Origin of the sequence: Streptomyces achromogenes subsp. achromogenes, from assembly GCF_000720835.1 — a bacterium.
GTDB lineage: Bacteria > Actinomycetota > Actinomycetes > Streptomycetales > Streptomycetaceae > Streptomyces > Streptomyces achromogenes.
This window is the reverse complement of record NZ_JODT01000011.1, coordinates 54,912-112,201: the sequence shown is the minus strand read 5'-3', so window position 1 is coordinate 112,201 and position 57,290 is coordinate 54,912. Positions and strand designations below refer to the sequence as shown.

Genomic DNA, 57,290 nt, shown 5'->3' with positions numbered 1-57,290 from the left:
GTGCGCCTGGGCGGGCCGGACGGCGCGGACGTCCTGCCCGCCCTGCTGGCCGAGCACGGCGAGGCCATCGCCGCCGACGTCCGCCTGCCGCGCCCCCTGCTGGAGGGCCTCGGCGTGGTCCCTTCCTACTACCTGCGCTACTACTACGCCCACGACGAGGTCGTCCGCGAACTGCGCACCAAGCCCTCCCGGGCCGCCGAAGTCGCGGCGATGGAACGGGAGTTGCTGGCCATGTACGGCGACCCGGCCCTGGACGAGAAGCCCGCGCTGCTCGCCAAGCGCGGCGGCGCCTTCTACTCGGAGGCGGCCGTGGACCTCGCGGCGGCCCTGCTGGGCGGGGCCGGCAGCCCGTACCAGGTGGTGAACACCCTCAACCGGGGCACGCTGCCGTTCCTGCCCGACGACGCGGTGATCGAGGTACAGGCGGCGGTCGGCCCCGAAGGACCGGTCCCGCTGCCCGTCCCGGCGCTCGACCCGCTGTTCTCCGGCCTGATCGCGAACGTGACGGCGTACGAGGATCTGGCCCTGGACGCGGCGCTGCGCGGCGGCCGGGACCGGGTGTTCCGCGCCCTGCTGGCCCACCCCCTGATCGGGCAGTACGCGTACGCCGACGCCCTCACCGACCGGCTGGTCACGCACAACCGGGAGCACCTCGCGTGGGCCTGACCTCGACCGTGCTCGCCATCGACGCGGGCAACAGCAAGACCGACGTGGCCGTGGTCGGCGCCGACGGCGAGGTGCTGGCCACGGCCCGCGGCGGCGGCTTCCGGCCGCCCGCGGTCGGCGTGCCGGCTGCGGTCGACGCGCTGGCCGCACCGGTCGCGCGCGCCTTCGCCGACGCGGGTGTCACCTCCGTCTCCCATGTGTCGGCCTGCCTGGCCAACGCCGACCTCCCGGTGGAGGAGGAGCGGCTGGCGAGCGCGCTGCACGCGCGCGCCTGGGGCGCGTCGGTGGAGGTCCGCAACGACACCTTCGCGATCCTGCGGGCGGGCGTCGCCGAGCCGCGCGGGGTCGCGGTGGTGTGCGGGGCGGGCATCAACTGCGTGGGCATGCGCCCCGACGGGCGGACCGCGCGCTTTCCCGCCCTCGGCCGGATCTCCGGTGACTGGGGCGGCGGCTGGGGCCTGGCGGAGGAGGCGCTGTGGCACGCGGCCCGCGCGGAGGACGGCCGCGGCGAGCCGACCGCGCTGGCCCGCACCCTGCCCGCGCACTTCGGGCTGCCCACCATGTACGCGCTCATCGAGGCCCTGCACCTGGAGCGGATCGCCCCCGCGCGCCGGCACGAGCTGGCGCCGGTGCTGTTCGCCACGGCGGCGGACGGCGACCGGGTGGCCGGTGCGCTGGTGACCCGGCTCGCGGAGGAGGTCACGGCGATGGTCACGGTCGCGCTGACCCGGCTGGACCTGCTGACGGAGCCGACCCCGGTGCTGCTCGGCGGCAGCGTCCTCACCGCCGGCCACCGGCAGCTGGACGACGCCGTACGCGCCCTGCTCGCCGCCCGCGCCCCCCGGGCCGACGTCCGCGTGGTCACGGCCCGCCCGGTGCTGGGCGCGGCCCTGCTGGGCCTGGACCGCCTGGGCGCCGGGGCGGAGGCGGGCGAACGGGCGCGCGGGTACTGGGAGACGGCCGTCCCCCGACCGGTTCCGGATCCCGGCCGGCCGCCCACCTGACCGCCCTCCCGGCGGAACCGATGCCCCGTCACCATCGTCTTCGCCCCCAGGGGGTGGTGCGTACGCCGGCCGTGCGCCCCGGGGGCCACCGCGATCCGATCAAGATCCAGTGAAGGCCGGTGCGGATGCCGGTGCGGACGGTGATACTGGGCGGCGACCGCATGACCATGGGGGAGGTCGAGTGACACACCCGCCGAAGAGCAGCGCGCCGCCGCCGGCCGGTGCCGCCGGTGTGCCCGGCATCCCCGCCCAGCCCCACGCGCTGCCCGTGTCCCCCGCCCAGCCCCACGCGCGGACCGCGCCCGCCGTCCAGCCCGCCCCGCCCGCGCGCCGCACCGCCTTCGCCGAGGGTGCCGAGCGGCTGCGGGCCGCCGCGACCACGGAGCCGGGGCGGCTGCGGATCATCGGCGCCGTCCTGGCCCTGCTGGTGCTCGGGTTCGGCGCGGTCACCGCCTGGCAGACCAGCACCCGTGCGGCCGCCGCCGACGACGTGCTGCGCCGCAGCCAGCCGCTCAGCTTCGGCGCGGCCGGCATCTACCGCTCGCTGGCCGACGCCAACACCGCCGCGGCCGGCACGTTCCTGGCCGGCGGGCAGGAGAACGCCAAGTCCCGCGACCAGTACGAGAAGGACATCCGTCAGGCCGCCGCCGGCCTCGTCACCGCCGCCGCCAACGCCGAACCCGGCTCCGCCGCCGAGGCGACCGTGGCCCGGCTGAACCGGCTGCTGCCCGAGTACAAGGGCCTCATCGAGCGGGCCCGGACCTACAACCGGCAGGGCTACCCGGTGGGCGGCGCCTACCTGCGGTACGCCGACGAGAAGATGCAGAAGCACATGCTCCCGGCCGCACAGGCGCTCTACACCACGGAGAACCGCCGGCTGGACGCGGACTACGGCGACGCGACGCCGTACCCGTGGGCGGCCATCGCGCTCGGCCTGCTCGCCCTGGCCGCGCTCGGCTGGGCCCAGCACCGCGTGTACCGGCGCACCCACCGCGTCCTCAACCGCGGCCTGGTCGCCGCCACCGCCGCGACCACGGCCGCCCTGCTGTGGCTGGTCGTGGGCCACGCGGTCGCCCGCTCCGGGCTCGACGGCTCCTACGAGCACGGCATCAGGTCGCTCAACGTGCTGCACGAGGCCCGGATCGCCGCCCTGAAGGCGCGCGGCAACGAGAACCTGAGCCTGGTGGCACGCGGCGCGGACACCGTGACGGTGGGCGGGCAGACGTACGACGCCCACTACTACGAATTCGACAAGGACATGGCGGTGCTCCGCGCGGCGCTGTCCGAGGCGGCGCGGCTCGCCGACGACGGCGCGGGCACCGCCCCGGTCACGGCCGCCCAGAGCGACACGGCCGTGTGGCAGCGGCGGCACGCGGCGGCCCGCGCCGAGGACGAGAACGGCAACTACCAGCAGGCCCTGGACAAGGTGATCGGTGCCAAGGGCGCGACCGCCGAGTGCTTCGACGGCGTCGACCGCGGCCTGGAGAGGGCCATCGGCCACGAGCGGGCCGAGTTCCGGCAGGCCGCCGGCGACGGACGGGACGCGCTGGCCTGGCTGCCGCAGGGCGCCGCCGCCCTCGCGGTGCTGGGCGCGGCGGGCTCGGTCGCCGGCATAGGCCGCAGGCTTTCGGAGTACCGGTGACAGGGGGCAGGGCGATGGACGCGAGACGTGCGCGGGCCTCGCTGCGGGGCTGGGGCGGAGTCGCCACGATGGCGGTGCTGTGCGCGCTGGCGCTGGCGTTCGTCCTGCTGCTGCCGTGCACCCAGCGGGTGACGGCCGAGCCGGGCCGTGCGGCGCCGCGGGTCGCCACCGGCGCCCAGGCCCGCGCCGACGACTGCACGGACGCCGAGGCGCACGAGCGGACGCTCGCCCCGGCCGGCGCGGACGGCCCGACGATCGAGGCGATCCGGGCCCGTACGGGCGCCAAGCGCAAGCTGGTCGTCGGCGTCGACCAGAACAGCTACCGCTGGGGCTACCGCAACCCGAACACCGAGGGCGCCCGGCTGGAGGGCTTCGACATCGACCTCGCGCACCGGATCGCCGAGGACATCCTCGGCGACCGGAACGCGGTGCAGTTCAAGGCGATCCCGACCAACCAGCGCATCCCGGCGATCCAGGACGGGCGCGTGGACATGGTCGTGCGCACGATGACGATCACCTGTGACCGGCTGCGCCAGGTCGCGTTCTCCGCGCCCTACTTCCGGACCGGCCAGCAGGTCCTCGCCCCCAAGTCCTCGGCGATCACCGGCTACGACGGCTCGCTGGCCGGCAGGAAGGTGTGCACGGCGACCGGTTCGACCGCGTACGCCAAGCTGGACGCCGACCGGAAGGCGGGCCGGCTGCCCGGCTCCACCGACCTGTCCACCACCGTGCCCAACCAGCTGGACTGCCTGGTCCGGCTGCAACTGGGCGAGGTGGACGCGGTGGTGACCGACGGCGCGCTCGCCGCGAGCCAGGCCGCCCAGGACCCGACGGTGGAACTCAAGGGCGAGGCGTTCACGACCGAGTACTACGGCGTGGCGATGAAGAAGGACGCAGACGACCTGGTACGCCGGGTCAACCGCGTTCTGGTGGACTACGCGGCGAACGGCTGGCAGAAGTCGTACGACGACTGGCTGTCGGCGACACTGGGCAAGGACCCGGCCGCGTCGAAGCCGCCCGCGCCGCGCTACCTGAGCGGCAGTTGAGCCGCACCCGACCGGAACCGACAGCGAGCGAGAGGTGATCGATGGGCGTCACGGACCCCGCCGGGCCGGTGATGGACCGGGACGAGGCGGACCGTGCGCTGGCGCGGCTCGGCCAGGAGCACGAGGCGATCGAGACCTCCCTGCTGGCCCTCCAGGACCACGCGGGCCGCAGACTCCTCGAAGGCGCCGAACTGACCGGCGTCACCCGGGAACGCTGGCAGGCCACGGAGGCACGGATCACCCTGCTGTGGACGTACTTCGACGCCTACACGGCCGCGCTGCGCGGTGCCCGTGAGATCCGCGCCCGGCGCCGCTGGTCCAGCCGCGAGGACCTGGCGGAGCTGACCGGGCTGCTGCGCGGCGAGTCCGTGACCGTCCCCGGCGGCGAAAGCGGCCGGCTCAGCGAGACGTTCACGCTGCCGGCGCTGGTGGAGCGGATGAACGAGCTGTACGCGACGAGCCTGGACGTGATCGTCGCCGCGGACGCGGTGTGGTCGGCGCTGCCCGCGCGGATCGACCTGCTCGCGGCCGAGCTCCAGCGCACCCGGCAGCTCGCGCACTCCGTCGGGGTGCGCCCGGGCGAACACCCGGCCGGCGACGACCTGGAGCGGATCACCCGCACGCTGACCCGGCTGCGCGAGGACGTCGTCGCCGACCCGCTCGCGTTCTGGGTGCCGGCCGAGGGCAGTTCCGCGCCGGGCGGCGGCCGCCCGGACACGACGGTGTACGACCGTGCGGCGCGCGCCCTGGAGGACGTGCGCCGGGAGATCGACGCCGTGCTGACGGTGCGCCAGGACGCGGAGGCCCGGCTGGTCCGGGTGCGGGACGTGCTGTCCCGGGCGGACCGCACCCTCGCCGAGGCCCGGACCGCGCGCGGCGAGGTGCTGGCGAAGATCGCCGCCACCGAGGTGCCGGCGGTCGGCGGCCCGCCGACCGTCCTCCAGGAGCAGCTGGCGACCGCCGTCGAGTACCGCAGGCAGGGCCGGTGGCACCGGCTGTCCCCGCTGCTGGAGTCCCTGGAGGAGAAGGCGGAGGACGAACTGCTGCGCGCCCGCGAGTCCTTGACCGCGGTCACCGCGCCGCTCGCGGTCCGCGCCGAGCTGCGCGGCCGGCTCGACGCCTACAAGGCGAAGGTCGCCCGGCACGGCCTGGCCGAGGACCCGCTGCTGGTGGAGCGCTACGACGTGGCCCGCCGCATGCTGTGGAGCGCGCCCTGCGATCTGCGCGTGGCCGAACAGGCCGTGCTGCGCTACCAGCAGGCGGCGGCCGAGCTGCTCGGCGGCACGGGCGCGCCCGAGGACCGCAAGGGGGACGCGTCATGAGCCGGCCGGGACAGACCTGCCAGCGGCCGGGGTGCCAGGGCGCCTACGAGGACGTCGGCGGTGGCGGGCTGTACTGCGACACCTGCGGTCTGGCGCCGGTGGTGGCGGCCGGAGGTCCCCCTTCCGGGGCAGGGATGGTGGGCTCGCAGGCCACCGGGATCGCCAAGGGGGCGACCGACGGCGCGGGTTCGCGCAGCGCCCGCACGTCCTCGCAGTCGTCGCGCTCGCGCCGCTCGGTGTCCGGGCGGCTGTCCCGCTCGGTGTCGGGGAGGTCCACCGGCCGCTCGGTGTCGGTACGCAGCTCCGCCGCCTCCACCGGCTCCTCGGCGCGCGGCCGGCTGGGCGCCGGGCTGGTGTCCGTGCCGCAGGTGCCGCGGCCCGACCCGCACGCGATGGTGCTGGAGCGCCCGGAGGTGCCCGAGCGCAAGCGGTTCTGCTCCCGGTCGGACTGCGGGGCCCCGGTGGGCCGGGCGCGCGGTGACCGGCCGGGCCGCACGGAAGGTTTCTGCACCAAGTGCGGGCACCCGTACTCCTTCGTGCCCAAGCTGCGCGCCGGGGACATCGTGCACGGCCAGTACGAGGTCGCGGGCTGTCTCGCGCACGGCGGGCTGGGCTGGATCTACCTCGCCGTGGACCGGGCCGTCTCCGACCGCTGGGTGGTGCTCAAGGGCCTGCTGGACACCGGCGACCAGGACGCGATGGCCGCGGCGATCTCCGAACGGCGCTTCCTCGCCGAGATCGAGCACGCCAACATCGTGCGGATCTACAACTTCGTGGAACACCTCGACCAGCGCACCGGCTCGCTGGACGGCTACATCGTCATGGAGTACGTCGGCGGCAAGTCCCTGAAGGAGATCGCCAACACCCGCCGGGCCCCCGACGGCCGCCGCGACCCGCTGCCGGTGGAACAGGCGTGCGCCTACGGCATCGAGGCCCTGGAGGCGCTCGGCCACCTGCACAGCAGGAACCTGCTGTACTGCGACTTCAAGGTGGACAACGCCATCCAGACCGAGGACCAGCTCAAGCTGATCGACATGGGCGCCGTCCGCCGGATGGACGACCAGGAGTCGGCGATCTACGGCACGATCGGCTACCAGGCCCCCGAGGTCGCCGAGACCGGCCCGTCGGTGGCCAGCGACCTGTACACGGTGGGCCGCACCCTGGCGGTGCTCACCTTCGACTTCCAGGGCTACACCACCGCCTACGCCGACTCCCTGCCCGACCCGGACACCATCGAGGTGTTCCGCCGCTACGAGTCCTTCTACCGGCTCCTGGTGCGCGCCACCGACCCCGACCCGGACCGCCGGTTCGGCTCCGCGCAGGAGATGGCCGAGCAGCTGACCGGCGTGCTGCGCGAGGTGGTCGCACTCCAGACCGGTGAGCCCCGGCCCGCGCTGTCCACCCTGTTCGGGCCCGAGGTGAAGGTCACGGACACCGAGCTGTTCCCCGTCCTGGACGGGGACGTGTCCCGGCTCGGCGCCCGCCGGGACCGCAAGGCCCCGGCCGCCGCTGCCGCCCTCCCCCCGGCGGCGCTCGTCCGGCCCGTGGACACCCCGGCCGCCGCGCTCGCCCTGCCCCTGGCGCTGGTCGACCCCGGCGACCCGGGCGCCGGTTTCCTGGCGGGCCTGCCGGCCTCCCCACCGGCCGAGCTGCTCGGCGCGCTGGAGGCGGCACCCGAGCAGACCGTGGAGACCCGGCTGCGGCAGGTCCGCGTCCGGCTGGAGAGCGGCGAGACGCGGGGCGCCCTGACGATCCTGGCAAAGCTGGACGAGGAACGGCCCGACGACTGGCGGGTGGTGTGGCAGCGGGGCGTGGCCGCCCTGGTCACCGGCGACTTCGAGGGCGCCGCCCTGGCCTTCGACGCCGTCTACGATGCCTTCCCCGGGGAGAGCGCGCCCAAGCTGGCCCTCGGCCTGTGCGCGGAGGTGCTGGGCCAGACGGACAACGCGGCCGAGTACTACCGGCTGGTGTGGACGACCGACCGGAGCTTCGTGAGCGCCGCGTTCGGGCTCGCCCGGGTGCGGCTCGCGGCCGGGGACCGGCAGGGCGCGGTACGGACGCTGGAGTCGGTGCCGGAATCCTCCATCCACTACACGGCCGCCCGGGTCGCCGCCGTCCGGGCCCGGCTGCGAGGTCGTACCCCCGGCCCCGGTGACGTACCGTTCGGGGACGACCTGACGGCCGCCGCCGGGCAGGTCGAGGCGCTCCAGGCCTACGGTCTGGACCCGGCGCGGCGCGCGCGGCTGTCGGCGGAAGTGCTCGGCGGCGCGCTGGACTGGGTACTCTCCGGGGGCGCCGGATCCGCCGCGGCGGGCCGGACGCTGCTGGGCAGCGGTCTGGACGAGCGGGGTCTGCGCTTCGGCCTGGAGCGTGCCTACCGCACGCTGGCCCGGCTGGCGCCCGGCGGCAAGGAGAGGATCGAGCTGGTGGAACGGGCCAACCGTTACCGCCCCCGAACGTGGGTGTAAGTCGATGTCGCAGATGCCCCGGCAGGCCGCACTGCCGAAGTGCCCGAGCTGCGCGGAACCGGTGGAGCCGGGTGACCTGTTCTGCGGAGCGTGCGGATACGACCTTTCGGTGGTGCCCGCGCCGCCGCAGGACCATCCGACGCTCCCCCTGACCGGTGCCGCCGCGCCCGGGGACGGAACGGACCGGCCCGCCCCCTGGCCCGGCGACCCGGCGCCCGCGACGGAGCCGCCGGGTCCCGGCGCGGGCGGCGCCGCGCCGCACGGGCAGGAGCCCGGGGACGACCGGTCCGCCGGTTCCGGGGTGCGCTTCGACCGGCCGGCGGAGCCCGAGGAGTACCCGTTGCAGGCACCGGACCCGCGGCTGGCCGCCCCGCCCGCCGCCCCGGCCGCTCCGGCGCGGCTGTGCGTGGCCTGCCGCACGGGCCGGGTGGACGACGACGGCTACTGCGAGCACTGCGGGCACGCCCAGCCCCGCGAACGCGACCACCTGGAACGGGAGACGGGCCCGGTCGCGGCCGTCAGCGACCGCGGGCTGCGCCACCACCGCAACGAGGACGCGTTCGCCGTCGGCCACACCACGCTGCCCGACGGCACCCCGGCGGCGCTGGCGATCGTCTGCGACGGCGTGTCCTCCGCGACCCGCCCCGACGCCGCCTCCCTGGCCGCCTCCCGGGCGGCCGGCGACACCCTGCTGGCCGCGCTGCCGCGCGGCACCCACCCGCAGGCGGCGATGCACGAGGCGATCGTCGCCGCCGCGCACGCCGTCAACGCGCTCGCCGACGAACCCGCCACGGCCCGCGAGCACGCCCCGCACCAGAACGCGCCGGCCTGCACGATCGTCGGCGCGGTGGTCACCTCCGGGCTGCTGGTCGTCGGCTGGGTCGGCGACAGCCGGGTCTACTGGGTGCCCACCGACCGCACCGCACCGCCCGCCCGGCTCACCGAGGACGACTCCTGGGCCGCGCAGATGGTGGCCGCCGGACTGATGAGCGAGGCCGAGGCGTACGCCGACGAGCGGGCCCACGCGATCACCGGCTGGCTCGGCGCGGACGCCTACGAACTGGAGCCGCACACCGCCTGCTTCCGGCCGGACCGGCCCGGCGCGGTGGTGGTGTGCACCGACGGACTGTGGAACTACGCCGAGACGGCCCAGGAGATGTCCGAGGTCGTCCCGCCGGACGCGGCGACCCGCCCGCTGCACGGCGCCCAAGTGCTGGTCGGGCACGCCCTGGACGGCGGGGGCCACGACAACGTAACAGTGGCGGTACTGCCGTTCCCGGCGCCGTCGCAGGGGGCAGGATCGGCCTGAAGGCCGTGGGCCGCGGGACCGCGGCACGGGGAAGCCGGGGCGGACCGGAGGGGACCGGTCCGCCCACAGCCGGCGCCTGGCGTGGGCGAGTCGTACGAGGGGGATGCGTCACAGCATGGCCAATTTCGCGAAGCCGGACGGACCGCGGTTCTCGGTGGACGTCTACCAGAACGAGTATCTGCCCGAGGGCGGCAGCCAGGTCGACGCCATAGTGACGGTGACCGCGACCGGCGGCGGCACCCTCGGCGGCGCCGCCGTGGCGCCGGGCCGGCCCTCCGCCGCGGTGGCGGTCATGGTCGACTGCTCGGGCTCCATGGACTACCCGCCCGCGAAGATGCGCGGCGCCCGCGAGGCCACGGCCGCCGCGATCGACACCCTGCGCGACGGCACCCGCTTCGCGGTGATCGGCGGCACCCATGTCGCCCAGGAGGTCTACCCGGGCGGCGGGCGGCTCGCGGTCGCCGACGCCACCACCCGTGAGCAGGCCAAGCAGGCGCTGCGCCGGCTGAGCGCGGGCGGCGGTACGGCCATCGGCACCTGGCTGCGGCTCGCCGACCGGCTGCTGTCCGCGGCGGACGTCACCCTCCGGCACGGCATCCTGCTCACCGACGGCCGCAACGAACACGAGTCGCCCGCGGACCTGCGGGCCACCCTGGACGCCTGCGCGGGCCGGTTCACCTGCGACGCGCGGGGCGTGGGCACGGACTGGGACGTGAAAGAAGTCACAGGCATCGCCTCGGCGCTGCTCGGCACCGCCGACATCGTCGCCGACCCGGCCGGACTCGCCGCCGACTTCACGCGGATGATGGAGACGGCGATGGGCAAGGAGGTCGCCGACGTCGCCCTGCGGGTGTGGACGCCGCTCGGGGCCACCCTCCGGTTCGTCAAGCAAGTCGCCCCGGCGGTCGAGGACTTGACGCACCGTCGCACCGAGGCCGGGCCGCGCGCCGGGGACTATCCGACCGGTTCCTGGGGCGACGAGTCCCGCGACTACCACCTGTCCGTGACGGTCCCGCCGGCCGGACTGGGCCAGGAGATGCTGGCGGCGCGGGTCTCCCTGGTGGTCCCGCAACCGGACGGAACGGTACAGAACCTCGGCGCGCAGGGCCTCGTACGGGCCGTGTGGACGGACGACATGGCCGCCTCGACCGCCATGAGCCCCCAAGTCGCCCACTACACCGGGCAGGCCGAACTGGCGCAAGCCATCCAGCAAGGGATCGATCTGCGCAAAGCGGGCGATTTCGATGGAGCAACGGCCAAACTGGGCCGGGCCCTTCAGCTCGCGAACGCCTCCGGCAACGCCGATACTGCGAAACTGCTTGCGAAGGTGGTGGACGTGGTCGACGCCGCGACAGGTACTGTGCGGTTGAAGACGAGGGTCGCGGAGGCCGACGAGATGACTCTGGAGACCCGGTCCACCAAGACTGTCCGCGTGAAGAAGTGACCCTCCAAAGCGTAGGAGAAGGGGAAGCACCGACATGCCGACCTGCCCGAACGGACACCAGTCGGGTTCCGACGACTGGTGCGAGGTCTGCGGTCACCGCATGGCCGGTGCCGTACCTCCGCCCCCGCCGCCGCCCCCGGGCCCCGGCGGCTACGGCTTCCCGCCGCCCGCCGGCGCGCCCGGCCGGCCCGGTCCCGCCGCGGCCGGCCCCGAACCGGAGCTGTGCCCGCAGTGCCGTACGCCCCGCGAGGGCGGCGCGCCGTTCTGCGAGGAGTGCCGGTGGAACTTCCTGACCAACACCGCGACCTCGTACACCCCGGCCGCGCCGCGCCCGCCGCAGCCCCGGTTCCAGCCGCCGAGCTCGACCTACGGCGGCGGTGACGGGTACGAGTACCAGGGCTCCCGGCCCTCGCAGGTGAACCGGCCCGCCGAGCCGATCCCGTCCTTCGGCAGCGAGCCGTCGGGCCCGACCCCGTTCGCCCCCGACCGGACCCCGCCCGCCCCGGGTCCCGCGGGTCCCGAGGGCCAGTCCCCCTTCCCGCCCGGCAACCGCCGCCCGCCCGCGCCCCCGCAGGGGTTCGGACAGGGTCCCGGCGGTCCTGGTGGTCCAGGTAGCGGCGGTCCTGGTGGTCCCGGTAGCGGTGGTCCCGGTACCGGTGCCGGTGGTGCGTCCGGTCCCGGCGCGTTCCCGGGGCAGGGTCCCGGTCCTGGCGGGTTCCCGGGTCAGCGGCCCGGTGGTCCGGCCGGTCCCGGTGGTCCCGGTGCCGGCCGTCCGGCGGGACCGCCGTCCGGCTTCGGCGGCGGCCCCGGACAGGGCCCGGGGGGCGGCGCTCCCTCCGGTCAGCCCGGCTTCGGCGGCGGCCCGGGGCAGGGCCCCGGTTCCGGCGGCCCCTCCGGCCCGTCCGGCTTCGGCGGCGCTCCGGGGCAGAACCCCGGCAACCCCTCCCGCCCCGGCGGCCCGTCCGGCCCCGGCGGTCCCGGTGGCCCGGGCCAGGACACCGGCGGCCAGGGCGGCGGCTACGGCTACCCGCACCCCGGCGCCAACCAGACACCGCCCGGACCGGGCGGCCCCGGCGGACGACCGGCCGGACCCGGTGGGCCCGGTGGACCCGGTGGACCCGGCGGTGGACCGCAGGCGTTCCAGCAGGCCGGGGCCTCGGCTCCGCCCGCCCCGCCCGCGTTCCCGCGCGGGAACCGCCGGCCCCCGGCCGGTGAGGACGACTGGGTGATCTCCCCGCCGTCGTCCGGCGGCCCGGGCCAGGACACCGGCGGCCAGGGCGGCGGCTACGGCTACCCGCACCCCGGCGCCACGCAGGCACCGCCCGGACCGGGCGGCCCCGGCGGACGACCGGGCGGACCGGGCGGTCCCGGCGGGTTCCCGCAGGCACCTCAGCAGGCCCAGGCCCCGCAGGCGCCTCAGGCACCCCAGGTCCCGCACCAGTCGCACGGCCAGGGCCAAGGCGCCCAGCCGGGCACCTGGACCGCGACCATCGGCCCGGACCGCGAGTACTTCATGGCGATGATGCAGCGCTCCGGCCCCGAGGCCGCGGGCCTGAACCTGCCCGCGTACTCGCCCGAGCAGCAGCGCACGCTCACCGGCAACCAGGTGACCATCGGGCGCCGCCGGCACTCCACCGGCGACACCCCGGACATCGACCTGTCGGTGCCGCCGGAGGACCCGGGCGTCTCGCACCAGCACGCGATGCTGGTGCAGCAGCCGGACGGCAGCTGGGCGGTCGTGGACCAGAACTCGACCAACGGCACCACGGTCAACATGTCCGAGGAGCCGATCCAGCCGTTCGTACCGGTCCCGCTCCAGGACGGCGACCGGGTGCACGTGGGCGCCTGGACGACGATCACCGTCCGCCGGGGCTGACCGCGCTCAGGACAGCGGCCAGGCGTACGGCCCTTCGGGGTCGTCCAGCCAGGCCCAGGCGTGCTCGCCGCGGACCGTGACGCCGTAACGGCCGCGGCCGGGCTCGCCCTCGCGCTCCCATAGCGCGTACGCCTCCCGGGGGCCGAGGACGCCCCGGGTCAGCGCGAGCAGGAAGCGGAACGGCTCCCGCGTACGGGCCCGGGCGGGCAGTCCGGCCAGGCTGACGCTCCCCGGCTCGGCCCGGCCCTGGCCGCGCAGCGGCACGAAGAAGGCGGCCCCGGGCAGGAAGCGGCCCTCGGCATGCTCCGCGTCCCGCACGGTCAGCGCGAGCAGACCGGTGGCGAACGGGGTGAGGATGCGCGCGCCGGGGCGGCACTGCGCGAGCCAGGCGCGCGGCACCGCGCACAGCTCGCAGGTGGCGATGATCCGGTCGTAGGGGGCGCGTTCGGGTACCCCGCGCGCGCCGTCGCCGGTGACCACGGCCGGGTGGTGGCCGGCCGCCGCCAGGTGCCGCCGGGCCGACTCGGTGATCTCCGGCTCCAGATCGACGGTGGTCACCAGGTCGTCGGCGCCGAGCCGGTGGGCGAGCAGGGCCGCGTTGTAGCCGGTGCCGGCGCCCACCTCCAGGACCCGGTCGCCGTCCTCGACGCGCAGGGCGACCAGCATCCGGGCCATCAGGGAGGGCTGGCTGCTGGAGGAGACCAGTTCGCCGTCGCGCAGCCGGGTGGCCAGCGGCACGTCCGCGTAGGCACCGCGCACCCAGCGCTCCCGGGCCGCCGGCTCGGGACTCTCGCCCCAGCGGCGTTCGTACCCGCGCGGCCCGGGCACGTAGTAGTACGGCACGAACAGGTGCCGGGGCACCGCCGCGAACGCCTCCCGCCACACCGGGTCCCGCGCCCAGGCGCCGTCGGCGTCGATCTCCCGCACCAGCTCGGCCCGCGCCGCGTCGGCGAGGGCCTCGGTACCGGTGTCGTAGCCGCCCATGAGTCCACAGTAGGGGCGGACGGCCCCCGCTCGGGGCGGTCCTAGGTCTTCCGTCCTGGGTCACCGCGTCTGAGACGATGGACGGGTGAATGAGATTCGGCGCGGCACGCTACAGGAGCAGACCTTCTACGAGCAGGTCGGCGGGGAGGAGACCTTCCGCCGGCTCGTCCACCGTTTCTACCAGGGAGTCGCCGAGGACCCGCTCCTGCGGCCGATGTACCCGGAGGAGGACCTGGGTCCGGCCGAGGAGCGGCTGGCCCTGTTCCTGATGCAGTACTGGGGCGGCCCCACGACCTACAGCGACCACCGCGGGCATCCCCGGCTGCGGATGCGGCACGCCCCGTTCACCGTGGACCGCGCGGCGCACGACGCCTGGCTGCGGCACATGCGGGTGGCCGTCGACGAACTCGGCCTGTCCGAGGAGCACGAGCGCACGCTGTGGAACTACCTGACGTACGCCGCCGCGTCGATGGTGAACACCGCCGGCTGAGCCGGGCGCGGCGCCGAGCCCGCAGGGGTCAGCGCACGCTGACCCCTAGGGACCCGAGCGGCCCCGTCTGCCGTACGGCCACCGAGCCGTACGGCGTACGCAGCCGCAGCCACGCCCCCGAGGAGAACAGCCCGGTGCCGGCGGGCCCGGTGCCCGGCCGGAGGAAGCCCAGGGACTGGGCCGCGTGCACGGCCCGCACCGGCAGTCCGGTGCCCCCGATCCGCCGGGACCAGATGTCCCGCCCGATCCGGTCCAGCTCCGCGCGGGTACGGGCCTCGGGCGCCAGTTCCTCGGTGCGGGAGCGGAATTCGGCCACCGCGGCGGCGACCGTGGCGCGCAGCGCGTCCGGGGCGGGCAGTCCCGGCTCGGGCCGCCAGCCGGCGCGCGGCGGCAGCAGCCCGGCCCACGGCGGACCGGTGACCGCGCCCGGGACGGCGGCGGTGGCCGCCCGCTCGTCCACGGACTCCAGCAGTTCGCCGGCGGAGACGGTCACGTCGAGGGTGGCGTCGAGCCCGTCCTCGTACGGCTTGGCCAGCCGCACCGCGCGGACGGCCAGTACCTCGAAGGACGGCGGCCGGCCGAAGACGGCGAGTGCCGTGCCGGCCGCCTGGAGGCGCACCGCGGCCCCACGGTCGTAGTGGAGCAGCCGGGAGAGGAAGGCGGCGAGGTCCGCCGCCTCCGTCTCGTCGGCCAGGTGCAGCACCGTCATGCGGCGACGGCCTCCCCCTCGGCCGCTCCGGCGCCCTCGGCGGCGTCCGTGTACTCCTGGAGGAAGTCACGCTCCTCCGCGGTGATGCGCCGCGGACGCTGGGCGTCGAAGTCGAACGGGACGATGACCGTCGACGCCCGGGCGTAGACGAGATCGCCGTCCTTCACCTCGTAGGCGAGGGTGAAGGAGGCGGCCCTGATCTCGGTGACCCACAGCTCGATGGTCACCGGCTCGTGCCGGTGGGCGAGCTGCCGCTTGTAGTCGATCTCGTGGCGCGCCACCACGGACCCCTGCCTGAACTCCTTGTCCGGACGGAACAGGAAGTCGACCCGGGCCTCCTCCAGATAGCGGAGGAACACCACGTTGTTGACGTGGCCGTACGCGTCCATGTCCGCCCAGCGCAGCGGGCAGCGGTAGATGTGGCGCAAGACCGATCAGCCCCGGGTCAGCTTCTTGTAGGTGGCCCGGTGCGGACGCGCGGCGTCCGGACCCAGCCGCTCGATCTTGTTCTTCTCGTACGACTCGAAGTTGCCCTCGAACCAGAACCACTTCGACTCACCCTCGTAGGCGAGGATGTGCGTCGCGACACGGTCCAGGAACCAGCGGTCGTGGGAGACGACGACGGCGCAGCCGGGGAAGTCCAGCAGGGCGTTCTCCAGGCTGGAGAGCGTCTCGACGTCGAGGTCGTTGGTGGGCTCGTCGAGGAGGAGCAGGTTGCCGCCCTGCTTCAGGGTCAGCGCCAGGTTGAGCCGGTTGCGCTCACCGCCGGAGAGGACTCCGGCCGGCTTCTGCTGGTCCGGACCCTTGAAGCCGAAGGCGGACACATAGGCCCGGCTCGGCATCTCGACCTGGCCGACGTTGATGTAGTCGAGACCGTCGGAGACGACCTCCCACAGCGTCTTCTTCGGGTCGATGTTGGCGCGGGTCTGGTCGACGTAGGAGATCTTGACGGTCTCGCCGACCTTGATGTCACCGGTGTCCGGCGTCTCCAGGCCCTGGATCATCTTGAACAGGGTGGTCTTGCCGGCGCCGTTCGGGCCGATGACACCCACGATGCCGTTGCGCGGCAGCGTGAAGGACAGCCCGTCGACCAGCACCTTGTCCCCGAAGGCCTTGTGCAGGTCGTTGACCTCGACCACGACGTTGCCCAGGCGCGGGCCCGGCGGGATCTGGATCTCCTCGAAGTCCAGCTTCCGCATCTTCTCGGCCTCGGCGGCCATCTCCTCGTAGCGGGCCAGACGCGCCTTGGACTTGGCCTGCCGCCCCTTGGCGTTCGACCGCACCCACTCGAGCTCTTCCTTGAGCCGCTTCTGCCGCTTGGCGTCCTTCTGGCCCTCGACCTTCAGACGGGCGGCCTTGGTCTCCAGGTAGGTGGAGTAGTTGCCCTGGTACGGGTAGGCGCGCCCGCGGTCCAGCTCCAGGATCCACTCGGCCACGTTGTCCAGGAAGTACCGGTCGTGGGTGATGGCGACGACGGTGCCCGGGTACTTGGCCAGGTGCTGCTCCAGCCAGTTCACCGACTCGGCGTCGAGGTGGTTGGTGGGCTCGTCGAGGAGCAGCAGGTCGGGCGCTTCCAGCAGCAGCTTGCAGAGCGCGACGCGGCGCTTCTCACCACCGGAGAGGTTGACCACGGGCCAGTCGCCCGGGGGGCACCCGAGCGCGTCCATGGCCTGCTCCAGCTGGGCGTCGAGGTCCCAGGCGTTCGCGTGGTCCAGCTCCTCCTGGAGCTTGCCCATCTCGTCGAGCAGCGCGTCGGAGTAGTCGGTCGCCATCAGCTCGGCGATCTCGTTGAACCGGTCGAGCTTGCCCTTGATCTCGGCGACACCCTCCTGGACGTTCTCCAGGACGGTCTTCTCCTCGTTCAGCGGGGGCTCCTGGAGCAGGATGCCGACGCTGTAGCCGGGCGAGAGGAAGGCGTCACCGTTGGACGGCTGCTCCAGCCCCGCCATGATCTTCAGCACGGTCGACTTACCGGCACCGTTCGGGCCGACGACGCCGATCTTCGCCCCGGGGAGGAAGTTCAGGGTGACGTCATCGAGGATCACCTTGTCGCCGTGCGCCTTGCGCGCCTTGCGCATGGTGTAAATGAACTCAGCCAAGAGAAACCGTCCGGCAGCTTGAAATCTGGCAGTGGGCAGATACACCCCATCTTGCCGTACCGCCAGCCCTACGGGGAAACCCGTGTGGCTGGGGGGCGCTGACCTGGGGTTTCCCGGCTTCGGCAGTGTCGGGACCGCCGCTGCCGGTGACCGGTGGCCGACCCCGGACGGGGAATCCGCCGCTGCTGCGACGCGTTCCCGGCCGCGGACCGCGCCTCATGGCCCGAGCGCCGGTGATCACCCGCGCCAGGACGTATTACGGGCACCTGGTGGTGCGGAACCGGCGCGCCTGTGGCACGTGCCCGGTCAGCACCCCGCACAACGACAAGGCCCAGGTCGGCGTGGTGATAATCCAGGGCCGGCAGGCACCGTGCAGTGGCTACGGTCGGTCCATGCAGTGGATCACGTTGATCAGCACCATAGTCGGCGCGGTGATCGCCACAGGGTCCGCCATGCTTCTGGACCGTCAACGATGGAAGCGAGAGCGCGTGGATCGCGAGACGCAGGCCCGTCGCACTCTCTATGGAGACTATCTGGCCAGTCTGTCCGAGGCCCGTCACGCCTGCGGGAACATGGCTCGGGACCCGGACATGGAACCGTCGATGCGCCGCACCACGGCTCGTGAGGCGTTCGGGCCCTGCATCGGACTGAGGTACCAGATGACCATCAGCGTGCCCAGTCGCGTCGTAGAGGCCTCTGAGGATGCTTTCCGCCGCCTGCGCGACCTCCGCGATCGGGTGATGGAGGGAGTCCTGGCCACCGATCCTGTGTACCTGGAGGGGCGCCGGACGTATGACGATGCCCTTGCCGTGCTTCGGGCGCGCATGCGAGAGGATCTGCACGTCGGTGACGACGGTGCTGCGCACTGAGGCCGGAAAGCTTTGGTCGTCTATGGCTGGTCGCCGAGCTGACCTGCGGTGGAGCAACCTCGGTGCGTGGTCCGTCTGTTCGGCTGTTTGCAGCGGTACGGGCCGGTGTCCGGCCGATACGATGCGCAGGCTGGACAGTGTCCACCGAAGGGGGAGGGGCCATGAGGATCAAGGACCCGGAGTACCCGGCAGCGCTCGAAGCCGCCGTGGGCATCCTGCGGGCGCGGGCCCGGCAGGGACGGACCATCACGTACGGGGAGCTGAGCGCCGAGCTCGCGGCACAAGGCTTCGACTCCATCCCGCCGTACCGCGGAGTCATGACCTATCTGCTCAAAGATGTCTGCCTCCACCACAATGAGGACGGACGAGCACCCATGCTCTCCGCGATCGTGGTGAACAAGGCCAGCGGCGAACCATCCGACCAGTTCTCCGGTCTTGCCCGGAGCCTTCCCTTCTCACGCTCGGGTGACTGGACTTGGCGGGACGAACAGCAGAGGGTGTTCGCTCAGCACCGCGAGGAATGACGTCGACGCTGCCCCCGGAGACCGCGGGATCCCGTGTGGCTGCTCGGCATCGCTGTGTCTGCGACCGTCTTCGTCGGTGATGGGGGATCGGAATTGTGGGAGCAGCTGCCCGCTTTGGCCGGCGTTGTCGTGGGAGCCATCGGCTCCTACGTGGCGACCAGCCTCACGGAACGGAGCAGATGGCGACGGGGAAGAGCGGAACGCTGGGACCAGAAGAGACTGGACACCTATGCCTCCTACGCGAACAGCTTGAAGCATCAGATCAACGTCGCCCAGCGCATAGGAGCAGCGAGAGGGTTCCAACACGCAGTGGACCCGCTGGATCCGGAGCAGGGCCTGGCACAGCTCTCCGAAGCCGAGGCCCGGCGTGCGACCGAGTGGGAAACGATGCTGCTCGTCGGGGAAGCGGAGACCATAGCGGCGGCTCGCAAGTGGCATGAATCCGTGTGGAACGTCGAACTTTATGCTCGCGGCTTGAAAGACGACCCTGCCGGCTGGGAGAGAGCAGTGGGGCAGATGAGTCGAGCACGGGACGACTTCTACGCTCTCGCACGGCGTGACCTGGGTATTTTGGGGCCCCCTCCACCGTCCGGCAACTGGCCTCGTGTCTGGCAGCGGGAAGACGAAACGAACTGAGAGCAACGCGCTGCCGGTGACCTGCCTGCTGCCAGAGGCACAGCGGTCTACCGCTGCCGTGCCGGGTGACGGTTCGCTCTGGGCCGGGCGCCGACCGCCGCCGCCTCAGTCGAACGGCTACGGCAGGCCCATGGCACGCGCCGTCTCTGTACCGACGGTCAAGCTCGGTGGGGTCGCACTCGGCTTCGTCGGCTTCTCCCCGCTACGCCCCCACTCGCGCTCGGCACCCGCCTCCGAGGTGCGCCCCGACCGAGGCGAACGCGCCACTCGTCTCCCGTAGGGGATTCGCCGACGGCTCGCGTGCGTCTGGTGGGGGACTTGGTGGATGGTTCACAGCCATTCGCGGAGGTTTGCCCCGATGGTCGAGCCCTTCAGGTTTGGCGGAAACAAACCGTTGCCGCCTCGTTCCGGGCCGCGCAGCCTGGAGGGCGCGGGAGCGCTCCCACGCACCCGGCACCCGCGCAGTGAAGACGTCCCCCACAGGAAGAACGCCTCCATGCATTGTCATGAACATGCACCGCGCCGTATATCTCGCCGTACCGGCAGTCGGCTGGCGCTCGTACTGAGCACCCTCGTCGGCGTACTGATCAGCCTGATCACCTGGGGCGGCACCGCCTCCGCGCACGGTTCGGTGGTCGACCCCGCCTCCCGCAACTACGGCTGCTGGCAGCGCTGGGGCAGCGACTTCCAGAACCCGGCGATGGCCCAGCAGGACCCCATGTGCTGGCAGGCCTGGCAGGACAACCCCAACGCCATGTGGAACTGGAACGGCCTGTACCGCAACGGCTCCGCCGGCAACTTCCAGGCCGTCATCCCCAACGGGCAGCTGTGCAGCGGCGGCCAGACCGAGAGCGGCCGCTACAACTCCCTCGACGCCGTCGGCCCCTGGAAGACCACCGACATCGGCTCCAACTTCACCGTGAAGCTGAACGACCAGGCCAGCCACGGCGCCGACTACTTCCTGGTCTACGTCACCCGGCAGGGCTTCGACCCCACCACCCAGCCGCTCACCTGGCAGGACCTGCAACTGGTCACCAAGACCGGCAAGTACGCGCCCAGCCAGACCTACTCGATCCCCGTCAGCACGTCCGGCTACACCGGCCGCCACGTCGTCTACACCATCTGGCAGGCCTCGCACATGGACCAGACCTACTTCCTGTGCAGTGACGTGAACTTCCGCTGACCCGGCCGCCACCGGCGCCCAGCGCCCACCGGACGCGACCCGACGCCGACCGGGTCGCGTCCATCCCATGGGGAGCCATCCCGTCCCTTGCTATTGGGAGCGCTCCCAGCCGTTCTTGGCAGCTCCCTTGGCAGCTCCCCTTGGGGGGCTCCCCTTGGGGGGCTCCCCTTGGGGGGCTCCCCTTGGGGGGCTCCCGTTGGGGGGCTCCCCTTGGGGGGCTCCCCTCCCCGCCCTCCCCACCTCCCCTCCCACCCCCAGGAGCCCCCATGCCCCAACCCCCCACCCGATGCCCCCGATGGGTGCGCACACCCTGGACGGCAGCCGTGGCCCTACTCGGGCTCGCGCTGTCCCTCCTGGTCGCGGTGCCCGCCAGCGGTGCCGGTGCAGGAGCCGCCGCCGGATGCCAGGTCGACTACACCGTCAACAAGTGGTCCGGCGGTTACACCGCCCAGATCCGCGTCACGAACCTCGGCCCCGCCCTGAGCGCCTGGCGGCTGACCTGGACCTACGGCGGTGACCAGCGCATCACCTCCGCCTGGAACGCCACCGTCACCCAGACCGGCCGCGCCGTGACCGCCGTCGGCACGAACTGGAACGCGGCCCTGCCCAGCGGCGGCGCCGCCGACTTCGGTGTGCAGGGCACCTGGCAGTCCGCCGACCCGGCGCCCACCGACTTCAGCCTCAACGGCGTCTCCTGCGGCGGCGACGCCACCGAGCCGCCGACCACACCGCCCACCACTCCGGGCACCCCCTCGCCCACCCAGCCGCCGGCCGACTGCGGCGGCGCCGTCCTGTGCAGCGACTTCGAGAACCAGGCCGGCACCTCCCCGTCCGGTGACTGGCGCTTCACCGCGCCCGACTGCCAGGGCACGGGCACGGCCACCGTCGACACGGCCGTGGCGCACAGCGGCACCAAGTCCCTCCGGGTGGACGGCCGGGCCGGTTACTGCAACCACGCCTTCGTCGCCGCCACCACCGACCTGTCGACGGCCGGCCCGGTGCTGTACGTCCGTATGTGGGTCCGGCACACCACCGCGCTTCCCTCCTCCCACGTCACCTTCGTCTCCATGCCGGACAGCTCCCAGGGCGGCCGGGCGCTCAGGGTCGGCGGCCAGAACGGCGCCCTGCAGTGGAACCGGGAGAGCGACGATGCCACGCTTCCCGCGCAGAGTCCGGCCGGTGTGGCGCTGAGCAAGCCGTTGCCGACGGGAAGTTGGCAGTGTCTGCGGTTCGCCATCGACACCTCCGCGCCCAAGCTGGACACCTGGCTGGGCGACCAGCAGGTGCCCGGCCTGCACGCCGACGGCGTACCCACCCAGGACGTCGACCAGCAGTGGCTGTCCCGCACCACCCCGCCCCGGCCCACCGCTCTCCGGCTCGGCTGGGAGAGCTACGGCACCGGCGACGACACCCTGTGGTTCGACGACGTGGCCGTCGGCTCGGCACCGATCGGCTGCTGAGCGGGGCGCCGGCCTCCGTTCGCCGTGAGCCTGGCTGCCGGACTCACGGCGGCCGGGCCCCTGGCGGCCGTCTCTCCGCCGGCCTCCCCCGCCTGCGTGCTCTCCCCGTCCGGGCGCTCTGCCCGCCCGCGCGCTCTCAGGCGTCCGGTGTCGCGTCCTTGCGGCGCAGGACGACCAGGACCGCGCCGCCGATCACGACCAGGCCTATGGCCACGCCGGTGATCAGGGGGGTGAGGGCGGAGGCGCCGGTCTCGGCCAGGTCGGTGGTGGTGTCCAAGGCGCTACCGCCGACCGAGGCCGGGCTGGGCTCGTTGGGAAGCCGGGCCGCCGTCTGTGTGGTGACCGCGCCCTGGGTCTTGCAGTCCAGGACGCCGGTGAAGCGGTGGCTGAAGCCTTGGGGGCCGGTGATGGTGAAGTCGTAGGCCTGGTCTTCCTGGAGCGGCACGGTCACCGTGCGGGTGGTGCCCGCGGGGATCGTGTGGCCGGCGCCCATGAGCTGGAAGGTGAACGGCTCGTCGCCCTTGTTGACCGTGGTGATGTCCACCCCGCCCTTGGCGCAGTTCTCGCGGGCCGACACCGCCGGTATCGGGCCGTCGGCGGCCCAGCCGGCCGTCGCGGTCGCGGAGACGGTGGACTCGCTGGAGCCGGCCAGGATCTGCGTCTGGCTGCGGTTCTCGGAGGCGAAGGCCCGTCCCACCGGAACGGTCGTGGACGCCTGCACGGTCAGTTCGGCCGTGCCTGCCCCGCTGTCGGCCGGGTGGGCGGTATCCCCGGCGGCGTCCTCGGGGACGTCGAAGTACAGCCGGGTGCCGTCCTTCGCCGAGGTGATCGCCTTGCCGTTCTTGTCGGTGATCCGCACCCCGCCGGTGGCCGTGTCCGCCGGCGGGCTCACCGTGACCGTGCTCGCGTTGGTGTGCACGGTGACCGGTCCGAGCCGGTCGCCCGGCCGGCCGGAGACCGCGGGCGGGTCCAGGGTGAGCGAGGCCCGCGGCTCACCGACGCCCCGGGCGCTCTTCTCCAGGTAGTCGGCGAGCTTCTCGGCCTGTGGGTCGAGGGCGTCGACGTGGGCGCCGTCGGAGTAGCGCCAGATGGCCACCTGGGTGCCGGCCGCCGCGTCCTGCTCGGTCAGCCCGGGTGCGCCCGCCTTCCGGGCCAGTGCGGCGAGATCGTTGACCTGGGGGTAGGAGTGCTGCAGGATCCAGCCGATCCGGCCCGCGTCCTTGTTGGTGCCCAGCGAGGTGCCGCTCCAGGGTGTCTCCTGGTATCTGGCGTCCCGCTGGGTCGGGTTGTGCAGGTCGACGCAGTACGTCTGGAGGGTGCCGCCGCCGTCCACGGACATCTCGAACAGGCCCGCCGGGACCCGCTGGTCGCCGCCGTCACCGTGGATGACGGCCTCGCCGTAGGTCTTCAGACCGTCGTTCGTGGCCGTCGCCCCGCCCTCGGTCCGCGGTGTCTCCTCGGCCACCGCCGTACCGGCACCGGACAGCACGCCGGCCGCCACGAGGCCGGACACCGTCGTGGCGGCGGCCAGGCGTGCGGTTCCGGTGGACCGGCACAGCCCAGAGAGCGCAGCAAGCACAGAATTCCCCTTCGAGCAGGACCCGTTGGACGTGGGGGACGGTCCCACCAGCAGAAATCGGCAGCCCCTAGGGGCACGCCCGGCATCCTATGGATCACTCGGAGCCCAACTTGCCGGTGGGATGATCGGATGGCCGATCCGATCTGTAATCGTTATCGCCGGGACCGTCCACGAGCTGGCCATATCGACAAATCCACCGGTTTCACGGCTGACGGCACGCCACGATCGAGACTTGACGTCACGTCACCGGCACTGGTTCCGGGGCCTGTTGATCCGTCCGCTCGTCCTGGGTGTCCGTCCGGCCCGGCGTCTCCCAGTTCGGTTCCGGGCGGGACACCGCGGCCGGTGCGTCGGGCCTGGCGGCGCGCTGGAAGAGTGCCGTACCGCGCGCCAGATCGTGGCCGATCACCACGGCGTCGATGTCGGCGGAGGCCCACGGCTGCTGCCCCTCCCGTGTCTCCGTGCGGACCTTCAGCCGGCCCTGGACGACGACCGGCTGGCCCACCTCCACGCACGCCGCCACGTTGACCGCGAGCTGGCGGTTGGCCCACACGGTGAAGAAATTGGTGTGCCCGTCGGTCCAGGCGCTCTTCTCCCGGTCCCAGTAACGGGCGGTCACCGCCAGCCGGAACCGGGCCGACGGACCTGCCGCCGACTCCCGGTAGACCGGCTGGGTCGCCACGTTGCCCACCACACAGACGATGGTCTCGTTCATGTCTCGCTCCCCTCCCCCGCCCGCGCGCTTCCGGCCGGGCGGACACACGTACGGGCCCGTCCCGTACGGCTGCGTCTGCCGTGCCGGCGAGTACGACTGCCGTACGCGCCCGCACATCCCGCCGACCGCTCGCGCCGTCCGCCGCCTGTGCGGCCGGACCCGCCGTGCGATCGCCGTGGCCTCAGACTGCCTCCGCCGGGCCGAGCCCGCTGAGCGCTGTGGACGGCCCCCCGCCTGTGGATAACTCCCTCACCCGCGCGGGTGAACCGCGGGCCCGCCCACCAGTTCCGCCTGTCCCATCAGTTCCATCAGTCCCACCTGTTGCGCCAATCCCCCCGGTCCGCTCACACCACCCCGGACCTGCTCCGGGCGACCCTCCCGTACTGCTCCCGCACCTCCCGGTACCGCAGCAGTTCCGCCGCCACCGGATCGAGCACCCGGGCCCGGCCGCAGCCCGCCGCCGCCTCCCGCAACCGCCGTTCCGCCTCCTGGCCGTAGCGCCGTGCCGGCCCCCGGGCCGCCATCCGGCAGCCCCACTCCACCAGCGGCCCGCCGACGATCCCGCACACCATCAACAGCACCGGAACGCCCAGGTTGGGCGCCATCAGTCCGGCGATCTGTCCCGCGAGCCACCCGCCGCCCACGATCTGCAGCAAGGTCATCGCCGCCTGGACCAGTACCGCCACCGGCCACCAGCCCGGCCGGGGCGGGCGGCCCGGCGGCAGTCCGGCCCGCGCCGACAGCGCGTCCAGCGCCTCGGGTAGGCCCTGGGAGCCGCGTACGGCCGCCTCGCGCACCGCCTGCGCCCACGGCGCGGGCAGCCCGGCCGAGGCCCGGTCGGCGACCGTGCGGACCGCCTGTTCCACCCGCTGACGGGCCGTGGCCTCCTCGTCGGCCTGGGCACGGACCGCGTGGCGGCCCGTCGTGGCCTCGCCGCGGCCCTGGTACCAGCGCCACAGCCGCAGCCAGGGCGTGCCGCAGGCCCGGTTGGCGTTGCGCAGCCAGGCGCGTTCGGCGGCCTCGCCCGCCGCGGTGGCGCCCACCGCGTCCGCGAGCCGCGCGGCGAACTCCTCGCGGGCCTCCTCGGTGAGGCCGGCCCGCCGCCTGGTCGCGTACACGGGCCGCAGTCCGGCCGCGGCGGCGTCCAGGTCGGCCGCCACCCGGCGGGCCGCCGCGCCGCGCTCCGCCACGAACTGGCCGAGGGTCTCGCGGAGTTCGCCGACCCCCTCGCCGGTGAGCGCGGACAGGGCGAGGACGGTGGCGCCCGGCTCGCCGTGTTCGCCGAGCGCGATGCCGTCCTCGTCCAGCAGCCGCCGCAGGTCGTCCAGGACCTGGTCGGCGGCGTCCCCTGGGAGCCGGTCCACCTGGTTGAGGACGATGAACATGACCTCCGCGTGGCCGGCCATCGGCCGCAGGTAGCGCTCGTGCAGCATGGCGTCGGCGTACTTCTCGGGGTCGACCACCCAGATGACCGCGTCGACCAGCTTCAGGATCCGGTCGACCTGTTCGCGGTGCTGTACGGCGGCGGAGTCGTGGTCGGGCAGGTCGATCAGGACCAGCCCGCGCAGTTGTCCCTCGTTGTCCGGGCTGTGCATGGGGCGGCGGCGCAGCCGGCCCGGGATGCCCAGCCGGTCGATGAGGCTCGCCGCGCCGTCGCTCCAGCTGCAGGCGATGGGCGCGGCGGTGGTCGGGCGGCGCACGCCGGTCTCCGAGATGGCCACTCCGGCGAGCGAGTTGAACAACTGGGACTTGCCGCTGCCGGTCGCGCCGGCCAGGGCGACGACGGTGTGCCGGCCGGAGAGCTTGCGGCGGGCGGCGGCCTCGTCCAGGACCCGGCCCGCCTCGGCGAGCGTCTGGCTGTCCAGCCGGGTACGGGACAGCCCCACGAGTTCCCGCAGGGCGTTCAGCCGGGAGCGCAGCGGGCCGTCGTACGCCAGCGGCACCGGGACCTGCGCGCCCGGCCCCCGGTGCGGCTGCTCCCCCGCGGAGGCACGCTCGGCGGCGAGGGCGGCGGAGGCGGCCCCGGTGACGCGGCGGGCGATGAGGCCGTCGTCCCAGGCCTCCTGAGGGCCACCGGCTTCGCCGTCCGTGGCGGGGGCGGGGGTGGCGGCGCCCGTCGCGGTGGTCGGCTTGGGGGGCGTGGCACCCGAGGCGGGCCGGGGCTTCGGGGAGCGTGCGGGGTGCGGGTGGGGCCGGGGCACGGAGACGCCTTGCTCGCCACCACGCCCGCGCGCGGAACGGCCCCGGTCACCGTCTTCGCCGTCGCCACCGGCTTCGCCGTGCCGGTCGTGGTCTTGCGCATCGTGGCGGTCGCGGTCTTGTACGGCGTGCCGGTCACGGTCTTGTACGGCGTGTCCGTCGCGGTCGCGGTCTCGGTCGGTGTCCCGGCCGTGGTCGCGCTCGGTACTACGGCCACGGTCGCGCTCGGGCTCGGGCTCGGTGTCACGGCTGTACTCGGGGTCGGTGCCCTGCCCCTGGCCGAGGTCCGCGTTCTTCTCGTCACGTACTCGGGCGGGACGCTCCCGTCCGGTGTCCGGGCCGCCCTCGATGCTCCCGTCCGGCACGCGCGCGTGCAGGACACCGGCACCGTCCCTGCCGCCGCCCTCCTCACGCCCGGCACCGTCCCTGCCGCCGCCCTCCTCACGCCCGGCACGGTGCCCGCCGCGCCCCTCCTCGTGACCGCCACCGCTCCCGCCGTCCGTGGCGTCGTCCCCCCGCCCCTCGTGACGGCCACCGGTGCCGGAGCGGTCGTCCGCGGGGCCCTCCTTCACCAGGCTCGGGCTCGCGTGCCCGAGGCCGCCGGCGCGGTCGGTGCCGTCCAGGGCGCCCGTGCCCGCGCGGCCGACGTGTTCCAGGGACCCGGTGTCGCCGCTGCCGCTGTCGGTGCGCCTCATGTGGTCGGTGTGCTCCGTGTGGTCCTGGTCAGTGACGGCGGTCACCGGTCACCTCTCCTTCTGCAGTACGGACAGCGCGGCGATGAGTTCGGCCTGGGGCTCGGGGTGGACGTCCAGGGCATCGAGCGGGGCGAGGCGCCGTTCGCGTTCGGCGTGCATGACGCGGTCCACGTGTTCGGCGAGGAGCCGTCCGGCCCGGTCGCGCAGCCGCAGCACGCCGTGTGCGCCGAGCCGCTCGGCGAGTCCCTCACCGGCGGTGCGCGCCCGCCGCCCGCCCAGCACCGCCGTGGCGACGAGCGCGGCGACGACCTCGGGGTCGGGGGCGCCGGTGCGCTCCAGGACCCGTACCTCGTCCTCGGCGTACTCCTCCAGCTCGCGCCGCCAGCGCCGGGCCGCGAGCCCGATGCGGTGCTCGGCGCTCTCCAGGGAGGTGTTGCGGGGAACCAGTTCGGGGGCGCGGGCGGCGGGCTCGCGCCGCCAGGCGTCGTCCACACGCTCGTTGGCGGCGGTGACGGCGCACAGCAGCAGGGCGGCCAGGCTCTCCACGAGGGCGTCGAGGAGTTCGGCGGCGGTGCAGTCCAGGGGGAAGGCGCGCCAGCGCTTGAGGGCGTCCCCGGCGAGTACGGCGCCGGACTGCAGGCGGCTGCGCACGCGCGCGTGTTCGCTGTCGTAGGCGGAGTCCACGGCGGAGGTGAGCCGGAGGGCCGCCGCGTACTGGGCCGCGGCGGCGCCGGCCAGCTCGGGCATGCGGGACTTCAGCGAGTCGAGCAGGCCGTAGGCGGTCCGGGCCATGATGTGCTGGCGGGCGGCGGGATCCTGGGCGTGGTGCACGAGCCAGCTCTTCAGGGGCGCGACGGCGGTGGCGGGCAGCAGTCCGGCGCCCCAGGCGGACTCCGGCAGCTCGGGCACGGTGAAGCGGGGTACGTCGCCCAGTCCGGCCTTGGTCAGCAGGGCGCCGTACTGCCGGGAGACCTCGGAGACGACCTGGTGGGGCACCCGGTCCAGGACGGTGACGAGGGACGCGTCGTACTCCTTGGCGGTGCGCAGCAGGTGCCAGGGGACGGCGTCGGCGTAGCGGGCGGCCGTGGTGACCATGATCCAGATGTCGGCGGCGCAGATGAGTTCCGCGGCGAGGGCGCGGTTGTCCGCGATCAGGGAGTCGACATCGGGGGCGTCGAGGAGGGCGAGGCCGCGCGGAAGGGTGTCGGCCGTCTCCACGCGCAGCACGCGCGCGTGCTCGTCGTCGGTGGGCGGGAACTCCTCGGCGGGGTCCCGGTCGGGGTCCCACACCCGGGTGAGGGAGGGGAGCACGCGCATGCCGCTGAACCAGTGATGATCCTCCGGATGGCAGACGAGGACCGGTGTCCGGGTGGTCGGCCGAAGCACGCCCGCCTCGCTCACCCGTCGGCCGACGAGTGAGTTGACCAGGGTGGATTTCCCCGCGCCGGTGGAACCGCCGACAACGGCGAGCAACGGCGCCTCGGGGTGCCGCAATCGGGGTACGAGGTAGTCGTCGAGCTGCGCGAGGAGTTCGTCGCGGTTGGCACGCGCGCGTGGGGCCCCGGCCAGGGGCAGCGGAAAGCGTGCGGCGGCGACACGGTCGCGCAGAGCGGAGAGTGTGTCGAGCAGCTGGGGCCGTACGTCCAAGGTCACCACATGCGAAGAATGCCCAATTTTAGGGGAATTCTGAAGCATATGGACATGTCTGCGCGCCGACGGAACAGAACGGGCGGAAGGAACAAGTGGGACACTGGCACAGTCCAGGCATAACGAGTGCACAACACCCGGTGCGTCAGGCGCCAAAAGCGGTGCACGATTCGCACCTGCCTGCGATTATCAGGACCGCTTCACCGAACCTCCACATCGAGCCACGGAGGGGAAGCGACAGGGTCAAGGAACCGGGAGCCCTATCCTTGACCCCGGCAACGTCACGGATCGGCCCCCACCAGGCCACCAGGCACGAGGCCACCCCACCCGGCCCCCGTAGCTCAGTGGATAGAGCAGGCGCCTTCTAAGCGCTTGGCCGCAGGTTCGAGTCCTGCCGGGGGCGCCAGGCTCCGTCCTCCCGCTCGGGAGGGCTTTTCGCTGGTCAGAGCGGCTTTCAGCGGGCATGACGAAGCCCCGGACGCCCTCTTGGTGATCAAGGGCTGACTCCGGGGCTGTCCGGCTGTCACCGGGTTCTCGCGGGTGGCCGTGTCGAATACGTGTCGAAGTTCTCGACCGGTGGAAGATCAGCCGGTGCCCGGCACCTCTGCCTCCGTTTCCGGAAGATCACCCGCGGCCTCCAGCCGCCGCTTCAGGTCCGGCAGCTGCCCGTCGACGCACCGGGCGTACGTCGCCAGCAGCACGGCGACGCTGTTCCCGGCCCACTCGGCCACCTGGGCGGGCGGGATCCCGTCGTTGAGCCACTTCGTCAGGCGCGTGTGCCGGATGTCGTACACGCGCCGTCCAGTGGGTGACTCGAAGACGTGCGGGGGCAGTACGGCCTTACGCGCGCTGCGCCACGCCCGGCGGATGACGGAGCCGGCGAGGATGCCGCCGGACTCACCCTGGAAGAGCAGATCACCCGGCTGGAGCTGTTCGTCCTCAATGTGCTGCCACAGGATGCGCGTGAGGGCCGGATGCCCCGGCACCGCGCGCGTCTCGGCCTCGGCACGGCCCTTCAGATCCCGTTGCTCGTGAATCTCCCCGTGTCGGTCCACTGCTTCCCGACCTCCGGCGTCGCGGTGTGGATCAGCAGCTCGCACCACTGGTCGTCGGCATCTGGCTCGGGAAGGGTCACGTCCTCCACCCTCATGGCTACGGCTTCCTCGGGCCGAGGGCCGCAGCAGTACGGCCGTCCCCCTTGCACTCCGTGTCCGTGGCAGGAATGGTGGTGCGCGAGGACGACCGTCTCTTGGCGATCTGCCGAGCCGACAACGGCACCTGGGAGTTCCCCGGCGGCATCCTCGAACTCAACGAGGCCCCGAGGCCGGCGTAGCCCGCGAGGTCTTGGAGGAGACAGGCATCCACGTCGAAGTAGACGAGCTGACCGGCGTCTACAAGAACCTCACCCGTGGCATCGTGGCCCTGGTCTTCCACTGCAAGCCGTCCGGCGGCACCGAGCGCACGTCGAGTGAGTCCACGTCGGTTTCCTGGCTCACGCCCGACGAGGTCAGCGAGCGCATGTCCGAGGTCTTCGCGGTCGGGCCCTGGACGCCTTGGACGGCAACGAACTCACGTGCGTAGCCACGACAGCAAGCGCCTCATCCCAGCGGGATAAAACCTTCTCTCCTTTATCAAGCCCCGGCTGCGCTCCGCTCCGCCGGGCGCGCTTCCCGGCTCCGCTCCTGCCTTCGGCCCGCTCCGCCCGCGCTGCGCCGACGCGCGCCCACATGTGGATAGGGCCGGAGGCCATGAGTCGAGCACCGGAGAGCGCGGCCGCGGTCAAGGCAATGCCTCCAGCGGGGGATCGGCCGGCACCGGGATGGAGGGGGCGCCGTCGCCGACCGCGGGCACGTAGTGGCGTGTGCGGGGTGCTCCCATCCCGTCCACCGCGGACCCAGGCAGAGCCGAGCAGACACGGCACCTGGCGTCCAGGTCGTTCGTACAGTGGCGCGCTCCACCTGGACGCCAGGCACCGCGCCTGCTCCACGATGTGTGAGTCGACGGCGGACGGGATGGGAGCTGGGGTAAGTGGTGGGTCGGGCAGGTCTGCAACCGCTCCGGTCGGACTTGCGAGGGCGACCGCAGCAAGCAGGAGATTGGCCCCTGACTCGTTCCCCCGAGGCCGATCTCAATGGACTACGCTACGCCGTCTTCTTGGGCCGGCCGCGCTGACCAGTCTCGTGCAGGGCGGCGCTACCGCCGAACGGCAAGAGGAGCACGCGGCGCCGGGTGCTCCTGCCGTCCCGTCCGTCCTGCTGGTCAGCACGTCCACCCGCATGACCCTGGTCGACTACATCGACTCGATTGGCGATGCACGCCTCGTAATTGACATGTTGACGGGCGCGCAACAGCGGCTCATGATCTACCCACAGCAAGGATTCATGCTCGAACAGTACGTCCCTGATGACGTGGCCGCAGCGTACGAACGCTTGCGCGATGCCGGGTTTACAAGCCGACTGGTGACAGACCCCGCAGAGCGGAAGCGTGCTTGACCCGCTGCGCTCACGATCGCAAGGATCGACCATGCCGGATTGCGGAGGGCGGCACGGCTGGTCCTCGGGGTGGACGGCACATCGGCTGCATGGAGACGGCGACCTATTGCGGGGGGCAATGAGGTGACGAGCTACAAGAAGTGGTGCAAACCCTCTAAGGTGACGTATGTCGAATCTCATGTAATCGACGTTCTTGCGTCGGCTACGGATGAGGTTGGCATTACGTTGCTTGCAGCCTACCTTCCTAGTCGCTACGCCGAAACTAAATCGCTGACACGCATTGCGGAACGATTCGGCAAGGGCCAGGTAGCCAAGTTTCTGCAAAACAAGCTTCCAACCAAGCAAAGCGCAAGATCAGGTGATCTTGGCGAGATACTTGCTGCCGCATTTCTGGAGGAAGACTGCGGGTATGTTATCGGCCCTAGCCGATTGATTCAGCGGGACCACCAAGAGTGGGCAATGCGCGGTGATGATGTGCTCGCTGCAAGACTTGACTCTTCGTCAAAGGTTCACCTGATCAAAGGTGAAGCGAAAAGCCGAGCTCAAGCGAAATCTGACACAGTGAAAGAAGCCCGCGACGGTTTGCAGCGCTCCGACGGGCTTCCATCTCCACATTCATTAACCCAGTTCGCAGAGCGTTTGCTGGGCACGGTCAATGATGATTTGGGGGAGGAAATCCTCACACTCCAGCTCGAAGACGGAATTCGACCTAAAATCGTTACGCATCTGATGTTCCTTTTCGCGGGGAACAATCCGATCAGCCATGTCAACGTTGATCTGACCGCCTACGAGGGTGATATAGCGCAGCGGGCAGTAATTCTTCAAGTGCAAGCGCACCAAGATTTTGTCCGCACAGTCTACGAGAGGGTGATTGTGGATCGTGCGTGACCATCAATCCTTGTCTCAAGCCTTGACCAGCGCCATAGAACCGCGGTTCCGAGGTCGACTCGTCGCCAGAGGGCAGGCCCAGTCTATGATCCGTCGCGGTGGAACACTGCCCGACGGAGCGCCGTTGTTCGATAGCTCCCTGGATAACGACCTTCTCGGGTACGCTTACTCCCTGATCTCCACCAGCCTTCGAATCGCTGAGCCGGTTAACCCGGACGAGGCAGATCAGGAAACGGTCGACCGTTACGCAAGTCTCGCTCGCGAAGGCCTTATTCATGCCTCGTACGCGCTTGAGGCAGCCACCAGGAATGTATTGGAGAGTAGCGATACATCTTTCCACCGTTTGATTGCTGGTGCAGCAAGTCATCTGGCTGGATATGCTGCACGCGCATATTCGCTCGTCCAAGGAAGTGTGCAATCAGGCTGGCTGACGCCGATGGAACAGACGCTGGCTGACTTGATTATGCGCTCCCTCGATGCTATCGAGGAACGGACTCGACTTTTAAGGGCATCGCCCGACGTGACGGACGATGCCCTATTGGCAGCCTTCCTTGGCTCCAGTCGTGAATATCCCACTGTCCATGAGGAGGCTCGGACTCTAACAAGCGACCGTAGCCCTATTGAATTGTTGCTCAGCGAGAACTACATGTCGGCTGTCTCCGCTGCTCTATTTGCTTTGGCTCACGCTCAGTCGGAACTGATGGCGACGGCACTCACTGACTTACAGACAGGAGAGCGTGCGTCACACGATATAAGCGCTCCGGGACCTTGGTGGGTCCATCGCCTCACACGTCGGTTACTTGATGACCTTGCCCACACCAGTATTGGTGCTAACATCCCTGACCAACCACCGCCGGTAGGGATTTCGCACGTTCGAATCCCTGATGAGCTACGCAAAGCTCGGTGGCGTTACCTGCGACAAACTTTCGTAGCCACTCTCTTTGCCCGCGGGCGCTCCGAGATCGACCTCTGGCCATCGCAGCTACACGTTGTCGATCGAATTTTCGAGGGGAACGACGACCTTGTTGTTGCTCTCCCTACCAGTGCGGGCAAGACCCGGATCGCAGAGCTTTGCATTTTGTCCTGCCTAGCTCAAGAGCAGCGGGCCATCTATGTGGCTCCGCTGCGGGCACTGTCTGCTCAAACCGAACAGGTGTTGGCGCGTACCTTTATGCCTCTCGGGATAAAGGTCTCATCCCTCTACGGAAGCATGGGGGTGAGTGATTTCGATGAGCATGCCCTCCGTGAGAGTCGCATCGTCGTAGCAACCCCGGAAAAACTTGACTTTGCTCTTAGATCGGACCCAAGTCTTCTCGATGACGTTGGCCTGGTAGTCCTCGACGAAGGACACATGATCGGGCCGTCCGAGCGTGAAGTTCGGTACGAAGCGCAGATCCAGCGTCTTTTGCGCCGCTCCGACGCGAACACGCGCAGGATCGTATGTCTCTCGGCTGTCTTCCCTTCAGGCGATGACCTCAATGACTTCGTTTCCTGGATAACCGACGACAATCCGCGTGGGCTCCACCGCGAGGAATGGCGCCCCACGCAGCAACGGTTTGGCTTGGTGGAATGGCGTCGAGACCACGCTCGCTTGTCGATCACATTGGGAGGTGACCGGCCATTTATCCCCAAATATATCGAAGCAAAAGCGCCGACTCGCCCTCGGAGGAAGTCATTTCCCGCTGATCAGCGGGAACTCGTCATCGCGGCCTCGTGGCGACTCGTTGAAGAAGGTCAAACCGTGCTGATCTTCTGTCCGCAACGGAACTCAGTTGAGCCTTATGCGCGCGAGATCGTCAAACTTCGAAAACAAGGTCTCATCGATTCCGTCCTCCCCCCTCAGGTCGACCTGGCGAGCGTTCTCTCGATTGGTGCCGAATGGTTCGGCGAAGATCACCCCATCTTGGAGTGCCTCAAATTGGGAGTGGCTATCCATCACGGCGCACTCCCCGCACCTTTCCGCCGTGAAGTTGAGCGTTTGCTTCATGCGGGGGTCGTCAAGGTCACGGTGGCCTCACCGACCCTCGCCCAAGGCTTGAACCTATCGGCATCCGTTGTGCTTTTCCACGGACTTCGCCGCAGTGGGAACCTTCTTACCGGTGCTGAGTTCTCAAATGTCATCGGACGAGCCGGCCGCGCCTTCGTCGACAGCGAAGGACTTGTGCTCTGTCCCATCTTCGATCCCAAGGACTCCAAACGACGTGATTGGAGGGAACTCACCAGCGGCGAGACCGGCAAGACTTTGCGGTCCGGACTGATCGAGGTGAGTCGTGCCCTAATCCGACGCATCATTGAGCATATTGGTTCCAGTCAACTGTCGCAATTCCTCGCTTATCTCACTGGAGGCTCAGAATGGGCATTCCCGGTTGTTGCCGGTGAGGCGCCGGTGGCCCAAGAGGCGGCAGAACAATCCTGGCGGGCAAACCTCGCGCTGCTCGACACAGGAATCTTGAGCGTCCTCGGGGAGGAGGACTCCCATCCTGACCAGATCACGCAGCGGATCGCAGATACCCTCAGGGATTCCTTGTGGGACCGGCAAATCCAGCGCTTCGGCGAGGGGCCCGCTGCGGCTTTGCGTGAGGTAGTTGCCAACCGGACCCAGTTCATCTGGGCCACATGCACACGAACGCAGCGCCGCGGATGGTACCTTGCAGGGCTCGGCGTAGACGCAGGACGAGAACTTGCCCAGGTTGCAGGGGACGTCGTTGAATTGATCGCCCAGGCCGAGGCCGCTATAGCTGGGGGAGATCACGAAACCGCGACAACTCGGATTGAGCAGATCGCGGAAACGCTCTTCTCCTTGCCTACGTTCCAGCCCGAAACGAAGATCAGGAACTGGAGAGGGGTTCTCGGACAGTGGGTGAATGGCCAGCCCCTAGGAGACGCCGATGGGCCCGATCCTGACGACCGCATCGCCATCGCCCAGTTCATCGAATCGGACCTGATCTATCGACTTGTGTGGGGCGCTGAGGCGGCTCGTGTGTATGAGGACGCGCAAGGTAACCCCACTGCTGCCGCGCTCGAAGGATCAGTGCTAACCGCGATCGAGACTGGTACTTTTCTTCAATCAGCATCCATCCTGATTCGCGCCGGCTTCGACCACCGAGTCGCCGCAATATCTGCCATTGAGGAGACCGGTGCGACGTTCTCTTCAGTTTCAGCAATGTGGGCATGGATTGCTCGGCTGGATCCCGAAATTTCCCGTTCACCGAACTGGCCAACCGCAGAGTCACGCGAAGCGTGGCTGCGATTTGTAGAGAATGTATCGCGGACCCGATATCGGTCATGGAGGAAAAGAGTCGAGCGGATCGATGAAGTCATTTGGTCCGGCCCGCCGCCATCAAAGCGTGCATGGCTTCGTGCAACCGCACACCGTAATGAGGTAAGGCTCTGGTCGCCAGGTTTTGATTTTGTCGGACACGCCAACATTTCGCTCAACTTGTCCATGGAAGGAATACTTTACGCGCGAAGGGTCAGTGACGGACCTGGCGTCGAGCTGCACTATCGGGGACCTGGCGACCTCTTCTGAACGGGGGCCGCTGTTGTGTTCGGCCGCCGGGGCCGTCCCGGGGCCGTCCGAGGGTGGTCGGCAACGACAGACAACAACGGCTTTTCTGCGGGTCAGAGCGACTCCACAAACAAGACTCCGAGGTGGCGCCGTCGCATCATCACTTCTTCGACGTGTGATCGGCACCCGCCGTGCGAGCGGCGCTGACTGGCGCGGCGCCCCGCTCCTCTCTGGGGAGCTGGGGCGCCGTCATCCTCGCCGGGTTCACCCGCGCCAACGACATCCTGACCACGGTCGGGTCCGCCTTGAGCGTGTGGCTGACGCGAAATAGCGAGGCATACGCGATCGCCGAGCCGACCGCGTGGCCAAGGAGTGGTGGGACATGGAAGAGGGGTGTATCACCGCGCAGTGGCGGGCCGCTTCCGTCGGCTGACGACACTCAGGTGATCCACGGATGGGCCGTCCCTGGGCCGTCCGAGGCTGCTCGACAGCGGCCAATGACGACCAACGGTGACCACCAGGCGCCCGAGTCCACCGCCCCTGACCAGCAAAAGCCCAGCTCACCAAGATCCCCGACAAGACCCAGGGCAAGAAGACACCTAGGTTGCATCCCGCCGCGGATCCGACAGGTTGTGCCACTCGTGACTGCACCCATCGGTGCAATGCAGCGCCCGCCTGCGGGTGTCCGCGATGCTGAAGAGGGCAACCAGCAGGCGGAAGGACTTGGTGAGTTCATAGGCCGGAAGCCCTGCCATACCGAAGCGCCACTTCGTGAGCATCACCGCCGGCGTGTGAGTGGGACGAATGCCAGAACGCGCAATGCTCTCCGGTACATCTTCCTCGCAGGCGCGGGCCTGCCCGCAGAACAGCACCAGTGCGTGCAAAGCCTTGCGTCGGTCGTCCTCCGAGAGGCGCTCGAACCACTCGACACCCTGGGCCATCGGTCTGAGCCCCTGCGCGAGTTCGTTCAAGACCACCTCGTGCGCGTACAACACCGGCCACCTCCCCTGAGATACAGACGTCGACGACTCCCCGGCTGCTCAGAGCGAAGGAGTGAAGCCGACGGACTGGTCGAGGTGGAACACGGGGCCCGGAGCCGTCGGAGTCCAACCCTCACGCAGGGCGAGACGTACCGCCATGGCGACACCGGACGGCAGTACCGGCTCAGCCTCTCGACCGATCCAGTTGCTCGGATGCGGCTGGTCGGTGGTGACCACGAGCGTCACCCCTGGAGTGTCCGCATGCTCGACCGCGAACGTGCACGGCGACCAGGCCAAGCCCTGGAAGTACGTCGGCCGGCCTCGCAGCCGCCAGCGGTAGGCTGTGCCGTCGACGACGATCCGTCGTGATCCCTTGCGTACCAACGTCATGACTCCCCCTCTAACAGCGAAGATGCTAGCGAGTCCGGCCCCACCGTCCGTCTCAGTTTCCGTCTCATTCAGCGCCGTTCGCGGCCGTTCAGGCGGGACCGTAGGCGGTAGCCGCTTCCACGGTCGACCGCCCATGAACGCAGGTGAACGGCCCTGTTCAATACCCCTGAGGCCACCACCACAGTTGGAAAGCGTGTTGGTCCCCACGGGAGCTCGTACCTACGACACCGCCAGTCGATGCAGCTAGCCATCCATTTCATTCTCGCCGTCGTTGGCGGAGCACGGACGTCCAGCACCGGTTACAGGGGCGGGCTGGACACTGGGCCCGGTGTCTCACCTACGGGGCGGCAACGAAGCCAGCTGCCGCCCCGCCTCTTCCTCTCCCCGGACGGTCGGCACAGTTCGCTGACGCGTCAGAGTTGGTCGTAGCCAGTGTTCGCGCGGCCGCCGTCCTCGGCTCGTGCCTCTGCGGTCCCGTCGACTTCCATGCCTCCGTGCACGCCCCCCTGAGCGGTCAGACCGGTGTTGGCGTGCGAGCCCGCACCGACCGCAGTGGCCGGCCCAGTATTCACGACCCGCACCGACCCGTCACGGCCCGACATCAGGGCCAGGACCCCAGTCCCCAGGGCTACGACGCCCACCAGCGCCGAGACGATCCCGGCGACCTGGTTGGCCCGGTCCCAGCTCAGAAAGCAGAAGACCCCGGCCAGTACCGCCACCGCCAGCCCTGTTAGCCCGGCGACCGCTCGCTGCCGTCCGCTCATCGGCCCATCCCTTCCTGGTCGTCCTACCCGAGCAAGTGTCCTGCCGATGTCCCCGCTCGGGCCGTTCGTCCATGGTCTGTCTCCGGACGTTTGGTGGTCATCAGTCGAGGCAGCAGTTCCAGGGTCTCTGGTGCGATGTCGGGCAGGCACTCGACCACCTGCTGCAAGGGGCCAATGTCGAGTGCCTCGGCCAGGAGCACACGCCCGTTGAGAATATCCGGGCACTTTTTCGCCGCGGACGTCAGCGCCTTGACCCGCTGCCCGGGGTCCTTGATGGTGCGGGCCGCATTGACGGCCTGTCGCCCTACGCCTTCGGCCTGTCCCCGACACCCCGTGCTGGTCAACGCACGGGCGGCGCCCGCAAGTGCCGCCGCGCGTCGGCCGGGGTCCTTGAGTGTTCGGGCGAACTTGGCAGCCGCTTGGGCGAAACCGACGGCCTGCTCGTGGTGCCCGTCGTGGGCCAGCACTTCGGCGGCGGTCGCCAACGTTCTGGAGTGCCAGTTCGCGTCCCCGGCCTCGTGGGCGAGGTTGACAGCTGTCCGAGAGAGTTCAACGGCCTCTTGTCGGTGCCCTGTTCGGACCATTGTCCTGATTATGAGGGTCAGGGCCCTAACCCGGCTGGTCTGCCGGCTGATACTCAAGGCGAGGTCGGCCGCTTGTCGGTGACGTCCCGCGTGGGCCAGGGCCGTGGCGACGGCTGCTAGTGCCTTGGCCTTCCGGTCGGGGTCGTCGATTCTTCGTGTGAGTTCGATCGCTTCTCCGGGGTGCCCCGCGTGGGCGATAACCACGGCCACGGCCCCGTACGCCCCCTCCAGCAAGTCGGGCTCGGTGACCATTCGTGCGATGTCGATCGCTTGTCGATGGCGTCCGGTACGTGCGATGGCCCTCGCGGCGAGCGTGAGGGCCATCGCACGTCGACCGGACCCTTTGGCATCGTGGGCGAGTTCGGCTGCTACGTGGGCGAGTTCGGCTGCCTGATCGTGACGTCCCGTGAGTGTCATGGCCTCGGCGATAACTGCCAGCAGCGCGGCCTTCGGCCCGAGGGCAGTGCCGCCACGGGCGAGCTCTGCCGCCTCGTCCGCGAGTTCGGCTGCCTGCTGACGAGCACCCGCGCGGGCAAGGAGCACGGCCACAGCCGCCAGGGTGTCCACGCGCCGGGCGGTGTCGATCACGGCGCGGGCGAGTTCGGCGGCCAAGGCGTGGTGCCCCTTGCGGGCCACGGCCCGAGCAGCGACCGTGAGCGCCCCGTCCCGTTCGTCTTGGTTAACGATGCCGCGAGCGAGGCGAGCGGCTTCGTCGGCGAGTTCGGTGGCCTGCCGGTGGAATCCACTCAGGGCCAACTCCTTGGCTATGCCGCCCAGAGCCTTGGCCTGTCGGTCCGGGTCGGAGATGCTGCGGGCACGTTTGGCTGCTCGCTCTTGGTCCTTCGCGAAATTGGCGTGCTCGACGGGCTCGGCCGGGATCCGGGCTTGCCGGCTGAACGCGTAAGGAGAAGAGGGGTATGCGCTGGCCGGCTCATCGTCCGCGGCTTCGGAGGCAGCGGCGGACAACGAGCCCAGCACTCCGTTCCGCCGCTGGGGGTCGGCGATGCTTCGGGCGAGCTCCACGGCTTGCTCTTGACGCCCCGACCGGGCCAGAGCCCTGGCCGCGGAGGCGAGAACTCCGGCCTGCCGGTCGGGGTCGGTGATGCCTCGGCCGAGTTCGGCGGCTTGTTGAGGGTCTCCGCTCCTGGCCATCGCGCCGACGACAGTGGCGAGGGCGTCGTCGCGCCGGTCGGGCCTGGCGATGCTGCGGGCGAGGTCGGCGGCTTGTTGGGGGTGCCCGGCGCCGCAGAGGGCATCAGTGACGTCCCGTAGTTCCCAGGCGTCCTGGACGGGGCTCAGGAGCTGACGGGCCACCGACGCTACGAGCAACGCGGTGTTGTGGTCGGCTCTCCCCGCAAAGAGGAGTCGCCTGACGAGGTCGGGTATCCGCCTCGAACCGTGCGCCACCTGGGCCAGGGTGAGGGCACGTCGTACGTGCCCCAGGATCGCCCAAGTCTCGATGACATCGTCAGGAATACTGGCGACATGCCCGCGGATCTCGTCGCGGCGTTGAGCCAGCCGCACACACGCCCGCAGATTGGGATTGGTTGCGGCCCGGTGGAGACCGATGGCGTCGGCGATCTCGGCCAGCGCCTCTGTGTCGGAGCCGGTGGTCTCCCACAGTCTCTCGTGCCGCACCGCATCGGTCGCCAGTACGGTGAGACGAGTGGTGTCCGCCAGATTACGTAACAACTGCGGGTAGCCGACAAGGGCATATTCCGGCGTGTCGGCTGGCCAGCCAGCCTGGCGCCAGGCGTCGGTGAAGGCGTGCACCCGCGCACGATAACCTTCAAGCGCCGCCATGGAGATCCGCTTCAGAGCGCCCTGTTGCAGCTCTTCGTGGGCGAAGGAGAACAGTTGTGCCGGTTGTTGGCCGGTGGCCTGCCATTGGGCGGGCCGGGGTTGAAAGGACCGGCCCAATGATCCGCCGAGGACCTCTTCGACCTCCCAGGCACTCACCTCGCCCATGAGGTCGGCCAGGTCTTGGGCGCTCAGGCCACCGTTGGCGGCGGCGATCAGGCACGCCACCTCCCGCCCGGGCCCACCACCCGTCAGCAGGGCGTGAAGGTCGCGCTCCGCGGCCTTCCGTAGCGCCTGAGCCGCGGGTGACGGTGCCAGCAGGTGGTCAACGTGCGCACTGTGCAGCGGGTGGTTCTCTAGTACATCGCTGGGGATGGGCGGATTTGGGCGACCGGCCACGACGATTCGCAGGCCCGGAGGCGGCACGCGCGGCAGTAGCGCGGCGATGCTGTAACCGCTGCTGGCCGACTCGACGCCGGTGTCCTCGTCGAGTCCGTCGACAAGCAGGACCAGCCTTCGGCCTTCGGCCGTGGCCCTGTCTGCGGCACGTTCGAGGGCGTCGAGGAACTGGCCCTGGGAGACGCAGTCCACGTCGGCGTCGCACAGGAACTCCCGCAACTGCCCCTGCAGGGCGGCCAGGAAAGCGGTCCGGTCCGAGCGTCCGGCGGCACGTGCGGTGATGAAGAAGGCCAGCACGTCCACGCCCTGCGGAGGGTGCAGTGCAAACTGCGCCATAAGCGCGGTTTTTCCTGACCACGCTGGCGCCAGCCACCGCCAGTAGGCCGTGCCCGCATCGCCTCCCTGGGCCTCCTGGACACCGTCGGGTGCGGTGGAGAACGCGGCTATGGCCGCCAATTCGGCGGCTCGACCCTCGAACCGGGCGGCCGCGAGCTGGGCGACCTCATGCAGATAGCCCGAGGACAAGACGGGGCGGCCCTGCCCCAGGACCAGATCCCCGGCGATCTTCAGGACGCCGCTGTTCGCGAGTGCCCCGTCCACAGCATGCGCCTCACCCGTGTCCTCGGCCAGCTCCTGCCGCTTTCCCGGCCTCACTTCGCAACGCTCCTTCGCTCGCGACTTGTGAACGTCATTCTGCCCTCCCGCACGCTCTCCGCACCGGGCTGGCCGTGCACCACTAGTGCGGCCCCGGGTTGAGGACGGCTACTGACAGCCCCAGCAAGGCCAGCTTGTGTTACTTCCACCAATGCCTTGCGAGATCTTCATGCCCAAGTACCGTCCGCGGCTCGAATCAGCCAAGGCGCGTCTCCGCGCCAACCTGTACAGCGGAGCCAGCGAATCGACGGCGCCAGGCCAGGACACGACCGACGCACCACAAGCGCACCAGATAGAGCGGGGAACAGCAGGGAACCACGGTAAAAGCGACCAAGGGCGATGAGACCTGGCGCCAGGCGAACTCCCAGTTCAACAGCCTTACCCGCCCCAAATACTCGCAGCTTCCCAAGCTGAGGGCTTTGGGCGGCCGACTCCAACTCGGTCCCACGGCCCGGCCGACGTGGTCGCTCCCAGTGACGGCATAGCACCGGGGCTGAAGCCGGTCGGGGTGCAGCGAGACACACGCGCGCCTGGTCGGTCGGCGCGCCCGCCGTCGGGGCTGGCTGTCGGCGGCTAAGGTCCGTGCGGCCCGTGCGACGGTGGCTGCCATCGGCCGGCGAACCGGCTGCTGGTGATCAGCTCTTGAACGTGTCTGGGCCGCGCGAGGACGCCCGCAATGACAAAAGCCCACGGCATGGTGTTCAGAACCGTGGGCTTCGTCGAGCTTCTTGTTCGGCGGGGCCGGCAGTCAGGAGACCGGCATCTCAGGTCGCACGCAGTGGTCCGCAGCGAGGAAGCTGCCTCAGCCTCTGAGAATGCGCAGCGTCCCCTCAGGGTCGATGAGGGTCGCTCACCGCCAGGAGGTGACCGCGGCTGACTGCAACGCGGAGAACATCCCGCAGCGACCCGGCCAGTTCCCTCGCCAGCGGGTGCAAGTCCTCCAGGTCGGCGTCCTGGTCGTCGAGGGTCTCGGCGGCATGCTCCAGCAACTCGGCCGCCGTGCCCAGTTGCACCGCTTCGATGTTGTCCGCCAGGCGGGACATGTAGCTGGCCTTGTCGTCGGTGTCCAAGTAGCAGGGCTTACCCTCGGGCCCCGACCACGGGAGGAGGCGCAGTTCGTTCGCCGTCATCGTTGGGTTTCCTTCTCTTCGGTGACGTCGTGGGTGGTGAAGACCGCGTCGACGCGATCTCCCGGGAACACGAGGAGCGCGGCCTCGACGACTCGACCGGTGGAGTCGGTCGCGACCCGGGTGATCGCGAGGGTTGCCGCCGTTGGGCCGATCCGGAGGGCGGATGCCTCGTCCGGTGTCGGTGGACGAGCGCATACCGTCTCCCGGACGGTTGCCGGTGCCGAACCGAGAACGGCGAATCTCGTGGCCGTGTTCCGCCACGAGGAGTCGTCGCCCAGCACCCCGGCCGGTGCCAGGTCGCGCGGGATGTAGATGCGGGCCAGACCGTGCGGTGCGTCTCCCTCATGGCTGATGCAGAAGAACTCAGCGAGAGCGCTGCCCACCGGTACCTTCAGCAAGGACGTCAGATGGCCGTCTGCCTGCACGGTGGCGGTGCGAACAGTGACGCGCATGGCCGCTTCAGCGGCGGTCCACGGATCCAGCGTTCCCCATCCCCCGACGTACACGATCTTGCGGAGTGAGCGGCGGACGAAGTTGCCTTTTCCGTGGATCTTCTCGACGAGACCTTCGCTTTGGAGGACTGCGAGCGCACTTCGCAATGTGGTCGTACTGACCTTGTATCGGTCGGCGAGGTCTGCCTCGGAGGGCAGGCGTTCACCCGGTTTGACTGCGCCGGTTGTGATCTGGCGCCGGAGATCGTCGGCGATGTCCTGATGGAGTGAAGACACGGACCGGGTCACCGCCTTCTCCGCACGCGGACGGCGACGAGCCGGGTTCGCGTGTGTATGGTCAGCAGCTCGCCCGACTCGAAGAGGAGCCGTTTGGCCCCTTGGGGAAGTTCGAAGAGGTCCATAACCCGGCACGCTCTGCCGCCCAGTTGGATGACATCGCCACGCTGCACGGTGGTCGCCGTGACCTCGACAGTGACAACCAGCGCGCCGCCCGGTGCCCAGCTGCTCACCGCTGCACCTCCCTGAGCTCTGAGCGGCCCGGGGTCGAGTGACACGGGCACGCGCACGTCTCGTAGACAACCGGCAGGTCGATCGGCGCGGAGACGGGAGAGGATTCCGTGCAGAGCGGGTGTGTGCCCATACGGCAGGCGGTCGACCGGTAGGGGACGGCCGAGGCGTCGGTGACGCGAATCTGCTGGCGTGGAGACATCAGCCGGCCCCCGCGAGAGTCGACCAGGCTTCAGGCGGCAGATGGGAAGCGACGACCACCGCCCGTGGCCGTACTCGTTCCTCCCAGGCCAGCACGTAGGGGCGGACGAGTGCGGTGTCCTCCCCTGCGAGCGGGAGTCGATGGTCGGCGCTGTCGGAGAACCGGCCCAGTGGTCGCCTCGACGCAGCGACGGACGCCGGGAAGGTGGGGACGACCGTCGGCAGGCAGGGCGTTAAGGGGCGGCGGTGCCTGCCCTTGGGGGCGTACCGCGCTCTGGCGAGCGAGACGGCACGGCGGATACGGTTGAGCACGCTGCTCAGCTCCTATCGCTGATGGCTCGGTCCCCCGACATCGCCCGTCGCGGGGACCGCTTTGTGTACGACCGCCCAGAGGGTGCGGCCGTTCAGGCTGGCGGCGAGGAGGCCGAACCGATCTGCCTCGGCCACGACTTCCAGGGCCTTCCGCCATGAGTCGGCGGAGAGCGCTTCCGGTACCTCCGCTTCGATCGACGTGAACCGGTCGTGCTCCTCCACGCGCGTGGCAAGCCCGATGGCGGACAGCCTGGCGGCGATGGCCGCCGCGCGAGATCCCGAAGCGGGCACAGGGCAGCCTCCGTCAACCGGCGATCACTTTCAGTGAAGCTAGTTAACTAGATTAGAGCTAGTGGACTAGATTTTCCATATGCCTGAGCAGCCGCCCTATCTCCGCATCGCCGACGAACTCCGGCGCCGGATCGCGGAGCACGTATGGGAGCCCGGGGACCGCCTGCCGTCCCGCGCCCAGATCGGCCACGAGTACGGGGTCGGCGAGAACGTGGTCCGCCGGGCGCAGGAGTTGCTGATCTCCCAGGGCGTGCTGGAGGGCCGCGCCGGTTCGGGCACGTACGTCGCCGAGCCCCGGCAGCGTATGCGCATGGTCCGGTCGTCAGCGCGTGAGCGGCCCGACGGGTCTCCGTTCCGGGCGGACATGAAGGCCGCGGGCAGGCAAGGGAACTGGGAGAGCCGGACCGAGGCCAAGGTGCCGGCTCCCGCGGACATCGCGGCGCGGCTCGGCATCAGCGAGGGTGATCTGTGCGTCCGGACGACGTACGAGTTCCTGGGCGACGGCCGTCCGGTGCAGCTTTCCACGAGCTGGGAGCCGTACGACCTCACCGCCGGCACCATCATCGTCCTGCCCGAGGGAGGCCCGCATGCCGGGGCGGGTGTCGTGAACCGCATGGCCGCGATCGGGATCACCGTCAGCCACGCCGTGGAGCAGCCCGAGCCGAGGCAGGCGACCGCCGAGGAGGCGTCACTCCTGGGCATCCAGAAGGCCGCGCTCGTCACGCACATCCGGCGGACGTACTACAGCGACGAGGGGCGGCCCGTGGAGACGGCGGACATCGTGGTGCCCGCGGCTCACTGCGAGATCGTCTACGAGATTCCGATCAACCGTCAGTAGGGGATGGTCGGAGACCGCCGCTGGAGGCGGTAGGTGACGGCCTACCTACGGCGCCGGATGTACCAACCCGCCGCCAGCACAATGAGGACGCTGACCACGAAGGCCCACACCGTGACGGCGCCGTCGTATGAACGGTAGGCCACGAGAGCATGCATGCTCCGACGGATACCCAGGACGCTTGGGCACAGACGGAGACCGTAAGTACCCATGGGTCGAATGCGTGTCGAAGTGCAGCCGGTGACACGCGCGGCGTGCAGAGACAACAGGTCAGCAGCGGCGTGACCCTAGATCCACCAGGCGCCTTCTAAGCGCTTGGCCGCAGGTTCGAGTCCTGCCGGGGGCGCCAGGCTTCGCCCTCCCCGTCGGGAGGGCGTCTTCGTTTCCGGGTCGGCCGATGGTGTCCGGCCGGTCACCGTTCAGGGCCGGTCGTCGGGGAAGATCAGCCTCGGTGAACCGCTGATCATCGCCAGGGATGCCAGGCCGAGGGCCACCCGGCCGAGTGCTTGGGCGCCGTGCCAGTCGTGCGGGGCCCCGAAGACCACCCAGATGCCCAGGGCGATGCCCGCGATCAGGAGTGCCGCGCCGCCGAGGCGGCGTAAGCCGTGACTCATGGGTGCATCCTCGCCTCTCGCGGACCGGCGCTCAACACGGCCGTGACCGTCGCGCACGGATCAGGTCGGCGCCGGCAGGAAGCCCCCGCGTGTCGTGCCCGAGGTGAGCAGCGCGGGCCAGTCGAGGGTTTCCGGGAGCCGGTCCAGGGAGAGGACGACCGCGCCTCCGGCCCGCTCGGCGTCGGCGCACCAGTCGGCCATGTCCCCCGGTGCCGTGCCCTCGTCGGTGTGGCCGGTCACCGGCGCGGCGAGCGCGGGGACGAGGACTCCGTGGTCGCCGGGGCCGTCCACGACGCACAGGGTGAGCCGGGGCACGATGCTCCAGCCCTCGCACCGGGGTATCGCCCCGTCCGGCGCGGTCAGGGGCGGCAGGGCGTCATGAACGGGCGCACCGGCCAGCAGAAGCACGGGCGTGGCTCCGCGAACGAACAACGTGTTTCCGGGATCGAGCAGCATGGGGACACTCTTTCAGCCCGCCGGCCACCTATGAGACGCCCTACGGCTGCCGAGACGCCCTACGGCTGCTGGAACGCCTACGACTGCCGGCCGGCCTCCTCCGGTCGCTCCCCGCGGTTCAGCTTCCGCAGCGTCTCCCGGCTCCAGCCGGAGATGCGGGCCAGGTCCGACTGACGGACGCCGCCTATCGCCGCGTCGCGCAGTGAGGACTGGAGTGCCTCCGTCGCCTCCTCCAGGCGGGCCAGGGCCTCGCGACGGCGGCCGGTGTCCCTGCGCACCTTGTGTTCCAGGACGCTGTGCAGGGTGAACACCGCGGAACGGCCGCCGGCTCCCTGTACCCGGACGAGGATGCGCAGACCGGGGGCGTCCGGGGCGACCAGGGCCGCCACGCTCTGCCGGTGCTGGGCCATGTAGCGGTCGAAGGCCTGCACGGCGGCGTCGGCGGCGTGGTACCCGTAGAACCAGCTCGGGGTGACGGCCTGCGTGCACCAGTCGTCGGCGCCCCCGCGCTGCACCTCGACGGTGAACACCATCCGCTGCGGACGCGCCTCTTCCATGGCTCCTCCTCTTGGAAGTCACCTTGTCCCACCATGGATCACGAGCTACCGCCCGGCCGGCGAACCGCCCGGCCCGGAGGGCAGGCCGAGCCGCCCAGGGTTTCCGCTGGTCAGCAGGGGCCTTACCAGGATCCCTCACTTCAGTGAAACGTGCCACTGTCCGGGCGCCAACAAGCGCTCGTGACAACGGGGTTAACACTCCGGCGCGCGCACGCCGGACGAAGGGGGCCCGCCGGCCGGGGAGTTCCGGCGATCGGTAGAGTCGGCCGCAGCGAGGGGAGGACACGCCGTGCGGCTTCGTTGTGTGGTGCTGGACGACTTCCAGGGGGTGGCCACCGAGGCGGCCGACTGGTCGGTGCTCGGGGACCGGGTGGAGGTCGTCGCGCTGCGCGAGCACCTCCACGACGAGGACGCCCTCGCCGCGGCTCTCGCCGACTACGACATCGTCGTCACCCTGCGCGAACGCGTCCCCTTCCCTGGCTCCCTGATCTCCCGCCTCCCCCGGCTGAAACTGCTCATCGCCTCCGGGATGCGCAACAGCGTCATCGACTACGCGGCCGCCGAGGCGCACGGCGTCACCGTGTGCGGTACGCAGAGTTCGGGCACCCCGCCGGTCGAGCTGACCTGGGCGCTGCTGCTCGGTCTCGCCCGGGGCATCGTCCAGGAGAACAACGCCCTGCGCGCGGGCGGTCCCTGGCAGTCGACCGTCGGCGCCGATCTGCACGGCCGCCGGCTGGGGCTGCTCGGGCTGGGCAGGATCGGCAGCCGGGTGGCACGGGTCGGCCTCGCCTTCGGGATGCGGGTCTGTGCGTGGAGCCGGAACCTGACGAAGGAGCGCGCCGAGGAGGTGGGCGTGGAACTGGCCGGCTCCAAGGAGGAACTGCTCGCCGGCAGCGACTTCGTCTCCGTTCATCTGGCCCTCGGCGAGCGCACCCGCGGCCTCGTCGGTGCCGCCGAACTCGCCCTGATGAAGCCGACCGCCTATCTGGTCAACACCTCCCGCGCCGCCATCGTCGACCAGGACGCGCTGCTGGCCGCGCTGCACGAGGGCCGGATCGCCGGCGCCGGCGTCGACGTCTTCGACATCGAGCCGCTGCCCGCCGACCACCCGATGCGCACCGCGCCCCGCCTCCTGGCCACCCCCCACCTCGGCTACGTCTCCCAGGCCAACTACGCGACGTACTACGGCCAGGCCGTGGAGAACATCCAGGCCTACCTCGCGGGCTCCCCGCTACGACGCCTGCCCTGAGCCCCGCTCCGACTGCCGCCGCCAAGCCCGGCGGACCGGGGAACGAGCTCCCCCTCACCCGGGTCAACACGGTGCCGGCCGGCCGTCACACGAACAGCCCAGCCGGCGTTCCGGTGTCCGCACACCACGGCACCGCCCCCTGCCGTTGAAAGGGTGATCCCCGGCCGATCGGCGTGACCCGCCCCGCACGGCGCCGTTGAACGGGGAGTGCGGCGGCTGGTCTGCCGCCGCGCGCTTCCCCAGCCACAAGCAACAAAAGGAGAACGTGATGTCTCGCATCGCGAAGGCGGCCACTGTCGCCCTCGGCGCCGGCGCCGTGGTGATCAGCGGGTCCGGGCTGGCCCTGGCCGACGCGGGCGCCCACGGCGCGGCCGTCGGCAGCCCGGGCGTGATTTCCGGCAACCTGATCCAGGTGCCGATCGGCATCCCGATCAACGTGTGCGGCAACACCATCGACATCATCGGCCTGCTGAACCCGGCCTTCGGCAACGCCTGCGCCAACGTGGGCGGCGACGTCAAGCCCGGCAAGCCCGGCAAGCCCGGTCCCACCAAGCCCGGCAAGCCCGGCAACCACGGCAACGACGGCTACGGCCACTGAGCCGCCGGCACCGCGCAGACAAGAGCCCCGGCACTCCGAGCGCCGGGGCCTTGCCACGCCCACCGCACACCTGCCCACACCTGCCGTACACCCGCTCACGCGCCCACGGCAGCCCCGCTCACGCGTACCGGTAGACCCGGCTCATGTCCTCCAGCTGGTCCGGTGTCTCGTCCCACGGCGGCAGTTTCTGGTGCCGGGCCACGACCCGGCCGTGCTGGGCGTCGCCGGCGCGGGGCGGCTCGGCCGGCAGATAGCGCCGACCGTGGTGGGCCCGCTGCCAGCGGTACCACTGGAGGTCCAGAAAGGCGTGGTGCAGCCAGAACACCGGGTCGTTGACGGACGCGCCGCCGAGCATGACACCGCCGACCCAGCGGTGCACCCGGTTGTGATTGCGCCAGGAGGCGCTGCCGCTGCCGCTCCCCCACCCCTCCAGCTTGTTGCGGAAACCCTTGCGGACGGTCGAGTCCCAGGGCCAGGCGTCGTAGAGGGGGTCGTCGAGCGCCCACTGCAACTCGCTCCTGGTGGGCAGCTGGATGGGGGCGGCCGAGCGGCCCAGGTCCCGGGTGAGGAACCTGCCGTCGGTGACACCCTCCTTGATGGTCCAGTGGCCCGCCGCGTAGGCGAACGGACCCGTCATCACCTGCCGGTCCGAGCGCCGCCCGTTCCCGCCGAGCAGATCCTTCGTCCACGGCACGGAGGTCGTCGTACGGTCCCGGGTCCAGTCCCAGTACGGCACCGTCACCGACGAGTCGACCCGGCGCAGGGCCCGCTCCAGCTCCAGCAGGAACCTGCGGTGCCAGGGCAGGAAGGACGGCGCCATGTGGGCGCTGCGCAGGCCCGCCTCGCCGTCGGCGCTGTAGTAGTCGATGTGCATCCGCACGAACTCGTCGTACTCACCGCGCCGTTTGAGCGTCAGCAGCGCGTTGACGAACCGGCGCCGCTCGCCGGCGGTGAGCGCGCCGACGTTCTTACGCACGTACGCCATGCCGGCCCCCCGTGTGCGCGTGGCCGGAGTGGCCGGCGGCCGGCCCGTCCGCCGGCAGGTCGCGCAGCCGCCGGCCGGGCCCCATCTCGTCCACGGCCGCCCGGGTCGCCTCCAGCGGTGTCCGGTACGACGTGTAGTGGTCGACCATGCTCAGCCAGGAGCCGTCGGCCCGGCGCATCAGGTGCAGCGGACGGCCGTCCACGGTGATCCGCCAAGTGCCGCCCACCGCCCCACGCCCCGCCGCCTCGCGCCCCGCCGCCGCGGGCACCAGGACGCCCTGGATACGACGGCCCCGGTAGGTCTCGTCGAAGAGGCCTCCGTCGGCCGGCCCGGCCGGGTGCTCGGGACGGGAGGCGGCGACGACCGGGGTCAGCGCCAGTGCGGCGGCGGAGGCCAGCAGCCCCCGCGCCACCTCTCTGCGGGACCGCCCGGCCCCGGCCCCGACCCTGGCCTCCCGATGTACCCCGGCCTCCCGTTGTGCCCCGCCCTCCTGATGGGGCCCGACCGCCACTTCGCCGACACCGACGACCATGCTCGCTCCTCGTCCGGGTGCAGATGTCCGTACGGGCTAACCGGCCGGGGGCGCGCGGGGTCACCGCCGTAGAGCCATACGAGCCATACGAGCCACAGGAGCGGCGGGGATCTCCGGAGAACGGGGGAGGAACCGGGGAGGCGGTGCGGGCCTTGGTCAGCGGCCCGGGCCCGTGGCCAGGTTGCCGCCGGCGACGGTGCGCAGGACCGGGGCGAGGACACCGGCCTGGGGAAGCTTGGTGGAGGGCAGGCCGAAGCGGTCCGCGTCCGGTGCGGTCAGGGGGGCGTCCAGCGCCAGGCCCGGCGCGAGGGCCCGTACGTCACCGGCGGGGGCGTTCACGTCGAGGTGGTCGAAGTCGTCGCCCATGAGGCGCGGCAGCGGAGCCCTGCCGTCCAGGCCGGGCAGCCCGCCGCTCACCGGCAGCTGGGGCAGGGTCCGGTCGGGCAGCAGCCGGCCGGTGACGTAGCGGGGCCCTTCGGGGGCACCGGGCTTGACCAGCGGCACCTCGGCGCGGACCTTGGGCACCTCCATGCCGAGCGCCCGGGACACCCCGCCCAGGGGCACGGGGACCGGAACCGTACCGGCCGCGGCGGCGGGGCCGGCGGCTCCCACGGCGGCCGCGAGGCCCGTGACGACGACGGCGAGGGTGCCTCGGGTGAGGGTGATCGGTTTCATCACAGGTACGGGCCCTTTCGGAATGCGGGGGTTCGACGTCCGTACCGCGTAACGAGCGGAAAAGGCCCGCATTTCACAATTCCCCCGGGTGCCGTAATAGTCAGCTCGTCCAGAAGTCCCACCAGCGGTCGGTACGAGAATTCCGGCCGGGCTGCCGGGCCCGTGGCCGGGGTGTCAGGTGCGCAGGCCGCGGGCGGGCAGATAGACGTGCGCGGCGGCGTCCGTGGTCTCCGGGGAACCGGCGAACGCGGCCAGCTCCGTTCCCTCCACCGAGCGGCGGGGACCGGCCGACGGGCAGATCCGGGTGGTGAACATGAAGTAGGCGTAACCCAGTTCCCCGACCGCCTGCAGCCAGTCCGCCGGCGGGGTGGCCTGGCGGCTGATCTGCGGCATCTGCAGGACGATCTGCCCGGCGAGGACCAGCATGGAGACCTTCAGGCTCGGCCGGGCCATACCGATCACCGGCTCGCCGCCCACGGGCAGGTCCATGTCCTTCAGGAGCCGGGCGACGGCGGCGGACGCGGCCTCGGGGCCGTCGGGGCCGTCGCCCAGGGAGCAGGCGAGCAGACAGGGGGTGTGGCCGTTGCCCTCCTCGTTCCTGGCCATCCAGGCGAGCAGCGCGAGCGTGCCGAGATCGGCGGCGCGGAAGGGGCGGGTTTCGCTTGATGCTGAGGTCATCGCGCGACCATATCGACGGGCGGTGGCGCGGCCCGGTGCGCTCTCACCCGTCCGGAGCAGCGTCCGGGACCTCGCCACACGATCGGGCGACGTGGTCCCGGACGCGCCGGGGCGGGGCGGGCAGGGGCGTCAGCTCAGGGGCAGACCGCCGAGCAGCCCCCGCTGGTTGAGCGTCGTGGTGGCGCCCTTGACGCTGCTCAGCACGGAGTCCTTGTTCTCGGTGTCGAGCGCGTCCGACTGGTGCTGGATCGGCATCAGGTCCTTCACGCCGGGCGGGTGCTCCGTCAGCTGGGCGAGTCCGCCGTTGAGGCTCATGGGCGGCAGGTGCTGGGCGTCGTAGGCGAACGCGGGTGCGGTGACGCCGACGAGGGCCACGGAACCGGCGACAACGGCGGCGGCCTTGAGGGACTTCATCGTGTTCCTTTCTTGGCAACTCACGTCACCCAGGAAATGCGGACGCCCTGCTCAACGATTTCCGCGCGGGCCGGAAACCCCGCCGTGACAAGACATATGAGATCCCGTGGGCAGCACGGGATTTCACCGCGTCAGCCGGCTGGGGCCGGGGCGGGTACGGAGGCCGGCGTGGGCAGTTCGGTCACGGCGAGCTTGGTGCCCCCGCCGAAGAGGCCCGTCAGCAGGTCGAGCAGTCCGGACAGCAGGTCGTCGAAGGACGGCAGCAGCTGGTCGGAGTCGGCCGCGGCGGCCGTCTGATCGGTGGCAGTCTGGTCGGTGGCCGCCTCGGTGGCCGCCTGGTCCGTTGCCGCCTCGGTGGCCGCCTGGTCGGTGACGGCCTGCACCAGGTTCTCGATGGCGGTCACCAGCGCGCCGAGCGCGTCGTCGAGGCCGTCCCGGGCCATGGGCGCACCGGCGTGGGCGTGCCGCGCGGCCACCCGGGGTGCGGCGGATGTGACGGGCTGCTCCTCCGTCGCGGGCTGCCCCGCCGTCACTGGCTGCCCCGCCGTCGCTGGCTGAGCCGGCCGGGCTTCGGCGGCCCTGGTGACCGCCTCCTTCGCCGCCTCGCCCAGCCTTCTCGCCTCGTCGGCGGGCAGCCGGCCCGCCTCCAGCGACCGGCTCAGCAGGTCGGTGACCGGGCTCAGTTCGGGGTGGGTGCGGCCCAGGGCCCTGGCCTGGGCGAGCAGCCTCTCCTTCTCCGTCGCCGGGACGGACGCCCGGGACGCGGTACGCCCGTGCTCCCCGGCCGCGTCGGCGGCGAGCGCCACCGGACCGGTGATGCCGGCCAGCACGGACGCGCAGAGGACGGTGGACGCGAGACGCCGGGCGGGCAGATGACGCATGGCGGTTCCTTTCGGTGGACGGTGGGACCTGAGCCCACCGTCTGATCACCGATGGCACCCCGCAACCGCTCGTCCGCCCGGCGTGATCCGTACGAGGGAGCGCGAACCGGCCGCCCGCTCCGCGCCACGAGCGCGGAACGGACGGCCGGTCGAAGGGGGAGGCGCGTACCCGGCGTCAGTGGTTGACGCAGGTGTTGCCGAAGGCCGGGTTCAGCAGGCCGATGATGTCAATGGTGTTGCCGCACAGGTTGATCGGCACGTGCAGGGGGATCTGGATGACGTTGCCGGAGATGACACCCGGCGAGCCAACGGCGGCGCCGCCCGCGCCGGCACTGGCGGAAGCCACACCGGCGCCGCCGGCGACGGCCGCGGCGGCGGCGGAGGTCAGAACCAGACCCTTCGCAATACGCGACATGGAGAGGTGCTCCTTGGGATCGACACAACATCCGGGCGGATACCCGGCGTTGTGTCAACGCCTGGCGCTGCCGGGAGTTGTGCCGCCAAAGGGGTGATGTCCGGGGGGGTGCCGGGTGACGCCGCGGGAGAGGCACCGCCACGGCCGGCGGGCGCGCGGGGCCCGGCCGCTCCCCCGCACGGCGTAGTGAGTCCACGCTCGGCGCACCGGGTGCCGTACCGGTGTCTGCGCAGGCCGCCCTACGCCGTCGCGTCCGGCATCCCCGGCGATCCGTGCGATCCCGGCCCGGCTCCCCGGCGCGGGCGGTGACCCGCCGGGCTGCCGGCTCGTTGGCCACGCGGACGCGGCGTGGGCCCGCGCGCTTCGCGCCGCCGTGGACGCCCCGAACCGGCGCGTTCGCGACCGCAGTCCCGAGCGCCCTGAGCGAGGTACCCCGCGCATGCACCAGTCAGTCCCCGCCCCGCGGCCCCGGGTCCTGCACCTCGCGCAACCCGTCGACGGCGGTGTCGCGCGGGTCGTGCTCGACCTGGTCCGGGCCCAGCTCGCGGCGGGCCTGCCGGTCACGGTCGGCTGCCCCGGCGGCGCGCTCGCCGCGGACCTGCGGGAGCTGGGCGCCGAGGTCCGCGACTGGCCCGCGCGCCGGTCACCGGGGCCCGGCCTGCCGGGCGAGGTACGGCGCCTGGCGCGCCTGGTCGATCAGGTGCGGCCCGCACTGGTGCACGCGCACAGTGCCAAGGCCGGGCTGGCCGCGCGACTCGCCGTGCGCGGGCGGGTGCCGACGGTGTACCAGCCGCACGCGTGGTCCTTCGAGGCGGCCGGCGGAGCGACCGGGGCGCTCGCCCTGCGCTGGGAGCGGTGGGGGGCGCGCTGGGCCGACCGGGTGGTGTGCGTCAGCGCGGCGGAGCGGGCGACCGGACTGCGCGCCGGGGTACGCGCCGCGTACACGGTCGTCCCGAACGGCATCGACACCACCCGTTTCGCTCCGGGGCCCGCCGCGCCCGCACCGCGGCGCGCCGGCCAGGAGACGGACCGGCCGCTCGTCGTCTGCGTGGGCCGCCTGTGCCGGCAGAAGGGCCAGGACGTGCTGCTGCGGGCCTGGCACACCGTCCTCGGCGCGCTGCCCCGGGCCCGGCTCGCGCTGGTCGGCGACGGCCCCGACCGCGAGGCGCTGCGGCAGCGGGCACACCCCTCGGTGGAGTTCGCCGGTGCCGTCGCCGACGTCGTGCCCTGGTACCGGGCCGCCGACCTGGTCGTGCTGCCCTCGCGCTGGGAGGGCATGGCCCTCGCCCCGCTGGAGGCGCTGGGCTGCGGACGGCCGGTCGTACTCACCGATGTCGACGGCGCCCTGGAGAGCCTGCCGCCCGAGCTCGCCGCGCGCTGTCTGGTGCCGCCGGAGGATCCCGTGGCGCTGGCCCGGGCGATCACCGGCCTGCTGACCGACCCGCCTCTGCGCGCGGCACTCGGCGACCAGGGGCGCCGGCACGTCGCCGCCCGGCACGACGTACGGCACACCGCCGCACGGATCACGGCCGTCTACGACGAACTCCTCACGCCCGCCGGGCGGAAGGACGACCCGCACCGGGCCGCGCCCGCCCCCACACCCCGGCTGCCCGACCTCGCACCGCGTCTTCCCGCCCCCGCGCGGAACAGCGAACGGCACCGGTCCGTGCCCGGGCAGGGCGGGGAGGCCGGGCGCTCGTGACCGCGGAGACCACCGTCCCCTCGTCCGGCACGCAGCCGTGGGCGTCCGGGATCCCGCACGGCCCGGTCCGGCCGGCGCGTCACATCGGCGGCTTCCGGTTCCCGTCGCGGCGCCCGCCCGCGCGGTCCGACTCGCCGCTGCCGCTGCTCGCCGCCGACCTGCTCGCCGCGATGGCGGGCGCGGCCGTCCTGGCGGAGGCCGCCGGACGGCCGGGGCCGACCGCCGCGCCCACCGCCGCGCTGGTCGCCGCGCTGGTCGCCGGCGCGCTGCTGTTGCGCCCGCGCTCCGCCCGGCCGGGGCCCGGCGCGCCCGGCGTACTCGACGAACTGCCCGCCCTGTGCGGGCGGACCGCGGTGACCTGGCTGGGCCTGGCCGCGCTGCTCGCCGCGTACGACCCCGCGCGCGCCCTGACCGCCCGGACCCTGCTGCTCGGCTGGGCGCTGCACGCGGCGGCGGCCGGGGCGGGCCGGGGCGCGGTGCACTGGCGGCGCCGGGTCGCGCTGCGGCGGCGGCCGCGTACCGCCCTGGTCGTCGGGCCCGCCGCGACCGCGCAGCGGGTGGCCGCCGCGCTGCTGCGCCACCCCGGCTGCGGGGTACGGCCGGTGGGTGTGGTCGCCGACCGCGCGGAGGGCGCCGCCGGGCTGCCGGTCCTCACCACCGGCGAGGAGGTGGAGCGGGCGCTCATCCGGAACGGGGTGCGGGTCGTGCTCACCGTCCACCCGGCCGTACGCACCGCGAAGGCGCCGCTGCTGCGGGCGCTCGCCGCGTCGGGGTGCGCCCTGTGGGAGGTGGAGGCGGAGTGTCCGGCGTACGAGACGCGCGACCAGCTCGCCGGGTTCGCCGTGCGCCGCCTGGACCCGGGCGCGCGGCGGCCCGGTGCCGCCGGCAAGCGGCTGCTGGACGTCGTGGTGTCCGGGACGCTGCTGGTGCTGGTCAGCCCGGTGCTGCTGGTGTGCGCGACGGTACTGCGGCTCACCGACGGTCCCGGGGTGGTGTTCCGGCAGGAGCGCGTCGGCAAGGACGGCCGCCCCTTCACCATGCTGAAGTTCCGCACCCACCGCCCGGCCGACGAGCAGGAGGCGGCCACCCGGTGGAGCGTGGCCGGCGACCAGCGGATGAGCCCCTTCTGCCGGGTGCTGCGGCAGACCTCGATGGACGAGCTGCTCCAGCTGTGGAACGTCTTCCGGGGCGACATGAGCCTGGTCGGACCGCGCCCGGAACGCCCGCATTTCGTGGCGCAGTTCAGCCGGATACACCCGGGATACGCGGCCCGTCACCGCATGCGGACCGGCATCACCGGGCTGGCCCAGGTCAACGGGTTGCGCGGGGACACCTCCATCGAGGACCGGGCCCGCTTCGACAACGCCTACATCGACAACTGGTCGCTGTGGCAGGACATCCGCATCCTGCTGCGCACCGCCGCCGCGGTCGTGCGGTCGACGGGGAGCTGACCGATGGCCCTCGCCCCGCCGCCCGGCCGCCTCACCCGGCCGCGCCCACCGCTGCCGGTCCTGCCGCTGCTGCCGGTACTGCCGGTGGTCGCCGTGGTGGCGCTGCTCGCGCTGCCGGTCGCGCCCGGCGCGGACGGCGGCGCGGGTCCCGCCGACGCGCTGTCCGCGCTGGTCGTCGTCGCCTGCGCGCTGCGGCTGCTGCGCGCGCGCCGCCGCCCGCTGACCCCGGCCGCCGCGGTGATCCTCGGTCTGCCGGTGGCCGGGCTGGTGCCGGCCGCGCTGCACGCGGTCCAGGCCGACGCGGGGGTCACCGGCCTGGGCCGCTACCTCCAGGTCTTCGTCCTGGTCCCGGCCGCCGTCGTGCTCCTGCTCCGCGACCGGGCCGACTTCCGGCTGCTGGCCTGGTCGTTCGTGGCGCTCGCGCTGTGGCAGGGGGCGGTCGGCGTCCACCAGTACGTCACCGGGAACGGGGCCTCCTACCAGGGCCGGGACGTCCGGGCGGTGGGCACCTTCGGGGTGGCGGACGTGATGGGCATGGCCACGGTGGTGTCCCTCGGGCTGGTGTGCGCGGTGGGGCTGGCGCTGGGCCGTACCGCGCCCCGGGAACGGGCCGTGGCCCTCGCCTGCGCGCTTCTCCTGCCGGTGCCGCTCGCCCTGTCCTTCAGCCGGGGCGCCTGGATCGCCACCGCCGTCACCCTCACCGCCCAGCTGCTGCTGGCCGGGGTGCGCCGGGCGGTGCGGGTGGCGGCGGCCGTGCTGGCGGCGGGGGTGGTGCTGGTGGGCGGCCTGGGGGTGGGGACGACGATGCTCCGGGAGCGGATCGACAGCATCACGCGGGTCGCCGACGCGCCGGACCAGTCGGTCACCGACCGGTACACGATGTGGGCGGCGGCCCTCGACATGTGGCGGGACCGGCCGCTGACCGGCGTCGGGCTGAAGGCGTTCCCCGAGTACCGCGACGCGCACGCCTCGCTCGCGCTGTCCTCGGGCAGCGACACCGAGGGCGCGGGCGCCGCCTTCCGCCGGCAGCCGCTGCTGTCCCCGCACAACATGTACCTGCTGGTCCTCGGCGAACAGGGGCTGACCGGGCTGCTGTGCCTGGCGGGCGGCTGGCTGGCCCTGCTGGTGTGCGCCCTGCGCGGCCTGTGCCTCACCCGCGCGGCCGGCGGCCGGGGCCTGGACTGCGCGCTGGTCGCCTGCGGGCTGCTGGTCTGGCAGCTCGTGGACTTCGCGTACGCCGACATCGGCGGCCCGTCGACCGTGCTGACGGCGGTGTCCTTCGGCCTGGCCGCGTGGTGGGCCCTGCCGGCCGCCGACCGCCCCGCCCCGG

General features: G+C 71.6%; 50 protein-coding genes, 2 tRNA genes and 2 pseudogenes (2 of these 54 cut by a window edge). 27 read left to right on the top strand and 27 right to left on the bottom strand.

All coding sequences use genetic code 11. The annotated features are described in order from the left end of the window. From IH25_RS0113315 to IH25_RS0113270, 9 genes are all read left to right on the top strand, one after another. A protein-coding gene (locus IH25_RS0113315; protein WP_030608063.1) for a 6-phospho-beta-glucosidase crosses the window boundary here: on the top strand, positions 1-666 show its 3' portion. Its footprint begins 600 nt before the window's first position; only the last 666 of its 1,266 coding nucleotides appear in the window; the start codon falls outside the window, past its left edge; it ends in the stop codon at positions 664-666. Further along, positions 657-1,670: an N-acetylglucosamine kinase gene (locus IH25_RS0113310; protein ID WP_051753911.1), complete on the top strand. Its 1,014-nt coding sequence runs from the start codon at positions 657-659 to the stop codon at positions 1,668-1,670. The genes IH25_RS0113315 and IH25_RS0113310 overlap by 10 nt, the downstream gene beginning before the upstream one ends. A 181-nt stretch (positions 1,671-1,851) precedes the next feature. Beyond that, positions 1,852-3,312 carry a hypothetical protein gene (locus tag IH25_RS0113305; RefSeq protein ID WP_030608055.1) on the top strand — a complete coding sequence of 487 codons (1,461 nt, stop codon included), beginning with the start codon at positions 1,852-1,854 and terminating at the stop codon, positions 3,310-3,312. Positions 3,313-3,326: 14 nt separating this feature from the next. Beyond that, positions 3,327-4,358, top strand: coding sequence for a glutamate ABC transporter substrate-binding protein (locus tag IH25_RS0113300; protein ID WP_030608053.1), 1,032 nt, complete (start codon positions 3,327-3,329; stop codon positions 4,356-4,358). Positions 4,359-4,399: 41 nt separating this feature from the next. Continuing rightward, on the top strand, positions 4,400-5,680 hold the full coding sequence (locus tag IH25_RS0113295) for a coiled-coil domain-containing protein (RefSeq protein ID WP_030608050.1): 1,281 nt from the start codon (positions 4,400-4,402) through the stop codon (positions 5,678-5,680). After that, on the top strand, positions 5,677-8,148 hold the full coding sequence (locus tag IH25_RS0113285; RefSeq protein WP_078844231.1) for a serine/threonine-protein kinase: 2,472 nt from the start codon (positions 5,677-5,679) through the stop codon (positions 8,146-8,148). Before IH25_RS0113295 ends, IH25_RS0113285 begins: the two co-directional genes overlap by 4 nt. A 4-nt stretch (positions 8,149-8,152) precedes the next feature. Further along, entirely contained in the window at positions 8,153-9,457 is a 1,305-nt protein-coding gene (locus IH25_RS0113280; protein WP_030608042.1) for a PP2C family serine/threonine-protein phosphatase, read from the top strand. A 115-nt stretch (positions 9,458-9,572) separates the two neighbouring features. After that, positions 9,573-10,901, top strand: a complete 1,329-nt coding sequence (locus IH25_RS0113275) for a vWA domain-containing protein (protein WP_030608039.1) — start codon at positions 9,573-9,575, stop codon at positions 10,899-10,901. Positions 10,902-10,935: 34 nt separating this feature from the next. Next, entirely contained in the window at positions 10,936-12,777 is a 1,842-nt protein-coding gene (locus tag IH25_RS0113270) for an FHA domain-containing protein (protein WP_030608036.1), read from the top strand. A gap of 6 nt (positions 12,778-12,783) precedes the next feature. Here the strand turns inward: IH25_RS0113270 and IH25_RS0113265 are convergent, their stop codons facing one another. Further along, entirely contained in the window at positions 12,784-13,761 is a 978-nt protein-coding gene (locus IH25_RS0113265) for a methyltransferase domain-containing protein (RefSeq protein ID WP_030608034.1), read from the bottom strand. A gap of 85 nt (positions 13,762-13,846) precedes the next feature. Here IH25_RS0113265 and IH25_RS0113260 point away from each other — a divergent pair, with 85 nt between their 5' ends. Beyond that, positions 13,847-14,251 (top strand): globin, encoded by a 405-nt coding sequence (locus IH25_RS0113260; RefSeq protein ID WP_030608031.1) that lies wholly within the window; start codon positions 13,847-13,849, stop codon positions 14,249-14,251. A 28-nt stretch (positions 14,252-14,279) separates the two neighbouring features. Here the strand turns inward: IH25_RS0113260 and IH25_RS0113255 are convergent, their stop codons facing one another. From IH25_RS0113255 to ettA, 3 genes are read right to left on the bottom strand one after another with little or no spacing between them, the layout of a single operon-like run. Next, positions 14,280-14,960, bottom strand: coding sequence for a hypothetical protein (locus tag IH25_RS0113255; RefSeq protein WP_030608028.1), 681 nt, complete (start codon positions 14,958-14,960; stop codon positions 14,280-14,282). Next, positions 14,957-15,388, bottom strand: coding sequence for an acyl-CoA thioesterase (locus IH25_RS0113250; RefSeq protein ID WP_030608025.1), 432 nt, complete (start codon positions 15,386-15,388; stop codon positions 14,957-14,959). The genes IH25_RS0113255 and IH25_RS0113250 overlap by 4 nt, the downstream gene beginning before the upstream one ends. A gap of 6 nt (positions 15,389-15,394) precedes the next feature. After that, the gene (gene ettA, locus IH25_RS0113245; RefSeq protein ID WP_030608022.1) at positions 15,395-17,059 is read right to left on the bottom strand and encodes an energy-dependent translational throttle protein EttA; all 1,665 of its coding nucleotides are present in this window, start codon (positions 17,057-17,059) and stop codon (positions 15,395-15,397) included. A gap of 392 nt (positions 17,060-17,451) precedes the next feature. On the opposite strand from ettA, the gene IH25_RS0113240 reads away from it, so the two are divergent. From IH25_RS0113240 to IH25_RS0113225, 5 genes are all read left to right on the top strand, one after another. Next, positions 17,452-17,928, top strand: a complete 477-nt coding sequence (locus IH25_RS0113240) for a hypothetical protein (protein ID WP_030608019.1) — start codon at positions 17,452-17,454, stop codon at positions 17,926-17,928. A 161-nt stretch (positions 17,929-18,089) separates the two neighbouring features. Next, positions 18,090-18,452 carry a hypothetical protein gene (locus tag IH25_RS0113235; protein WP_030608018.1) on the top strand — a complete coding sequence of 121 codons (363 nt, stop codon included), beginning with the start codon at positions 18,090-18,092 and terminating at the stop codon, positions 18,450-18,452. Positions 18,453-18,485: 33 nt separating this feature from the next. Further along, the gene (locus IH25_RS39360) at positions 18,486-19,088 is read left to right on the top strand and encodes a hypothetical protein (RefSeq protein WP_245172782.1); all 603 of its coding nucleotides are present in this window, start codon (positions 18,486-18,488) and stop codon (positions 19,086-19,088) included. A gap of 496 nt (positions 19,089-19,584) precedes the next feature. After that, positions 19,585-20,271 carry a lytic polysaccharide monooxygenase auxiliary activity family 9 protein gene (locus tag IH25_RS37530; RefSeq protein ID WP_030608016.1) on the top strand — a complete coding sequence of 229 codons (687 nt, stop codon included), beginning with the start codon at positions 19,585-19,587 and terminating at the stop codon, positions 20,269-20,271. Positions 20,272-20,537: 266 nt separating this feature from the next. After that, complete coding sequence (locus IH25_RS0113225) at positions 20,538-21,731, top strand: cellulose-binding domain-containing protein (protein WP_030608014.1); 1,194 nt, start codon at positions 20,538-20,540, stop codon at positions 21,729-21,731. A 136-nt stretch (positions 21,732-21,867) separates the two neighbouring features. Here the strand turns inward: IH25_RS0113225 and IH25_RS0113220 are convergent, their stop codons facing one another. The 4 genes from IH25_RS0113220 to IH25_RS0113205 all read right to left on the bottom strand — a co-directional run bounded on the left by IH25_RS0113220 (position 21,868) and on the right by IH25_RS0113205 (position 28,575). Continuing rightward, the gene (locus IH25_RS0113220; RefSeq protein WP_245172781.1) at positions 21,868-23,310 is read right to left on the bottom strand and encodes a Cys-Gln thioester bond-forming surface protein; all 1,443 of its coding nucleotides are present in this window, start codon (positions 23,308-23,310) and stop codon (positions 21,868-21,870) included. 238 nt (positions 23,311-23,548) lie between these two features. After that, positions 23,549-24,025, bottom strand: coding sequence for a single-stranded DNA-binding protein (locus IH25_RS0113215; protein ID WP_030608010.1), 477 nt, complete (start codon positions 24,023-24,025; stop codon positions 23,549-23,551). Between the two features lie 344 nt (positions 24,026-24,369). After that, positions 24,370-26,796: a GTPase gene (locus IH25_RS0113210; RefSeq protein WP_394298430.1), complete on the bottom strand. Its 2,427-nt coding sequence runs from the start codon at positions 26,794-26,796 to the stop codon at positions 24,370-24,372. 171 nt (positions 26,797-26,967) lie between these two features. Further along, a complete protein-coding gene (locus IH25_RS0113205; RefSeq protein ID WP_030608006.1) occupies positions 26,968-28,575 on the bottom strand; it encodes a dynamin family protein in 1,608 nt (535 codons plus the stop codon). A gap of 321 nt (positions 28,576-28,896) precedes the next feature. Here IH25_RS0113205 and IH25_RS0113200 point away from each other — a divergent pair. After that, positions 28,897-28,972 (top strand) — tRNA-Arg (locus tag IH25_RS0113200). A gap of 178 nt (positions 28,973-29,150) precedes the next feature. Here the strand turns inward: IH25_RS0113200 and IH25_RS37525 are convergent. Further along, complete coding sequence (locus IH25_RS37525; protein ID WP_245172780.1) at positions 29,151-29,621, bottom strand: site-specific integrase; 471 nt, start codon at positions 29,619-29,621, stop codon at positions 29,151-29,153. Positions 29,622-29,788: 167 nt separating this feature from the next. Here IH25_RS37525 and IH25_RS37520 point away from each other — a divergent pair. The 4 genes and pseudogenes from IH25_RS37520 to IH25_RS41175 all read left to right on the top strand — a co-directional run bounded on the left by IH25_RS37520 (position 29,789) and on the right by IH25_RS41175 (position 35,475). Further along, a pseudogene (locus tag IH25_RS37520) lies at positions 29,789-30,181 on the top strand (NUDIX hydrolase). Positions 30,182-30,809: 628 nt separating this feature from the next. Continuing rightward, positions 30,810-31,058, top strand: a pseudogene (locus IH25_RS0113185) (YdcF family protein); the annotation flags it as partial. A gap of 123 nt (positions 31,059-31,181) precedes the next feature. Then, positions 31,182-31,946: a Hachiman antiphage defense system protein HamA gene (locus IH25_RS39350; protein WP_157846970.1), complete on the top strand. Its 765-nt coding sequence runs from the start codon at positions 31,182-31,184 to the stop codon at positions 31,944-31,946. A 124-nt stretch (positions 31,947-32,070) separates the two neighbouring features. Beyond that, positions 32,071-35,475, top strand: coding sequence for a DEAD/DEAH box helicase (locus tag IH25_RS41175; RefSeq protein WP_167346023.1), 3,405 nt, complete (start codon positions 32,071-32,073; stop codon positions 35,473-35,475). Positions 35,476-36,053: 578 nt separating this feature from the next. On the opposite strand, the gene IH25_RS0113165 is transcribed toward IH25_RS41175, so the two are convergent. The 8 genes from IH25_RS0113165 to IH25_RS0113130 form a co-directional block, all read right to left on the bottom strand. Then, complete coding sequence (locus IH25_RS0113165; RefSeq protein WP_030607999.1) at positions 36,054-36,449, bottom strand: DUF5958 family protein; 396 nt, start codon at positions 36,447-36,449, stop codon at positions 36,054-36,056. A 45-nt stretch (positions 36,450-36,494) separates the two neighbouring features. Further along, a complete protein-coding gene (locus tag IH25_RS0113160; protein ID WP_030607996.1) occupies positions 36,495-36,824 on the bottom strand; it encodes a hypothetical protein in 330 nt (109 codons plus the stop codon). Positions 36,825-37,237: 413 nt separating this feature from the next. After that, positions 37,238-37,588 carry a hypothetical protein gene (locus IH25_RS0113155; RefSeq protein WP_030607993.1) on the bottom strand — a complete coding sequence of 117 codons (351 nt, stop codon included), beginning with the start codon at positions 37,586-37,588 and terminating at the stop codon, positions 37,238-37,240. Between the two features lie 23 nt (positions 37,589-37,611). After that, complete coding sequence (locus IH25_RS37515) at positions 37,612-41,025, bottom strand: P-loop NTPase family protein (protein ID WP_037654860.1); 3,414 nt, start codon at positions 41,023-41,025, stop codon at positions 37,612-37,614. 830 nt (positions 41,026-41,855) lie between these two features. Continuing rightward, a complete protein-coding gene (locus IH25_RS0113145) occupies positions 41,856-42,155 on the bottom strand; it encodes a hypothetical protein (RefSeq protein ID WP_030607985.1) in 300 nt (99 codons plus the stop codon). Then, the gene (locus IH25_RS0113140; protein WP_030607983.1) at positions 42,152-42,895 is read right to left on the bottom strand and encodes a GntR family transcriptional regulator; all 744 of its coding nucleotides are present in this window, start codon (positions 42,893-42,895) and stop codon (positions 42,152-42,154) included. Before IH25_RS0113140 ends, IH25_RS0113145 begins: the two co-directional genes overlap by 4 nt. Further along, positions 42,892-43,116 carry a hypothetical protein gene (locus tag IH25_RS0113135; protein WP_030607980.1) on the bottom strand — a complete coding sequence of 75 codons (225 nt, stop codon included), beginning with the start codon at positions 43,114-43,116 and terminating at the stop codon, positions 42,892-42,894. Before IH25_RS0113135 ends, IH25_RS0113140 begins: the two co-directional genes overlap by 4 nt. A 523-nt stretch (positions 43,117-43,639) precedes the next feature. Beyond that, entirely contained in the window at positions 43,640-43,918 is a 279-nt protein-coding gene (locus IH25_RS0113130) for a hypothetical protein (protein ID WP_030607977.1), read from the bottom strand. A 79-nt stretch (positions 43,919-43,997) separates the two neighbouring features. Between IH25_RS0113130 and IH25_RS0113125 the strand changes: the two genes are divergently transcribed. Then, complete coding sequence (locus IH25_RS0113125; RefSeq protein WP_030607974.1) at positions 43,998-44,756, top strand: GntR family transcriptional regulator; 759 nt, start codon at positions 43,998-44,000, stop codon at positions 44,754-44,756. A gap of 264 nt (positions 44,757-45,020) precedes the next feature. After that, positions 45,021-45,102, top strand: a tRNA-Arg gene (locus IH25_RS0113115). A gap of 70 nt (positions 45,103-45,172) precedes the next feature. On the opposite strand, the gene IH25_RS0113110 is transcribed toward IH25_RS0113115, so the two are convergent. The 3 genes from IH25_RS0113110 to IH25_RS0113100 all read right to left on the bottom strand — a co-directional run bounded on the left by IH25_RS0113110 (position 45,173) and on the right by IH25_RS0113100 (position 46,380). After that, positions 45,173-45,367, bottom strand: coding sequence for a hypothetical protein (locus tag IH25_RS0113110; RefSeq protein WP_030607972.1), 195 nt, complete (start codon positions 45,365-45,367; stop codon positions 45,173-45,175). A 60-nt stretch (positions 45,368-45,427) separates the two neighbouring features. Beyond that, on the bottom strand, positions 45,428-45,775 hold the full coding sequence (locus IH25_RS0113105) for a hypothetical protein (protein WP_245172779.1): 348 nt from the start codon (positions 45,773-45,775) through the stop codon (positions 45,428-45,430). Positions 45,776-45,900: 125 nt separating this feature from the next. Continuing rightward, positions 45,901-46,380 carry a hypothetical protein gene (locus IH25_RS0113100; protein ID WP_030607966.1) on the bottom strand — a complete coding sequence of 160 codons (480 nt, stop codon included), beginning with the start codon at positions 46,378-46,380 and terminating at the stop codon, positions 45,901-45,903. 289 nt (positions 46,381-46,669) lie between these two features. On the opposite strand from IH25_RS0113100, the gene IH25_RS0113095 reads away from it, so the two are divergent. Both IH25_RS0113095 and IH25_RS0113090 read left to right on the top strand, forming a co-directional pair. Beyond that, positions 46,670-47,629, top strand: a complete 960-nt coding sequence (locus IH25_RS0113095; protein WP_030607963.1) for a D-2-hydroxyacid dehydrogenase family protein — start codon at positions 46,670-46,672, stop codon at positions 47,627-47,629. A 268-nt stretch (positions 47,630-47,897) separates the two neighbouring features. Further along, a complete protein-coding gene (locus tag IH25_RS0113090; protein WP_030607960.1) occupies positions 47,898-48,227 on the top strand; it encodes a chaplin in 330 nt (109 codons plus the stop codon). 118 nt (positions 48,228-48,345) lie between these two features. Here IH25_RS0113090 and IH25_RS0113085 read toward each other — a convergent pair whose 3' ends face one another. The 7 genes from IH25_RS0113085 to IH25_RS0113055 all read right to left on the bottom strand — a co-directional run bounded on the left by IH25_RS0113085 (position 48,346) and on the right by IH25_RS0113055 (position 52,807). Beyond that, positions 48,346-49,212: a tyrosinase family protein gene (locus IH25_RS0113085; protein ID WP_030607957.1), complete on the bottom strand. Its 867-nt coding sequence runs from the start codon at positions 49,210-49,212 to the stop codon at positions 48,346-48,348. Then, on the bottom strand, positions 49,196-49,744 hold the full coding sequence (locus tag IH25_RS0113080) for a tyrosinase family oxidase copper chaperone (protein WP_030607954.1): 549 nt from the start codon (positions 49,742-49,744) through the stop codon (positions 49,196-49,198). The genes IH25_RS0113085 and IH25_RS0113080 overlap by 17 nt, the downstream gene beginning before the upstream one ends. A gap of 156 nt (positions 49,745-49,900) precedes the next feature. Continuing rightward, positions 49,901-50,419 (bottom strand): hypothetical protein, encoded by a 519-nt coding sequence (locus IH25_RS0113075; RefSeq protein ID WP_030607951.1) that lies wholly within the window; start codon positions 50,417-50,419, stop codon positions 49,901-49,903. Positions 50,420-50,593: 174 nt separating this feature from the next. Beyond that, positions 50,594-51,097: a DUF5949 family protein gene (locus IH25_RS0113070; RefSeq protein ID WP_030607947.1), complete on the bottom strand. Its 504-nt coding sequence runs from the start codon at positions 51,095-51,097 to the stop codon at positions 50,594-50,596. A 129-nt stretch (positions 51,098-51,226) separates the two neighbouring features. Further along, positions 51,227-51,511 (bottom strand): hypothetical protein, encoded by a 285-nt coding sequence (locus IH25_RS0113065; RefSeq protein WP_030607943.1) that lies wholly within the window; start codon positions 51,509-51,511, stop codon positions 51,227-51,229. 131 nt (positions 51,512-51,642) lie between these two features. Then, complete coding sequence (locus IH25_RS0113060; protein ID WP_051753909.1) at positions 51,643-52,392, bottom strand: hypothetical protein; 750 nt, start codon at positions 52,390-52,392, stop codon at positions 51,643-51,645. A gap of 175 nt (positions 52,393-52,567) precedes the next feature. Then, a complete protein-coding gene (locus IH25_RS0113055; RefSeq protein WP_030607937.1) occupies positions 52,568-52,807 on the bottom strand; it encodes a chaplin in 240 nt (79 codons plus the stop codon). Between the two features lie 439 nt (positions 52,808-53,246). On the opposite strand from IH25_RS0113055, the gene IH25_RS0113050 reads away from it, so the two are divergent. The 3 genes in view from IH25_RS0113050 to IH25_RS0113040 are tightly spaced (at most 3 nt apart) and all read left to right on the top strand, a layout consistent with a single transcriptional unit that may run on beyond the window. Continuing rightward, positions 53,247-54,509, top strand: a complete 1,263-nt coding sequence (locus IH25_RS0113050; protein ID WP_078844226.1) for a glycosyltransferase family 4 protein — start codon at positions 53,247-53,249, stop codon at positions 54,507-54,509. Continuing rightward, the gene (locus tag IH25_RS0113045; RefSeq protein WP_030607930.1) at positions 54,506-55,960 is read left to right on the top strand and encodes an exopolysaccharide biosynthesis polyprenyl glycosylphosphotransferase; all 1,455 of its coding nucleotides are present in this window, start codon (positions 54,506-54,508) and stop codon (positions 55,958-55,960) included. Before IH25_RS0113050 ends, IH25_RS0113045 begins: the two co-directional genes overlap by 4 nt. A gap of 3 nt (positions 55,961-55,963) precedes the next feature. Continuing rightward, on the top strand, positions 55,964-57,290 hold the 5' portion of the coding sequence (locus IH25_RS0113040) for an O-antigen ligase family protein (protein ID WP_030607928.1). Its footprint extends 62 nt past the window's final position; 1,327 of the gene's 1,389 nt are visible here — the first part of the coding sequence; the start codon lies at positions 55,964-55,966; its stop codon lies off the right edge, out of view.

What these genes read in the sequence shown, in the direction of transcription:
- IH25_RS0113235 (WP_030608018.1), top strand. Translation starts at nt 18,090, where the DNA reads ATGAGGATCAAGGACCCGGAGTACCCGGCAGCGCTCGAAGCCGCCGTG.
- IH25_RS0113100 (WP_030607966.1), bottom strand. Translation starts at nt 46,380, where the DNA reads ATGGAAGAGGCGCGTCCGCAGCGGATGGTGTTCACCGTCGAGGTGCAG.
- IH25_RS0113060 (WP_051753909.1), bottom strand. Translation starts at nt 52,392, where the DNA reads ATGCGTCATCTGCCCGCCCGGCGTCTCGCGTCCACCGTCCTCTGCGCG.
- IH25_RS0113255 (WP_030608028.1), bottom strand. Translation starts at nt 14,960, where the DNA reads ATGACGGTGCTGCACCTGGCCGACGAGACGGAGGCGGCGGACCTCGCC.
- IH25_RS0113090 (WP_030607960.1), top strand. Translation starts at nt 47,898, where the DNA reads ATGTCTCGCATCGCGAAGGCGGCCACTGTCGCCCTCGGCGCCGGCGCC.
- IH25_RS0113275 (WP_030608039.1), top strand. Translation starts at nt 9,573, where the DNA reads ATGGCCAATTTCGCGAAGCCGGACGGACCGCGGTTCTCGGTGGACGTC.
- IH25_RS0113050 (WP_078844226.1), top strand. Translation starts at nt 53,247, where the DNA reads ATGCACCAGTCAGTCCCCGCCCCGCGGCCCCGGGTCCTGCACCTCGCG.
- IH25_RS0113085 (WP_030607957.1), bottom strand. Translation starts at nt 49,212, where the DNA reads ATGGCGTACGTGCGTAAGAACGTCGGCGCGCTCACCGCCGGCGAGCGG.
- IH25_RS0113110 (WP_030607972.1), bottom strand. Translation starts at nt 45,367, where the DNA reads ATGAGTCACGGCTTACGCCGCCTCGGCGGCGCGGCACTCCTGATCGCG.
- IH25_RS0113240 (WP_030608019.1), top strand. Translation starts at nt 17,452, where the DNA reads ATGCAGTGGATCACGTTGATCAGCACCATAGTCGGCGCGGTGATCGCC.
- IH25_RS0113065 (WP_030607943.1), bottom strand. Translation starts at nt 51,511, where the DNA reads ATGAAGTCCCTCAAGGCCGCCGCCGTTGTCGCCGGTTCCGTGGCCCTC.
- IH25_RS0113055 (WP_030607937.1), bottom strand. Translation starts at nt 52,807, where the DNA reads ATGTCGCGTATTGCGAAGGGTCTGGTTCTGACCTCCGCCGCCGCCGCG.
- IH25_RS0113070 (WP_030607947.1), bottom strand. Translation starts at nt 51,097, where the DNA reads ATGACCTCAGCATCAAGCGAAACCCGCCCCTTCCGCGCCGCCGATCTC.
- IH25_RS0113280 (WP_030608042.1), top strand. Translation starts at nt 8,153, where the DNA reads ATGTCGCAGATGCCCCGGCAGGCCGCACTGCCGAAGTGCCCGAGCTGC.
- IH25_RS0113265 (WP_030608034.1), bottom strand. Translation starts at nt 13,761, where the DNA reads ATGGGCGGCTACGACACCGGTACCGAGGCCCTCGCCGACGCGGCGCGG.
- IH25_RS0113160 (WP_030607996.1), bottom strand. Translation starts at nt 36,824, where the DNA reads ATGACGTTGGTACGCAAGGGATCACGACGGATCGTCGTCGACGGCACA.
- IH25_RS0113080 (WP_030607954.1), bottom strand. Translation starts at nt 49,744, where the DNA reads ATGGTCGTCGGTGTCGGCGAAGTGGCGGTCGGGCCCCATCAGGAGGGC.
- IH25_RS0113155 (WP_030607993.1), bottom strand. Translation starts at nt 37,588, where the DNA reads ATGAGCGGACGGCAGCGAGCGGTCGCCGGGCTAACAGGGCTGGCGGTG.
- IH25_RS0113270 (WP_030608036.1), top strand. Translation starts at nt 10,936, where the DNA reads ATGCCGACCTGCCCGAACGGACACCAGTCGGGTTCCGACGACTGGTGC.
- IH25_RS0113125 (WP_030607974.1), top strand. Translation starts at nt 43,998, where the DNA reads ATGCCTGAGCAGCCGCCCTATCTCCGCATCGCCGACGAACTCCGGCGC.
- IH25_RS0113145 (WP_030607985.1), bottom strand. Translation starts at nt 42,155, where the DNA reads ATGACGGCGAACGAACTGCGCCTCCTCCCGTGGTCGGGGCCCGAGGGT.
- IH25_RS0113300 (WP_030608053.1), top strand. Translation starts at nt 3,327, where the DNA reads ATGGACGCGAGACGTGCGCGGGCCTCGCTGCGGGGCTGGGGCGGAGTC.
- IH25_RS37530 (WP_030608016.1), top strand. Translation starts at nt 19,585, where the DNA reads ATGCATTGTCATGAACATGCACCGCGCCGTATATCTCGCCGTACCGGC.
- IH25_RS0113295 (WP_030608050.1), top strand. Translation starts at nt 4,400, where the DNA reads ATGGGCGTCACGGACCCCGCCGGGCCGGTGATGGACCGGGACGAGGCG.
- IH25_RS0113225 (WP_030608014.1), top strand. Translation starts at nt 20,538, where the DNA reads ATGCCCCAACCCCCCACCCGATGCCCCCGATGGGTGCGCACACCCTGG.
- IH25_RS0113215 (WP_030608010.1), bottom strand. Translation starts at nt 24,025, where the DNA reads ATGAACGAGACCATCGTCTGTGTGGTGGGCAACGTGGCGACCCAGCCG.
- IH25_RS0113285 (WP_078844231.1), top strand. Translation starts at nt 5,677, where the DNA reads ATGAGCCGGCCGGGACAGACCTGCCAGCGGCCGGGGTGCCAGGGCGCC.
- IH25_RS0113075 (WP_030607951.1), bottom strand. Translation starts at nt 50,419, where the DNA reads ATGAAACCGATCACCCTCACCCGAGGCACCCTCGCCGTCGTCGTCACG.